Source organism: Kitasatospora sp. NPDC056138, assembly GCF_042264695.1.
In the GTDB taxonomy this organism is placed as follows: Bacteria; Actinomycetota; Actinomycetes; order Streptomycetales; family Streptomycetaceae; genus Kitasatospora.
In genome coordinates this window covers 1-49,978 of sequence record NZ_JBHJVK010000061.1, presented here as the reverse complement: position 1 = coordinate 49,978, position 49,978 = coordinate 1, and the positions used below count along the sequence as shown (strand labels likewise).

General features: G+C 74.4%; 42 protein-coding genes and 1 riboswitch. Of the genes, 8 read left to right on the top strand and 34 right to left on the bottom strand.

What is annotated here, in order from left to right:
* Positions 1 to 93 precede the first annotated feature (93 nt).
* Both ACFC1R_RS29525 and ACFC1R_RS29520 read right to left on the bottom strand, forming a co-directional pair.
* Complete coding sequence (locus ACFC1R_RS29525) at positions 94 to 1,305, bottom strand: cytochrome P450 (protein WP_375943736.1); 1,212 nt, start codon at positions 1,303 to 1,305, stop codon at positions 94 to 96.
* Positions 1,306 to 1,416: 111 nt separating this feature from the next.
* Positions 1,417 to 1,620 (bottom strand): ferredoxin, encoded by a 204-nt coding sequence (locus ACFC1R_RS29520; RefSeq protein ID WP_375943734.1) that lies wholly within the window; start codon positions 1,618 to 1,620, stop codon positions 1,417 to 1,419.
* Positions 1,621 to 2,025: 405 nt separating this feature from the next.
* Between ACFC1R_RS29520 and ACFC1R_RS29515 the strand changes: the two genes are divergently transcribed.
* Both ACFC1R_RS29515 and ACFC1R_RS29510 read left to right on the top strand, forming a co-directional pair.
* Entirely contained in the window at positions 2,026 to 2,463 is a 438-nt protein-coding gene (locus ACFC1R_RS29515) for an OsmC family protein (RefSeq protein ID WP_375943732.1), read from the top strand.
* A gap of 71 nt (positions 2,464 to 2,534) precedes the next feature.
* On the top strand, positions 2,535 to 3,119 hold the full coding sequence (locus ACFC1R_RS29510) for a DUF3592 domain-containing protein (RefSeq protein ID WP_375943730.1): 585 nt from the start codon (positions 2,535 to 2,537) through the stop codon (positions 3,117 to 3,119).
* A gap of 56 nt (positions 3,120 to 3,175) precedes the next feature.
* Here ACFC1R_RS29510 and ACFC1R_RS29505 read toward each other — a convergent pair whose 3' ends face one another.
* Positions 3,176 to 3,682 carry a GNAT family N-acetyltransferase gene (locus ACFC1R_RS29505; RefSeq protein WP_375943728.1) on the bottom strand — a complete coding sequence of 169 codons (507 nt, stop codon included), beginning with the start codon at positions 3,680 to 3,682 and terminating at the stop codon, positions 3,176 to 3,178.
* Between the two features lie 243 nt (positions 3,683 to 3,925).
* Between ACFC1R_RS29505 and ACFC1R_RS29500 the strand changes: the two genes are divergently transcribed.
* Both ACFC1R_RS29500 and ACFC1R_RS29495 read left to right on the top strand, forming a co-directional pair.
* Positions 3,926 to 5,017, top strand: coding sequence for a hypothetical protein (locus ACFC1R_RS29500; protein ID WP_375943726.1), 1,092 nt, complete (start codon positions 3,926 to 3,928; stop codon positions 5,015 to 5,017).
* A 42-nt stretch (positions 5,018 to 5,059) separates the two neighbouring features.
* A complete protein-coding gene (locus ACFC1R_RS29495; RefSeq protein WP_375943724.1) occupies positions 5,060 to 5,506 on the top strand; it encodes a DUF4253 domain-containing protein in 447 nt (148 codons plus the stop codon).
* Here ACFC1R_RS29495 and ACFC1R_RS29490 read toward each other — a convergent pair.
* Both ACFC1R_RS29490 and ACFC1R_RS29485 read right to left on the bottom strand, forming a co-directional pair.
* Positions 5,425 to 6,558, bottom strand: a complete 1,134-nt coding sequence (locus ACFC1R_RS29490) for a transglycosylase family protein (RefSeq protein ID WP_375943722.1) — start codon at positions 6,556 to 6,558, stop codon at positions 5,425 to 5,427. The genes ACFC1R_RS29495 and ACFC1R_RS29490 overlap by 82 nt on opposite strands.
* A 4-nt stretch (positions 6,559 to 6,562) precedes the next feature.
* Positions 6,563 to 6,717, bottom strand: a riboswitch (cyclic di-AMP (ydaO/yuaA leader).
* Positions 6,718 to 7,106: 389 nt separating this feature from the next.
* Positions 7,107 to 8,234, bottom strand: a complete 1,128-nt coding sequence (locus ACFC1R_RS29485) for a nucleotide disphospho-sugar-binding domain-containing protein (RefSeq protein ID WP_375943720.1) — start codon at positions 8,232 to 8,234, stop codon at positions 7,107 to 7,109.
* A 291-nt stretch (positions 8,235 to 8,525) separates the two neighbouring features.
* Between ACFC1R_RS29485 and ACFC1R_RS29480 the strand changes: the two genes are divergently transcribed.
* Positions 8,526 to 9,140: a TetR/AcrR family transcriptional regulator gene (locus tag ACFC1R_RS29480; RefSeq protein ID WP_375943718.1), complete on the top strand. Its 615-nt coding sequence runs from the start codon at positions 8,526 to 8,528 to the stop codon at positions 9,138 to 9,140.
* A gap of 387 nt (positions 9,141 to 9,527) precedes the next feature.
* Here the strand turns inward: ACFC1R_RS29480 and hypE are convergent, their stop codons facing one another.
* The 16 genes from hypE to ACFC1R_RS29400 all read right to left on the bottom strand — a co-directional run bounded on the left by hypE (position 9,528) and on the right by ACFC1R_RS29400 (position 26,361).
* Positions 9,528 to 10,619: a hydrogenase expression/formation protein HypE gene (gene hypE, locus ACFC1R_RS29475; RefSeq protein WP_375943716.1), complete on the bottom strand. Its 1,092-nt coding sequence runs from the start codon at positions 10,617 to 10,619 to the stop codon at positions 9,528 to 9,530.
* Complete coding sequence (hypD, locus tag ACFC1R_RS29470) at positions 10,612 to 11,739, bottom strand: hydrogenase formation protein HypD (RefSeq protein WP_375943714.1); 1,128 nt, start codon at positions 11,737 to 11,739, stop codon at positions 10,612 to 10,614. The genes hypE and hypD overlap by 8 nt, the downstream gene beginning before the upstream one ends.
* Positions 11,736 to 12,011: a HypC/HybG/HupF family hydrogenase formation chaperone gene (locus tag ACFC1R_RS29465; RefSeq protein ID WP_375943712.1), complete on the bottom strand. Its 276-nt coding sequence runs from the start codon at positions 12,009 to 12,011 to the stop codon at positions 11,736 to 11,738. Before ACFC1R_RS29465 ends, hypD begins: the two co-directional genes overlap by 4 nt.
* A 54-nt stretch (positions 12,012 to 12,065) precedes the next feature.
* Positions 12,066 to 14,408 (bottom strand): carbamoyltransferase HypF, encoded by a 2,343-nt coding sequence (hypF, locus tag ACFC1R_RS29460; RefSeq protein ID WP_375943710.1) that lies wholly within the window; start codon positions 14,406 to 14,408, stop codon positions 12,066 to 12,068.
* Positions 14,405 to 15,232 carry a hydrogenase nickel incorporation protein HypB gene (hypB, locus tag ACFC1R_RS29455; protein ID WP_375943708.1) on the bottom strand — a complete coding sequence of 276 codons (828 nt, stop codon included), beginning with the start codon at positions 15,230 to 15,232 and terminating at the stop codon, positions 14,405 to 14,407. The genes hypF and hypB overlap by 4 nt, the downstream gene beginning before the upstream one ends.
* 4 nt (positions 15,233 to 15,236) lie before the next feature.
* Positions 15,237 to 15,617, bottom strand: coding sequence for a hydrogenase maturation nickel metallochaperone HypA (gene hypA, locus ACFC1R_RS29450; RefSeq protein WP_375943706.1), 381 nt, complete (start codon positions 15,615 to 15,617; stop codon positions 15,237 to 15,239).
* A 275-nt stretch (positions 15,618 to 15,892) separates the two neighbouring features.
* Positions 15,893 to 16,003: a DUF6893 family small protein gene (locus tag ACFC1R_RS29445; RefSeq protein ID WP_375943704.1), complete on the bottom strand. Its 111-nt coding sequence runs from the start codon at positions 16,001 to 16,003 to the stop codon at positions 15,893 to 15,895.
* Entirely contained in the window at positions 16,003 to 16,578 is a 576-nt protein-coding gene (locus ACFC1R_RS29440) for a hydrogenase maturation protease (protein WP_375943738.1), read from the bottom strand. The genes ACFC1R_RS29445 and ACFC1R_RS29440 overlap by 1 nt, the downstream gene beginning before the upstream one ends.
* 11 nt (positions 16,579 to 16,589) lie before the next feature.
* Positions 16,590 to 17,984, bottom strand: coding sequence for a hypothetical protein (locus ACFC1R_RS29435; RefSeq protein WP_375943703.1), 1,395 nt, complete (start codon positions 17,982 to 17,984; stop codon positions 16,590 to 16,592).
* Positions 17,985 to 18,153: 169 nt separating this feature from the next.
* Positions 18,154 to 18,786 carry a DUF6084 family protein gene (locus ACFC1R_RS29430; protein ID WP_375943701.1) on the bottom strand — a complete coding sequence of 211 codons (633 nt, stop codon included), beginning with the start codon at positions 18,784 to 18,786 and terminating at the stop codon, positions 18,154 to 18,156.
* Positions 18,783 to 19,430 (bottom strand): DUF5947 family protein, encoded by a 648-nt coding sequence (locus ACFC1R_RS29425; RefSeq protein ID WP_375943699.1) that lies wholly within the window; start codon positions 19,428 to 19,430, stop codon positions 18,783 to 18,785. The genes ACFC1R_RS29430 and ACFC1R_RS29425 overlap by 4 nt, the downstream gene beginning before the upstream one ends.
* Positions 19,427 to 19,909: a thioredoxin gene (locus ACFC1R_RS29420; protein WP_375943697.1), complete on the bottom strand. Its 483-nt coding sequence runs from the start codon at positions 19,907 to 19,909 to the stop codon at positions 19,427 to 19,429. The genes ACFC1R_RS29425 and ACFC1R_RS29420 overlap by 4 nt, the downstream gene beginning before the upstream one ends.
* Positions 19,906 to 21,717, bottom strand: a complete 1,812-nt coding sequence (locus ACFC1R_RS29415; protein WP_375943695.1) for a nickel-dependent hydrogenase large subunit — start codon at positions 21,715 to 21,717, stop codon at positions 19,906 to 19,908. The genes ACFC1R_RS29420 and ACFC1R_RS29415 overlap by 4 nt, the downstream gene beginning before the upstream one ends.
* Before the next feature lie 100 nt (positions 21,718 to 21,817).
* A complete protein-coding gene (locus ACFC1R_RS29410) occupies positions 21,818 to 22,876 on the bottom strand; it encodes a hydrogenase expression protein HypE (protein ID WP_375943693.1) in 1,059 nt (352 codons plus the stop codon).
* A 140-nt stretch (positions 22,877 to 23,016) separates the two neighbouring features.
* Positions 23,017 to 24,711, bottom strand: coding sequence for an enoyl-CoA hydratase-related protein (locus ACFC1R_RS29405; protein ID WP_375943691.1), 1,695 nt, complete (start codon positions 24,709 to 24,711; stop codon positions 23,017 to 23,019).
* A 156-nt stretch (positions 24,712 to 24,867) separates the two neighbouring features.
* Entirely contained in the window at positions 24,868 to 26,361 is a 1,494-nt protein-coding gene (locus ACFC1R_RS29400) for an SDR family oxidoreductase (RefSeq protein WP_375943689.1), read from the bottom strand.
* Between the two features lie 452 nt (positions 26,362 to 26,813).
* Between ACFC1R_RS29400 and ACFC1R_RS29395 the strand changes: the two genes are divergently transcribed.
* A complete protein-coding gene (locus ACFC1R_RS29395) occupies positions 26,814 to 27,653 on the top strand; it encodes an anti-sigma factor (RefSeq protein WP_375943687.1) in 840 nt (279 codons plus the stop codon).
* Here ACFC1R_RS29395 and ACFC1R_RS29390 read toward each other — a convergent pair.
* The 3 genes from ACFC1R_RS29390 to ACFC1R_RS29380 form a co-directional block, all read right to left on the bottom strand.
* Positions 27,604 to 28,392, bottom strand: coding sequence for a crotonase/enoyl-CoA hydratase family protein (locus ACFC1R_RS29390; RefSeq protein ID WP_375943686.1), 789 nt, complete (start codon positions 28,390 to 28,392; stop codon positions 27,604 to 27,606). The two genes, ACFC1R_RS29395 and ACFC1R_RS29390, sit on opposite strands and share 50 nt — an antisense overlap.
* A 335-nt stretch (positions 28,393 to 28,727) precedes the next feature.
* On the bottom strand, positions 28,728 to 29,522 hold the full coding sequence (locus ACFC1R_RS29385; protein ID WP_375943684.1) for a hypothetical protein: 795 nt from the start codon (positions 29,520 to 29,522) through the stop codon (positions 28,728 to 28,730).
* Between the two features lie 82 nt (positions 29,523 to 29,604).
* Positions 29,605 to 29,757 (bottom strand): hypothetical protein, encoded by a 153-nt coding sequence (locus tag ACFC1R_RS29380; protein WP_375943682.1) that lies wholly within the window; start codon positions 29,755 to 29,757, stop codon positions 29,605 to 29,607.
* 252 nt (positions 29,758 to 30,009) lie between these two features.
* Between ACFC1R_RS29380 and ACFC1R_RS29375 the strand changes: the two genes are divergently transcribed.
* Both ACFC1R_RS29375 and ACFC1R_RS29370 read left to right on the top strand, forming a co-directional pair.
* Positions 30,010 to 30,315 (top strand): cupin domain-containing protein, encoded by a 306-nt coding sequence (locus ACFC1R_RS29375; RefSeq protein ID WP_375943681.1) that lies wholly within the window; start codon positions 30,010 to 30,012, stop codon positions 30,313 to 30,315.
* A gap of 347 nt (positions 30,316 to 30,662) precedes the next feature.
* A complete protein-coding gene (locus ACFC1R_RS29370) occupies positions 30,663 to 31,502 on the top strand; it encodes a polysaccharide lyase family 7 protein (protein WP_375943679.1) in 840 nt (279 codons plus the stop codon).
* A gap of 34 nt (positions 31,503 to 31,536) precedes the next feature.
* Here ACFC1R_RS29370 and ACFC1R_RS29365 read toward each other — a convergent pair whose 3' ends face one another.
* The 10 genes from ACFC1R_RS29365 to ACFC1R_RS29320 form a co-directional block, all read right to left on the bottom strand.
* Positions 31,537 to 34,398 (bottom strand): condensation domain-containing protein, encoded by a 2,862-nt coding sequence (locus ACFC1R_RS29365; protein ID WP_375943677.1) that lies wholly within the window; start codon positions 34,396 to 34,398, stop codon positions 31,537 to 31,539.
* Complete coding sequence (locus ACFC1R_RS29360; protein ID WP_375943675.1) at positions 34,395 to 36,251, bottom strand: amino acid adenylation domain-containing protein; 1,857 nt, start codon at positions 36,249 to 36,251, stop codon at positions 34,395 to 34,397. Before ACFC1R_RS29360 ends, ACFC1R_RS29365 begins: the two co-directional genes overlap by 4 nt.
* Positions 36,252 to 36,309: 58 nt before the next feature.
* Entirely contained in the window at positions 36,310 to 38,229 is a 1,920-nt protein-coding gene (locus ACFC1R_RS29355; RefSeq protein ID WP_375943673.1) for an AMP-binding protein, read from the bottom strand.
* Positions 38,230 to 38,327: 98 nt separating this feature from the next.
* Positions 38,328 to 39,500 carry an acyl-CoA dehydrogenase family protein gene (locus ACFC1R_RS29350; RefSeq protein ID WP_375943671.1) on the bottom strand — a complete coding sequence of 391 codons (1,173 nt, stop codon included), beginning with the start codon at positions 39,498 to 39,500 and terminating at the stop codon, positions 38,328 to 38,330.
* Between the two features lie 181 nt (positions 39,501 to 39,681).
* On the bottom strand, positions 39,682 to 42,966 hold the full coding sequence (locus ACFC1R_RS29345) for an amino acid adenylation domain-containing protein (RefSeq protein ID WP_375943669.1): 3,285 nt from the start codon (positions 42,964 to 42,966) through the stop codon (positions 39,682 to 39,684).
* Positions 42,967 to 43,171: 205 nt separating this feature from the next.
* Positions 43,172 to 44,659 (bottom strand): non-ribosomal peptide synthetase, encoded by a 1,488-nt coding sequence (locus tag ACFC1R_RS29340; protein WP_375943667.1) that lies wholly within the window; start codon positions 44,657 to 44,659, stop codon positions 43,172 to 43,174.
* Positions 44,660 to 44,766: 107 nt separating this feature from the next.
* Positions 44,767 to 46,170, bottom strand: a complete 1,404-nt coding sequence (locus ACFC1R_RS29335) for an MFS transporter (RefSeq protein ID WP_375943665.1) — start codon at positions 46,168 to 46,170, stop codon at positions 44,767 to 44,769.
* Positions 46,171 to 46,569: 399 nt separating this feature from the next.
* Positions 46,570 to 48,774 (bottom strand): ArnT family glycosyltransferase, encoded by a 2,205-nt coding sequence (locus ACFC1R_RS29330; RefSeq protein WP_375943663.1) that lies wholly within the window; start codon positions 48,772 to 48,774, stop codon positions 46,570 to 46,572.
* 87 nt (positions 48,775 to 48,861) lie between these two features.
* Positions 48,862 to 49,374 carry a phosphotransferase gene (locus ACFC1R_RS29325; RefSeq protein WP_375943661.1) on the bottom strand — a complete coding sequence of 171 codons (513 nt, stop codon included), beginning with the start codon at positions 49,372 to 49,374 and terminating at the stop codon, positions 48,862 to 48,864.
* Positions 49,375 to 49,475: 101 nt separating this feature from the next.
* Positions 49,476 to 49,889, bottom strand: coding sequence for a hypothetical protein (locus tag ACFC1R_RS29320; RefSeq protein WP_375943659.1), 414 nt, complete (start codon positions 49,887 to 49,889; stop codon positions 49,476 to 49,478).
* Positions 49,890 to 49,978: the final 89 nt, after the last annotated feature.

Sequence of the window (49,978 nt, the reverse complement as noted above, 5' to 3'; positions counted from 1 at the left end):
GCCCAGGGGCGCGGCGACCTCCGCAGGCGGGTCCGGCACACGGGGTGCCGGGCCGCTCGCGGAGGTCGCCGCGCCCCTGCGGCGGACACGGTGTCACCAGGTGACGGGCAGCTCGTGGACGCCGTAGACCACCATGTCGCTCCGGTACCTGAGGTCCTCGAACGGCACCGCCAGCCGGAGCCCCGGCAGGCGCTCCAGCAGCGTCTGCAGGGCTATCTGCAGTTCCGCACGGGCCAGCGGCTGGCCCAGGCACTGGTGGATGCCGAAGCCGAAGGCGAGGTGGCGGCGGGCGTCCCGGGTCACGTCCAGCCGGTCGCCGCCGGTGAACACCTGCTCGTCCCAGTTGGCGGTCGAGGCCATGCACAGGACGCCGTCGCCCGCCCGGATCAGCGTGCCGTCGAGGTCCACGTCCTCCAGCGCCACCCGGGGTATGCCCAGGTGGACGATGCTGAGGTAGCGCAGCAGCTCCTCGACCGCGCCCTTGATCAGCGACGGGTCGGCGCGCAGCCGCTCGGCCTGCTCGGGGTTCTGGAGCAGTGCCAGGGTGCCGAGCGCGGTCATGTTGGCGGTCGTCTCGTGGCCGGCGACCAGCAGCAGGACGCCCATCGCGGCGGCCTCCTCCAGGGTGACCTCGCCCTTGGCGACCAGCCGGCCGAGCACGCTCTCGTCGGGTTCGCGCTGTTTGCTCCCGGCCAGCTCGACCAGGTAGGAGTTCAGCGCGTGCTGCGCGGCGTCGACCTCCGCCAGCGAGGAGGCGAGCGAGAGCAGCGTCTGGCTCTGTGCCTGGAAGAACCCGTGGTCGGCGTACGGGACGCCGAGCAGCAGGCAGATCACCAGGGAGGGGACCGGCAGGGCGTACTCGCGGACCAGGTCGGCCGGCCCGCCGTGGGCGATCATGCGGTCGAGCGCCTCGTCCACGATCTGCTGGATCTGCGGCCGCATCGCCTCGACCCGCTTGATGATGAAGTCCCCGGTGAGCAGCCGGCGTTGACGGGAGTGCTCGGGGTCGTCGAGGCGGATGAAGGTGGGTGTGGTGCGGTCCAGCAGTTCGCGGCGGCCGGGGGAGAGGAACGGGAACCCGGGCACGCGGGCGTCGGCGCTGAACCGGCGGTCGCCGAGCACGGATCTGGCCTGCCGGTGGCCGGTCAGCAGCCAGCACGGGCTGCCGTCCCACAGGCTGACCCGGTTGACCGGACCGGCGCGGTGGGCCTGCTCGTAGGCGGGTGGGGGAGCGAAGGGGCAGGTGCCCCTGGCGGCGGGGACGGCCAGAGCGCTGTCGGCCTCACCGTTGGCGACGGTGGTCATGCGGCTCCTTCCAGGTGCAAGGGTGCAAAGCTGCAGGGCAGCTAGGCTGCGATGGGGGCCCGGCTGTTGGTGCGTCAGGAAGGCGGATGCGGATCGGGTGGGGAGGGTCCGTCAGGTGTTGCTGTCGTGCACGGTGATCGCGCTGCCGGGGCAGAGGGTGGCTGCCAGCCGGACGTCGCTCTGCACTGCGGGATCGGGGCGTTCCGTGCGGAGCTGGACGAGCCCGTCGTCCTCCCCCTGGTCGAACACCGTGGGGGCGGTCAGTACGCACTGTCCTGCACCGCAGCAGCGGTCCTGATCGATGGTCACGTGCATCTCGGGGCACCTCGGGTGGGAGAGACGAATCAGTTGCCTCAGGCAACTGATTGCAATCTAACCCAAGCCCCGTCGCACACGAAGAGCTTCCCGGGAATTCGCCGTGGTTGGCCGGAATCCACCCACCCGGATCCGGTCCACCGTCCTTGCGGACGGGGAGTAATGAGCTGACGGAGAATCCGGGAGTTCGGTGGTGTCCGGACGGCTCTTGTGGTCTCATACAACTAGTTGAATAACGAACCTTGCCGCTGTCCGAATCCGCATTCGACGCCAACTGGCCAACCCCGGCCATTCGTTGACCCGGGCGGCGGATCCCGGTGGGAAGGCCGGACGGCGAGGCCCTCCCGGCCTCCCTCCCGGCCACCCTTCCGCCCCCCCGCTCGCGACACCATGGAGAGACCCGAGATGGACCTGGCGAACGCCACCGACGCCGACACCTTCACCCGCAGCGCCGCCGTGGTCGCCACCGGTACCGCCACCGACTACCGCGTCGAGATCCGCGCGGGCAAGCACCCGCTGTCCGCCGACGAACCGGAGTCCGCAGGCGGTCAGGACACCGCTCCGACGCCGATCGGCCTGCTGCTCTCCGCCGTCGGCTCCTGCACGGCGATCACCCTGCGGATGTACGCCCAGCGCAAGGGCTGGCCGCTGGAGCAGGTCCGGGTCCACGTCGCCTACGAGAAGAGCGGGCACGGCGACCGCCTCACCCGTCGCATCGACCTCACCGGCGACCTCGACGAGGCCCAGCGCACCCGCCTGTTGGACATCGCCGAGCGCACGCCCGTCACCCGCGCCGTCCGCGACGGCCTGCCGATCGTCCCCGCCGGAGGTGCCCGCCACTGACGGTCCGGCACTGACCGCGTCGGCCTCAGGGGCGGCTCGGGGGGCGACAGGCGACAGACCAGGGGGAAGCTGTGACGTCGAACGGTCAGAAGACATCCCGCCACCCGTACGCCGGGTACGGCTTCGATGGGGCCGGCCCGGCGCGCCCGGTCCAACCCGCCTACGACTGGCGGGACTTCGCCTCCGAGAGCCCCGGCCGGACCAGGGCCCGCAGACGAGCCCTGCGGACCTTGGTGAGCCTGGTCGGCGCCGTGGCCTTCACGATCACCGGAGTCGTGTTCGACTGCACCAAGGTGCACCTGTGGGTGCACTTCGCCGACGCCGACGAGGTCTCCGCGGTCGTCACCGAGGCCGAGTACGTCAAGGCCGAGTCCAAGGAGAGCCCCGCGGCGATCCGGCTCGCCATCGCCACCGACGACGGCCCGGTGCAGGTGGCGACCGACGATCCCGGCAGCGGGCCCGACGGCCTGTCGGCGGGAGACCGGGTCCGGGTCCTGTTCGACCCCGGGCGACCCGGGCACGCCGCCTTCCCCGGCCAGCTCGACTGGAGCGCCATCGCCTTTCCCGGTGGGGCGTTCACCGTGATCGGCCTCGGACTCGCCGGGCAGGAGGCCGTCCTCGCCGCCCGGCTGTTCCGCAACCGCCGCGCGGGCTGACGGAGGGCTTCTGCCTCCTCGCTGCCTCTCCGGGGTTTCCTCGGGGGGAGACCCGACTACAGCGGACGGATCATGCACACCCGGGGCCAGCGGTCGAGCCCGTGCTCGGCCTCGCGGCGACGGATCTCCCGCAGCCCGGGGGTGAGCGAGGACTGCTCCAGCGGCCGGAAGCCGCAACGCTCGTAGTACGGTGCGTTCCAAGGGACTTGGACGAACGTGGTCAGGGTGAGCGCGGGCATCCGGCGCTCGGCGGCGTGGACCGCGAGATGCTCCAGCAGCGCCCGTCCGATGCCCTGGCGTCCGAACTCCGGGTGCACCGTGACCTGTTCGACGTGGAGGTTCCCGTCCACGGGCTCCGCGACGACGTACGCCACCGGACGGTCGTCCGCATCCACCGCCACCCAGGCCAGATCGGACCGCTGGTAGCGGGCGAGTTCGTCGAGCGCCGGCGGTTCGTCCTCGGCGATCTCGGGCATCCCGACCGAGCGGAAGGACTCCCCGGCTGCCCGCTCGATGTCCTGGAGCAGCGGGAGATCGTCCAGGCGGGCCATTCTGATGATCATCGCCCCATTCTGGTACGGCCCGTCCGCCCCGGGCCACTCGTTAACCGGCCTTCGCCCGCGCCCGCGCCCCGTGCCCGCGCCCGCCGCCCCGTCCCCGGACGCTCGGCCCTGCGTGCCCACCGCAGTCCGCCCGCCGTCCGCTGTCCGTCCCGTCGCTCACCGATCCGCCTGGCCTGCCCGGCCGCGAGCCGTCCACCGGCGAGCTGTCCGTCCGTGGTCTGTCCGGGTGGCCATAGTGGGGAGATGACCACCAGCCAGCCGGAGGGACCAGGCCGCGCCCCACTCTGCTGCCCGTCCGCGCACCTGTCCGCTCGCCCGTCCCGGCGGCGGATGCTGGCCGGGGCGCTCGGCGCAGCCGCGCTGGCCGCCGGGTGCGGTGGGCACGGCACAGCACCGACCACCCCCGTCCGGCCGTCCACCACCCCTTCCACCCCCACACCGCCCACGGCCACCGGCGGACCGACCACGGTGCATTCCGCTGCGCCTTCCGCCGTGCCGGCCCTGCCCGCCACCTCGGCCTGGACACCGGGGGCGGGCCAGGTCCAGCCGGACGTCAAGCTGCGTGCGGTCCAGCTCATCGAGGCACTCGGGGCCTGGCCGGACGGCGGACAGGGCGTGGCCGGGGCCCGGGGCCGGATCGCACCGCTCGGCGTCGACCCCGCCCTCGCCGACCAGGCGGGTGTCCTGCTCCAGACCGCCGACCGGGCCGCGCTCCAAGTGGTCGTCGCCCAGTACGGCGGCATCCTCACCGACTCGGCGAGTGTGCTGGTGGTCTGCGAGCAGTGGACGCAGACGGCCGACGGCCCCCTCCAGCCGGGCGGTACGACGGTGGACGTGAGGCTGAGCGCGGCGAGTCCGCGCTGGACCGTCACCGCGCTGCACCCGGCCGCTCCCGGGCCCGCTGCGGCCGCGCTCTCGCAGCCTGCGGAAAGCGTCCTGGCGGATCGTCGGATCACCCTGCCGCCGGCGGCCGCCGCCGACATCCGCAGTGGGGCCGTGCACGACAGTGTGCTGACCGCGATGCTGGCCCTGGCCGCCGCCCACGAGTTCGCGGTGAGCGTGGTCAGATCCGGCCATCCGCTCGACGTTTTCGGCACCACCCGCCCGAGCGACCACCCCCTCGGCCGGGCCTTCGACGTCTGGCAGATCGACGGCCGGGCCGTGGTGGACCCGGCGACGCCGCACGCCCTGGTGGACGGTTTCATGCGCGCCGCCGCAGCGGCCGGTTCCTACAACGTCGGCGGCCCCCGCCCGCTCTCCGGCGGGTCGACGCCGAACCGGTTCTTCACCGACGCCACCCACCACGACCACGTACACGTCGGCTTCCGGACCTGAACCGTCCGCCCTGATCGTCACGGCCGGACGCCGTGCACCTCCGTGACGGTCCGGCCGGCCCCGCTCCACTTCGAGGGCGACGTGGCTCGGTGCTGTGCGGTGCTGCGTTCCCGCGAGGACCGATTCGGGGTGAGGCTCGTCGTGCCGTCGTTCGATCAGCCGGTCCTGTCCGTCGGCGCGCCGCCGCGCACCATCGAGGAGGCGCCGGCCGTGGCGGCCCGGCGTTTCGCGTCCCGCCCGGACGACGTCCGGCAGGGGCACGGCGGTACGCGCGTACGCCGAGCAGCCCGTGCCGGGCCGCCGCCACCGGACGGTGCCGCCACCGGGCGTCGGGTGGGGCTGGACGGCCGGAAGGCCGCCGAGGTGTTCCTCGGCGGCCTTCCGGCGGCAGTGGGCAGCGGCCCGGGTCAGTGCTGCTGCAGGTGCAGCGCCTGGCCGGGGAGGATCAGGTCGGGGTTGCTGCCGATGGTGCCCTTGTTGTCCTCGTAGAGGTTCTGCCAGCCGGTCAGCTGGTGCGCCTGGGCGATGGCGGAGAGGGTGTCGCCGTGCTCGACGGTGTAGGTCTGGGGCACGGCGGCCGGGGAGGTCGGGGCCGCAGGTGCGGCGGGCGCACCGGTGGAGCCCGGCGTCAGCGGGGAGGTGGTCCCGTCGGCGGACGCCGCGGGCGTGCCCGGAACCTGCGGCGTGGCGGTCGCGGAGCCGGTGGCGGGCGTGCCCGGTGCCGACGGCGCGGGGGTGGACGCACCCGTCGTGGGGCTGTCGGACTGCGGCGACTGCGACGTCTGGGGGGCGGCCGGGTCCGTCGGGCCCGGCGTCACCGCACCGGTACCCGTACCCGTGCCCGGAGTTGCACTGGGGGCCGAGGACGGGGCGGTCGCGTTCATGTGCTGGATGTAGACGTCGTGCTGGATGGTCCAGTGCCAGACGCCGCCGTCCTGGTACCAGTACACGCCGTTGGCCGGGTCGTAGCCCGCTCTGCCGGGGAACGGCGGCGCGGGGGTGCCCGGCGCGGGGCTGCTGCTGTCGGCGGCGGGCGCACTCGGAGTGGGCGTGGCCGTCGGGGAAGCGGGGGTGGTGCTCGGCACGGGGGTGGGCGTGGCCGAAGGCGTCGAGGTGGGCGTGGCCGAAGGCGCCGGGGTGGGCGTGGTCTTCGTCGCGGGAGTGCCGCCGGTCAGGCCGACCTCCTCGGCGCACTTGGACCAGGTACCGGGGCCGGAGTCGGCGAGGACGCGCTCGGCCACGGTTATCTGCTGGTTCTTGGTGGCGTGGTCGGGTTCGGCGGCGAGCTTGTCGCCCCCGTAGGCGACCCAGGTGCGCTGGGTCAGACCGAGGCCGCCGTAGTGACCGTTGCCGTCATCGCTGCTCCAGTTGCCGCCGGTCTCGCACTGGGCCACGGCGTCCCAGGTCTTGACGGGAGCGGCGTGCGCCCCGGCGGCGGTGAGCAGCGGAAGCGCCAGGCCCACACTCGCCACTCCGGCGGCGGCGACGGCGCGATCGGCCTGGGTGGGACGGCGGTGACGGCCGGAACCGGAAAAGACCACGGGACGTTCCTCTCCGTACGCCTGCGAGGTGAGCTGTCGGGTTCGGACCGGGAGGTGGCCCGGCCGCGTGGGTACGCGGCTTCACCCCAAGCCGTTGGGGGCGGCAACTAACCTGGGTCCCCCGCTCCTGCCCAGGGGTTTGCTCGGTGTCCCGGAACGCGTGGTGGGCAGGACTCGGCGTACTGCGTCCGGGAGCCCGCAAAAGCGGACTGCAGGGAGACTAGAGGGATCATCACCTCGATAACAAGCCCGCATCCTGAACATCACACAAAAATCACGACACCTGTCCAGCGCGTCGCCGAAACCCGCGCTGACCACGGCTTCCGGCCCGGTGCCGGACCGGAAGCCCGGTGCGGGCAGGCGACACAGGGCCGCTGGTGCAGGGCCGTCGACACGCCGGGGCACGGGGAGCCGTACGGTCGCTCCCGCGCCCCGAAGCGTGCCGCTCGACCAGGCGGTCGAACGTGCCGATCCGGCCGTGGAGTCCGTGGAGCTGGGCCTGGGCCTGGGCCGGATCGGCGAGGGCGTGGCCGCGGCCGTGGCCGGCCTCAGCGCTGGCCGCGGTGCAGCTGCTCGAAGTCGGCGACCAGGGCCGCGGGCGACGGCATGTCGGCGATCTCGGTCTGCATGCCGTCGGCCGCCTCACGCAGCTTCCGGTCGTCGAGCAGGCGGGTGAGCAGTGCGGCGTCCACGGTGCTGCTGTCCGCGCGCAGGGCGAAGCCCCTGGCCTCGGCGGCGTCCGCGTTGATGAAGTGGTCGGCGCCCTGCGGCAGGATGAGCTGCGGGACACCGGCGACGGCCGCGGTGAGCATGGTCCCGGAGCCGCCGTGGTGGATCACGGCGTCGCTGGCGTCGAGGAGTTGGGCGAGCGGGGTCCACGGCAGCGGGCGGATGTTGTCGGGCAGCGTGCCCAGCGGGGCGAGGTCCGTGTCGCCGACGGCGAGCAGGAAATCGGCGTCCACCTCCGCGGCCTGTTCGGTCAGCCAGGCGATCGGGCTGACCCCGGCGTACTCGGTGAGCACCGTGCCGAGGGTGACCGCGATCCGGCGGCGCTCGCTGCGGCCGAGGAGGTCCGCGGGGACGGTGCCGCCGCCGTTGAAGGGGACGTAGCGGACTCGCCAGCCGGTGCCGTCGCCGCCGAGGGAGGCCGGGACGACGTCGAGCACGGTGCTCTCGGCAGGCCCGGTCAGGCCGTGCGCGCGGTACTCGTCGGCGAGTACCTCGGCCAGCTGGCCGACCATCGGGAGCCCGGGCATCACACCGAAGTTGTGGACGACGGTGGGGATGCCCAGCTTGGCCGTGACCAGCGGCGCACCGGCCTGGAAGGACTCCTGCACCACGATGTCGGGGCGCCAGTCGGCGGCCAGCCGCAGCAGCCCGTCGATGGTGGCCCGGCCGTGCTCGGCGAAACCGAGGGCGGCGAGCTTGAGTATCTCCTCGGTGGTGCGGTCCTTGGCGACGTACCTGGGCTCGTTCTGGGTGACCCGACGGAACGCGTCGCCGATCGTGGAACCGTCGCCGATCTCCGTCACGGGCAGGCCGGTGCTGCGCAGCATCTCCAGCGGAGCCGAACCGGCGAACAGGACCTGGTGCCCGGCCGATCGCAGGGCCTGGGCGGTGGGGACCATCGGGAAGATGTGGCCGGCCGCGGCCGGGGCGGTGAACAGGACGCGCATGAGGTGACTCCTCGCGTGGTGCGGGAAAGATTCAAATCTGACGGTACGTCAGGAAAGTCGGCCGGAGCATGGGGTTTTCGGCTGCGGGGAGCCCGGAGGGTTTGAGGGCCGGCGGCAGTCCGGGGAGGGCGGGCCCTCCGGGTCGGCGTTCGCGACGGGCTGTGGCGCGGGCTCCCGCTCAACCACCCCGTGCGGCAGTGCGCTTGCGGACATGGCGATCCCTCCCCCCATTTCACTGGACAGCCTGTCTTTCATCGGACAGGCTGTCAAGCGCTTGTAGGATCAGCGCCTATGGCCACCCGTAAATATGACCAACGCCTGCGGGCGGAAGCCTCGGAGGAGACCCGGCGGCGCATCCTCGACGCTGTGGCCACCTGTCTGCGCGAAGCACCGGCCGAGCCGGTCGGTCTCGACCGGGTCGCCAGACTCGCGGGAGTCGCCCGATCCACCGTCTACCTGGTGTTCGGCTCACGCGGCGGCCTGTTCGCCGCCTTCGGCGAGGACCTCCTGCAACACAGCGGCTTCGCGGACATGCTGAAGGCGAGCGCCCACCCGGACGCCCGCGAGGACCTGCGCGGCGGAATCCACGGCGTGACGCGGATGTACGCGGCCCACCGGGACGTGCTGCGCGCGCTGCACTCGATGGCGATGCTCGCCCCGGACGCGGTCGGCGGGGTGATCCAGCGGATGGACCAGGGACGGGCCGCGGGCACCCACCGCCGCGCACTGCGCCTGGCCGACCAGGGCCTGCTGCGTCCGGACGTCACGGTGGACGAAGCGGCCTCCCTGCTCTGGCTGTTGATGGGCTTCGACAGCTTCGACCAGCTGTACACCGGCCGGTCCCTGCCGGTCGACCAGGTCGCCCGGATGCTCGCCGCGACGGCCGAACGCAGCCTCTGCCGGTAGCGGACCCCTCGCACGCCCCGGCGTCCTGCGGCAGCGCCCTACGGCAACACCGGTGGCGGGCTCCCGACGCCGGGCGTCACGACCGGGCAAAAGCCCACCGCCCCGGCCGACCGGCGCCCCGGCCGCCACCGCCCCGGCCGACCGGCGCGCACTCCCACCGCCGGCGGCAGGTGCTCAGCCCGGCGGCCTTCCACACCGCCGCGACCATCGCACCGGTCGGGGCGATGCACGCGGCCGTCCTGAACTCGTCCTGGGGCGGTACCCCGTCCGAACGACTTCCCGCCGACCGACCAGGCGGCGAAGCCCGCACCGCTGACGGTCTGAACGCCGGCCCGGGCGCGCCCTGCGACAGCGGGGCGCGCCCGGGGGTGTTCCACGGGACGGCTCTCAGCAGATCCGGGGCAGTTGCTCCCCGACCGGCAGGTCGACCACCCGGGTGCCGCCCAGGCCGGTGCGGGCCACCACCATCCCGGCGTGCTCGGCCACGCACTCACCGATCACGGCCGACCTGGCGCCCAGTGGGTGCGCCCGCATCGCGTCCAGGACCGCATCCGCGTGTTCCCGCGGCACGAAGGCCACCAGCTTGCCCTCGTTGGCGACGTACAGCGGGTCGAGGCCCAGGATCGCGCAGGCGTTGACCACCGGCGCGGGCACCGGCACGCTGCGCTCCTGGATCACCACACCCACTCCGGCCGCCACGGCGATCTCGTTGAGCGCCGCGCCGAGCCCGCCCCGGGTGGGGTCGCGCAGGACGTGCAGCTCGGGGGTGACCGCGAGCATCGCCTCGACCAGCCCGCCCAGCGCCGCGCAGTCGCTCTCGATCTCCACGCCGAACTCCAGCCCCTCGCGCACGCTCATCACCGCGACGCCGTGCACACCGAGGTCCCCGCTGACGATCACCACATCGCCCGGCACCGCGCGCTGCGGGCGGATGTCGACCCCGGCCGGGATCAGCCCGATCCCGGCGGTGTTGAGGTAGATGCCGTCACCGCGTCCGGCCTCCACCACCTTGGTGTCGCCCGTGACCACCTCGACCCCGGCCAGCCGGGCCGCCGCCCCGAGCGCCTGCGCCACCCGGGCCACGACGGCCGTCTCCACGCCCTCCTCCAGGATGAACCCGCAGGACAGGTACGCCGCGCGGGCCCCGCTCATGGCAAGGTCGTTGACCGTCCCGTTGACCGCCAGGTCCCCGATGCTGCCACCCGGGAAGAACAGCGGACGGACCACGAAGGAGTCGGTGGAGAAGGCGATCCGGGCGCCGCCCAGGGTCACCGCCGCCGAGTCCCCGAGCCCGGCGAGGACCGGGCCGCCGAACGCCGGCGCGAACACGTGCTGGACCAGCTCGGCGGAGAGCGCGCCACCGCCGCCGTGCCCCATCACCACCCGCGGATGGTCGCGCAGCGGCAGCGGACAGCTCCAGCCGGAGAGGTCGGGAGCGCTCCCGACCTCTCCGTTCACCCGATCGCTCGTCTCACGCAACGGGGTTCACCTCCTGCGCCACGGCCGCGGGGGCGCCGAGCCGGCGGTAGAGGTAGTACGCGGCGCACGCCCCCTCGCTGGAGACCATGGTCGCCCCGAGCGGCGTGCGCGGGGTGCACACGGTGCCGAACGCCTCGCACTCGCTCGGTTTCAGCTGCCCCTGGAGCACCTCGCCGGCGCGGCACCGAGCCGGCTCGCAGGGGGTGATGTCCGAGACCTGGAAGCGGTGCTCCGCATCCTGGTCGCGGTAGCGCGGGGACAGTCGCCAGCCGCTGGCCGGAATGACCCCGATCCCGCGCCAGGCCCGGTCGGTGACCTCGAAGACGTCCGCCAGCATCGCCTTCGCCACCGGGTTGCCCTCGGGTCGCACGGCGCGCGGGTACGCGTTCTCCACGACGTGCTCACCGCGCTCCAACTGGCGCACCGTCCGCCGGATCCCCTCCAGGATGTCCAACGGCTCGAAGCCGGTGACGACGATCGGCACCCGGTGGCGGGCGGCCAGCTCCGGGTACTCGTCGATCCCCATCACGCTGCACACGTGGCCCGCCGCGAGGAAGCCCTGCACCCGGCAGTCCGGTGACTGCATGATCGCCTCGATGGCCGGTGGCACCCGGACGTGCGAGACCAGCAGGCTGAAGTTGCGGATGCCGAGCCGCTTGGCCTGGTGGACCGTCATCGCGTTCGGGGGAGCGGTGGTCTCGAAGCCGATCCCGAAGAAGACCACCTCCCGCCGCGGGTTCTCCTGCGCGATCCGCAGCGCGTCCAGCGGCGAGTAGACCACCCGTACATCGCCGCCCTCACTGCGGACCCGGAACAGGTCGCGCTCGGAGCCCGGTACCCGCAGCATGTCGCCGAACGAGCAGAAGATCACCTCCGGCCGGGCGGCGATGGCCAGCGCCCGGTCGATCACCTCCAGCGGGGTGACGCACACCGGACAGCCCGGTCCGTGGATCAACTCCACTTCATCGGGCAGCAGTTGGTCGATCCCGTGCCGGATGATGGTATGGGTCTGGCCGCCGCACACCTCCATCAGGGCCCAGGGTCGGGTCACGGTGGAACGGATGTCGTCGAGCAGCCGGGCCGCCAGCTCCGGACTCTGGAACTCCTCCAGGTACTTCATCGCCGCGTCTCCTCCGCCGACTCCCAGGGATCACCGAACTCCTCCTGCAGCAGGCCGAGTTCGGTGAACAGGTCGAGCGTCCTGCGCGCCGACTCCTCGTCCAGCCGCTGCAACGCGAAGCCCACGTGGACGATCGCGTACTCACCCACCCGAAGGTCCGGCAGGTACTCCAGGCACACGTCCTTGACCACGCCGCCGAAGTCGACGCGGGCCATCCGTGTGCCCTCCCGCTCCTCGATCTCCATCACCCTTCCGGGTACCGCCAGGCACATCGGCCCTCTCCTCGCCTCGAACAGCCCTGAAAGTCCGGCCGGAGTCCGGCCCGGTCACCGCGTCCGTGCGGCCACCATCAGCTGGCCCAGCGCCAGCCCGCCGTCGTTCGGCGGCACCCGGCGGTGGACCAGCACGGTGAAGCCGTCCCGTCGCAGCGCCGCGACGCAGTCGGTGAGCAGCAGGGTGTTGGCGAACACCCCTCCGCTCAGTGCCACCGTCTCCAGCGCGTGCGACCGCCGCGCCCGGACGCACAGTGCGTGGACCAGGCCCGCCACCGCCCGGTGGAAGCGCAGCGCGATCACCGCCGGCGTGGCACCCGCCTGCAGGTCGGCGACGACGGCCGCCAGCACCGGCCTCGGATCCGCCACCCACTCGGCGTCCCCCGACTCGGTGCCTCCGTGGGCCAGTTCGAAGCCGTAGCCCTCGCCCACCTCGTTCACCGAGGCCGCAGCCGCCTCCAACTCGACCGCCGCCTGCGCCTCGTAGCCCGACCAGTGGCAGACCCCGGCCAGTGAGGAGACCGCGTCGAACAGCCGCCCCATGCTGGAGGTCGGCACGCAGTTCAGGTTCCGCTCCAACTGACGCTTCAACAGCAGGAGTTCCCGCTCGGTGCAGGCCGCGGTGCACGGCAGGTCGGCCGACCACGGGAGACCGGCGGTGTGCAGGTGCGCCAGCGCCATCCGGTACGGGCGCTCCACCGCCGCGTCCCCGCCGGGCAGCGGTGCGTACGCCAGCCGCGCGAAGCGGCCGAACCCGTCGTAGTCCGCCAGCAGGACCTCCCCGCCCCACACCGCGCCGTCGTCCCCGTAGCCGGTGCCGTCGAAGGCCACCCCGATCACCGGAGCGCTCCCGTCGAGCCCGTGCTCGGCCATCACCGAGGCGATGTGTGCATGGTGGTGCTGCACCCGTACCAGCCCCGACCCGCCGGTGGCGGACCGGCGGACGGCCCACTGCGAGGAGCGGTAGCCCGGGTGGCGGTCGGTCGCCAGCAACGTCGCCCCGACCCCGGTCAGCTCCCGTACGTGCTCCACCGCGCGGTCGAAGGTCCGCAGGGTCGCCAGGTCGTCCATGTCGCCGATGTGGCCGGACAGCCAGGCGCTGCGGCCCTCGGCCAGCGCGAACGTGTTCTTCAGGTCACCGCCCGTCGCCAGCACCGGCGGCACGGCCAGCGGCAGCGCGACGGGCAGCGGCGCGTACCCGCGCGAGCGCCGGACGGGCAGCACCTCGTCCGACCAGACGCGCACCACCGAGTCGTCGCACGGGACATGGATCGGCCGGTCGTGCATCAGCCAGGCATCGGCCAGCGGCGCCAGCCGCTCCAGTGCCTCGCCGTCGTCGGTGATGATCGGCTCGCCGGAGAGGTTCCCGCTGGTCATCACCAGCAGCCGGGGCCCGGGAGGATCGCCCGGCAGCCCGAACAGCAGCTGGTGCAGCGGCGTGTACGGCAGCATCACGCCCAGGTCCGGACTGCGCGGGGCGACCGCCTCCGCCACCGGCCCGCCGCCGGCCCGGCGGCGCATCAGGACGATCGGGCGCACCGCTCCGGTGAGCAGCCGCTGCTCCGCCTCGCCCAGGTGCACCAGCTCCTCGATGTCCGACAGCCGGCCGGCCATCAGGGCGAACGGCTTGTCGCCCCGGGCCTTGCGGCGTCGCAGCATGGCGACCGCAGCGGGGTCGGCGGCGTCGCACGCCAGGTGGTAGCCGCCGATGCCCTTCACCGCCAGGACCGCCCCGTCGGCCAGCAGCCGCCGGGCCGCCGCCATCGCGTCCTCGCCCAGAGCGCGATGGCGCCCCCTGGTCCCGATCAGACTGAGCCGGGGGCCGCAGGCGTGGCAGGCGATCGGCTGGGCGTGGAACCGCCGGTCGGCGGGGTCGCCGTACTCACGCGCGCAGTCGGCGCACATCGGGAACCGGGCCATGGTGGTCCTCGCCCGGTCGTACGGCAGCCCGGTGACGATCGTGTAGCGCGGACCGCAGTTGGTGCAGGTGATGAACGGGTGCCGGTGGCGGCGGTCGCCGGGGTCGGCGAGCTCGGCCAGGCAGTCGGCGCAGGTGGCGGTGTCGGGCGGGATGACGGCCCGTCGGGTGCCGGTGTCCCGTGAGGCGACGATGGCGAACCCCGGAGCGCCGGTCGCGGCCAGCACCTCCTGTGCCAGCGTGTGCACCTCGGCCAGCGGCGGGGCGTCGGAGCGGATCCGGTGGCAGAACGCCCGGACCGCCTCCGCGCTGCCCTCGACCTCCGCGAGCACCCCCGCACCGGTGTTGGTGACGTGTCCGGCCAGCCCCAGTTCGGTGGCCAGTCCGAAGACGAACGGCCGGAACCCCACCCCCTGGACGACCCCCTCGACGGCGACCCGCCTGCGCTGCACGGCCCCGGTGTCGGCCGGTGCGGTCACCGCCCCTCCTCCGCCAGGACGGGCGGACGCCCGTTCTGGACGCCGTGCCGGTGGTCCAGCTCGTGCCCGTGCTCGTGGTCGTGGCCGTGCCCATGCTCGTGGCTGTGATCGTGCCCGTGGCTGCGCGACTGGGCGGGCCCGGTCGCCATCACCGGCCGGTGCGCCGGAGCGCCGTCGAGGACGGCCAGGGCGCGGGCCAGCAGTTCGCCCGTTCCGGTACCGGTCCGCGCCGAGGTCAGCAGGATCTCGACACCCGGGTTGACCCTGGCCACATTGGCGCGGAACGCGGCCTCGTCGAAGTCCACCGCCTCGGCCAGGTCCGTCTTCGTCACCACCACCAGGCCCGCCAGCCCGAACGCGGTGGGGTACTTGAGCGGCTTGTCCTCGCCCTCCGTCACCGAGGCGAGCGCGACCCGCAGCGACTCGCCGAGGTCGTAGGACGCCGGACAGACCAGATTGCCCACGTTCTCCACGAACAGCAGCCTCGTGTCGTCCGGCAGCCAACCCGTCAGATGCCCGCGCAGCATGGCGGCCTCCAGGTGGCACAGCCCGTCCGTCAGCACCTGCTTCACCGGCACCCCCGACCGGGCCAGCCGCAGCGCGTCGTTCTCGGTGGCGAGGTCGGCCGTCAGCGCGGCGGCCGGCACCCCGCGCTGCTTGGCGAGCGAGAGCTCGGCCTCCAGCAGGGCGGTCTTCCCGCTGCCGGGGCTGGAGAGCAGATTGACGGCGACCGTGCCGCGCCGGGCCAGCACAGCGCGCAGATCCTGCGCGTCCTCGTCGTTGCGGGCGAGCACGGCCTGTTGGAGATCGACGACACGGCACACGGGTTCAGCCCTCCTGATGGGTCCGGGCGAGCGCGGGTCCGTCGGCCCAGCACACGCTCAGAATCTGCAGTTCCCGACCGGCCAGCAGCTCGGTCTGCGCACCGCCGCAACCCGGGCAGCACAGATCGGGCGGCATGCCGACCGGCCATTCGGTGGCGCACCCGCCGCAGCGGGCACGGGCCGCGACCGGTTCGGCCAGCAGCTCGGCGCCCGCCACCACGGTGTCCGCGCAGGCGAGTTCGAAGCAGAACGCCAGCGCCTCGGGGACCACCCCGGCCAGCTCGCCGACCTGGAGCCGGACGGACTCGACGGACCGGGCGCCGTGCCTGCGTGCGGCCTCCGCCACCTGCTCGACCACGGCCAACGCAATCGACATCTCGTGCAACGGCCTCTCCCTGCGCCCGGTCGCGGGCCCGTCACACGGCGCGACAGAGCGGGCCGCAGGTGCGGCCCCTCGCTCCGCGACCCATTACAGGGCGGCCCGACCACGCACTTCGGCCGCCGCGCCGCGCCCCGGCCCCGGCTACGCCATTCGCCGCACACGGTGCCGCAGTCCGCCGACGGCGGCCTCGCGCGGACCGGCGCGGGACCAGGGGCGGCCGCGCGAGACAGGGCGGGGCGGGGCAGGGCACGGGCCACCGGGGCGTGCCGAGGCGGCCGTCACATCCGGCGGATCCGCAGGTAACGCTGGATGTCGGGCAGGCTCTGGGCGACGGCCAGCGCCAGCCCGGCTCCCGCCACCACCACACAGGCGATCAGGATCTTCCGCATCAGGGTGCCTTTCTCTCTCCACGGTCCGCCATCGGACCGACACCGGCCGGGCGCAGGAGGCCGGCGGCCTCGTCGTCCCGTACGACCTGCAGGATCAGCTCGACGGCCCGGTCGACGGCGGCGGCGACCGCCGGGCTCAGACCGAGGTGTTCGTCCACCGACTCCGGTTCACAGCCGACCACCAGGATCCGCTCGGGCGGACTGCCTCCGGTCCCGGCGCAGAGTGTCGCCAGCAGGGCGAGCACCGCGTCCGGTCCCATCCGGTGGCCGTCGAGCAGCGGGGACCCGGGCTCGACCGGGCCGTCCGCCGTCGCCTCGATCAGGTAGAGCGTCCCGGGTGGGTCCCCGCGCTCGGTCGCGTCCACCAGGACCAGCATCCGGTAGCCGTCGACGAGTTGGTAGGCCAGGTGGACCCCGCGCACGCCGAAATCGACGGCTTCGACGCCCTCGGGCAGCGGCTGGGCGGCGAGCCGCCGTACCGTCTCGACGCCGAAGCCGTCGTCACCGAGGAAGATGTTGCCGACCCCCGCGACCAGCACCCGGCCGGCCCGTGCCGGTGCCGAGTCCGAGGGCATGGCCGGCCCGCTCACGGTTCCTCCAGTGGGGTGACTTCGTCCGGCTGGAAGTACCGGAATCGGCCCTGGGCCCGCCACAGGTCGGCGCCGGGGTCGTCGTCGACCGTCACGGCCAGGTGGACGGAGCCGTCCACGTCCCGCAGCACCGCCTCCACCAGGGCGGTCCGCCCGTGCAGGAACAGGTCCTGCGCATCGGTCCGGCGCTGACCGGGTCTGAGCAGGACCCGGCTGCCGGCCCCGACCGGCCGACCGTCCACCACCACCCGGTCGACGGCCGGATCCACACTCCGGTCGGCCCCGGGATCCCACCAGGGTGTGTCGGGCGGCGGCCCGGGGAACCCGTCGGCAGTCGGCTCGACCGACGGCGAGGTGACCTCCCGCAGCGCCCGCACGGCACCGTGCAGCCGCTCCAGCACCTCGGGCGGCAGCGAGTCCGCGAGGTCGATCACGGCTCCGGCCCGCTCGTCGGTGCCCCGGGCCTCGCGCTTCTCCCGCTCGGTCAGCGCCGCCGTGCGCAGCGCGAGGATCTCGTCGATCTCGGTGGCGTCGTAGAGCGCGCCGGGGCTCTCGGGGGCCACCTCGGGGTGGTCCGCGAGGATGATCGGCGAGGACAGCACCACGTCGGACCCGCCCGCCGCACCGGCCAGCACCGGCCAGGTGTGCTCGTTGCGGCACCGGGCGACGGCGGGTGCGGCCCACTGCGGCGGGTCCGTCATCGAGACGAAGGTCCCCGCGCTCAGGCCCAGCAGCAGGTGCGCCGACAGCAGCGACCGGCGCAGCGCGAGTTCGCGGTCGGCACCCTCGGGCGGCGTCCAGGTGCTGGTGTTCTCCACCACGGCGTTGAGCCGGAGCGCCGCGTACGGGCCGGGGATCTCCGTCGCCGTCAGGCGCAGCACACCGTCGAGCCGCTCCCTTCGGCGCACCAGGCGCCCGACGGTCCTCCCGTGCTCGTGCACGACCTCCTGCACCTCGCGGGCGGGCAGGTCGAACGGGAGGAGGACCCCGTCGCCGGTCAACTCGGCGACCGGTACTTCGAGTTCGACCCGTTCCTCGACGCCCTCGTCCCACGGGAGGAGGATCCGGTCGGGCAGCGCGAGCTCGTCGACCGGCTCGAACCCCCGGGCGGGGAGCTGTCGTTGCACCGTTCGCCGCTGGGCGTGCAGGAAGCGCAGTTCGACCCGGAGCGTCGCGCCCCGGCGCGGCTCCATCAGGCACTCGGTGCGCTGGTGGGAGTGCTCGGAGCCGACCGCCTCGAACGACGGCGGGACGAGGACCCCGAACTGCCAGCGCATCCGGTTCTTGGCCGCCGAGGCCCGGTAGGGGTAGAGCACGTAGCCCTCGAACAGGACGGCGTCCGCGATCTGCCGCGCGGCCTCGAAACCCGCCTGCGGCCGGGCGTCGTTCACCGGACCTCCCCGGGGCGGCCCTGGCGGCCGGGCGGGCGGTGAACGGGCCGCGGGCCCGGTGGCGCGAGCCGATGGAGTTCGCTTCGCTGCTGGTCAACGGACATGGTCGGTGGCTCCTGTCGGGTCGAACCGGTGAAGGTCGCGGTGCGGAAGGGCTCGCGGCGTCGGCTCAGCGCACCGCCGCGCCCGCGAGCAGTGCCCGTACGGTCGCCTCCCAGGACGGCAGACCGTGGCGCGAGCGGAACTCCAGCAGTGCGTCCATGGTGTCGCGGGGCAGCCGGACCCAGCCGCAGCCCGGGAAGTGCTGCTCGATCATGTCCTGCCAGACTGCCACCGGCAGCCGGCAGGACGCCTCCTGGTCCCAGGGCACCGGCGCCACCTGGAAGCCGCCGGGGCCGGTGAAGGCGGTGCCGGAGAACAGCAGCAGGACCGGTGCCTCGCCGTCCTCCAGCGCCTGGAAGTACCGGGTGGCGGCGATGTCCATGTCGTAGGTGCACGGCACCACCAGGTCCACCTCGGTCTCCCCGGTGAACCCGGGCACCGTGAGCGACACCTGGGCCAGCTGGATCGGGTTCAGCGAGTTCGACCAGCGCGCACGCTCGCCGAACAGCACCCCCAGCCGCAGCTCCTCCCCGGGACCGTACGGGCGGCGGGCGGGCTCGATCCGCAGCTGGCAGTGCAGCAGCAGGGCGTGCACCCGGACGTCCTGCGCGGCCGTGATCCGCAGCCGGAACACCAGGGTCGGGCCCGCCGCGTACGGATCGGCGCGCACCCCGAGGCAGCTGAAGCCCAGCCCGGTCATGAGGCCACGTCCTCGGCCAGGGCCCGCGAGCGGTCCTGGATCCGGGCGAAGACGCCGTCGAGTTCGCGCCGTGCCTCGGCTCCGCCGTCGAAGCCCTGCCAGTGCAGGCGCATCCGGCCGACCAGCTCGTAGCAGACGTCGATCGGTACCAGGAAGCACCGGAGGACGCCTGCCGTGCGGCGCAGCAGCAGTGCCTCCACGTCGGGCTCCAGCAGCGCGGTGAGCCTGCTGCGGCCGAGCACGGACTCCCAGGTCCGCGGGTCGAGTTCGCTCTCCGTGGGGCCGGCCGGGCTGGGGTAGAGCGCGACCAGCCGATCCAGTACCGCGTTGCGGAAGAAGAAGGCGGTGGAGACCGGGATCCGCAGTGCCTCCCAGGCGGACTCGTCCAACTCGTGTGCGGGGTCGACGAGATAGCGGTCCGGCACCTTGCGGTAGCGGCCCTCGGCGGCGCCGGGCGCCTGGAACAGCAGGGCGCAGGCCGCGCAGGTGCAGGCCAGCCGCCGCTCCTCGGTGTCCACCACGTGCCGGTGGCCGGGCGGCAGTTGGATGCCGCAGAACCCGCAGCGCTCCGGCTGCGGCGGGGCGGGCTCGCGCAGTCGGCGCAGCAGCGCCGCGCCCGGCCGGGCGATCGGACGCGTGCTCACCGGACCTCCGCCACGGCGGCCGGCCGGGTGCCGATCTGCAGCAGCGGCGCGGCCGGCCGCTCCAGCTCCACGGCGGTCACCTCCGGGGCGTGGCAGGCGAGCGCGTCCTCGATGCTCGCGGTGGCCGCCCCGGAGCTGCCGCCGCAGCCGCAGCCCGTGGCGGTCCGGCGGAGCGTCAGCCTCCCCTCGTCCGGGTCGAAGCCGGCCACCTCCACCGGGGAGTCGGCCAGTGCCCGCGCGATCCGGGCGGTGACGTCCTCGGGGTGCAGCTCGTGCAGGACCAGCAGCCCGGCCACCAGCCGGTCGTCCAGCAGGGGGGTCAGGACACCGGGCGGCAGCAGCTCCACCAGCCGGGCCAGCCCGGCGTCGTAGAAGGCCATCAGCTCGCGCACCAGCGCCTCGCCGGCCTCGGCCTGCCCGGAGTCGGCCAGTGAGTCCAGCACCTCCTGGACCCGCAGCCCGGTCCGTTCCGCGCTCATCCGCCGAGCCCGCTCAAGCCGCCCGTGCCGTTCATGCCGCTGAGGCCGGTGGGGACGTGCATCTTCTGTACGGTGCGACCGCCGCCCACGTACATGTGCACCCCGCAGGGCAGGCAGGGGTCGAAGCTGCGCACCGCGCGCATGATGTCGATGCCCTTGAAGTTCTCGGGGCTGTTCTCCTCGAAGATCGGGGTGTTCTGCACCGCGTCCTCGTACGGTCCCGGGGTGCCGAAGCTGTCGCGGACGCTGGCGTTCCACGGGGTCGGCGGGTAGGGGTGGTAGTTGGCGATCTTGCCGTCCCTGATCACCATGTGGTGCGAGAGCACGCCGCGGACGGCCTCGGTGAAACCGCAGCCGATGCTCTCGTCCGGCACCTCGAACTTCTCCCAGGTCTGGGTGCGTCCGGCGCGGACCTCGTCGAGGGCCTTCTCGGTGAAGTGCAGTGCGGCGGCGGCGCTGTAGGCCTGGAAGTAGGTGCGCGCCCGGTTGCGTTCCAGGGCGTTGCTCCACTGCGGGATCTTCCACTCGAAGGTGACCTCCGGCTTGGTCATGGTGCGCGGCAGGTTGATCTGCACGCTGTGGCCGGTGGCCTTGATGTAGCCGATGTCGACCAGGCCGGACAGCGCGGTGGACCAGAGCCGGGCGAGCGGGCCGCCGCCGGTGTCCAGCGCCAGGTGGTCCTTGCCGTCGAACCAGCGCGGCGACATCACCCAGCTGTACTTGCCGTCGAAGTCGCGCTTCTGCGGCGCCGGGATGGTGTGCTGGTTCCACGGGTGCCTGGGATCCACCGGGTTGCCCAGCGGGTCGTGGGTGACGAACTGCTCCTGCCCCTCCCAGTCCTGGTAGTAGGAGCTGCCGAGCAGGATCCGGATGCCGAGGTTGATCTCGGTGAGGTCGTTGGTGACCAGCTTGCCGTCCACGATGATGCCCGGGGTGACGAACATCCTCCGACCCCAGTCGGTCATGTTGCGGTAGGTGAAGTCGCAGTGGTCTGGGTCGTTGAGGGCGCCCCAGCAGCCGAGCAGGACCCGGCGCCGGCCGACCTCCTCGTAGCCGGGCAGCGCCTGGTAGAAGAAGTCGAACAGGTCGTCGTGGAGCGGGACGACGCGCTTCATGAACTCGACGTAGCGGGTCAGGCGGGTCAGGTAGTCGGTGAACAGCTGGATGGTGGCCACCGTGCCGACGCCGCCCGCGTACAGCGTGGAGGGGTGCACGTGGCGGCCCTCCATCAGGCAGAACATCTCCCGGGTGTAGCGGCTGACCTGGAGGGCCTCGCGGTAGAACTCGCCCTCGATCGGGTTGAGCGAGCGCATGATGTCGGCGATGGTCTTGTAGCCGTGGTCGCCGGCGTGCGGCGCCTCGGTGCGCTCGGCGAGTTCCAGCACGCCCGGGTTGGTCTCGCGGACCATCTTCTCGCAGTAGTCGACCCCGACCAGGTTCTCCTGGAAGATGTTGTGGTCGAACATGTACTCGGCGGCCTCGCCCAGGTTGATGATCCACTCACCCAGGTGCGGCGGCTTGACCCCGTACGCCATGTTCTGCGCGTACACCGAGCAGGTCGCGTGGTTGTCACCGCAGATTCCGCAGATCCGGCTGGTGATGAAGTGCGCGTCGCGCGGGTCCTTGCCGCGCATGAAGACGCTGTACCCGCGGAAGACCGACGAGGTGCTGTAGCACTCCGCGACCCGCTTCTGCTTGAAGTCGATCTTCGTGTGGATGCCCAGGCTGCCCACGATCCGGGTGATCGGGTCCCAGGACATCTCCACCAGGCCGCTGCCGTCGCCGGCCGCCCTCGTCGTCTGTGCCATCGTCTGTGTCGTGCCCTTCTTCAGGTCCTGAGGTCTTCAGGTCTTCGGGTCCGGAACGGGAGAGGGCGCCGCACGCGTCGGGCGTGCGGCGCCGCAGGTGTCACCAGGGCGTCCGGTAGCCGGTCGCGAGTCTGCGGCCGGTACGGCGCCACTTCGGTTCCTTGTCCACGGTGTCGGCGGTGATCGCGCGCAGCCGGCGGACCACCGTGCCGTACGCGCCGCTGGCGGCGGCGGACACCTTGCTGCCGGGCGGCTCGTCCATGAACGGCATGAACTTGTCGGGGAAGCCCGGCATGGTGCAGGCGATACAGATGCCGCCCACGTTGGGACAGCCGCCGACACCGTTGATCCAGCCGCGTTTGGGGACGTTGCACTTGACCACCGGGCCCCAGCAGCCGAGCTTCACCAGGCACTCCGGCGAGCCGTACTCGGTGGCGAACTGGCCCTGCTCGTAGTAGCCGCCGCGGTCGCAGCCCTCGTGCACGGTCGCGCCGAACAGCCAGGCCGGGCGCAGCTTGTCGTCCAGCGGGATCATCGGTGCGGCGCCGGTCAGCTGGTAGAGCAGGTAGGTCAGCGTCTCGGCGAAGTTGTCCGGCTGGATCGGGCAGCCGGGGACGCAGACGATCGGCAGCCCGGCCTTGGACTTCCAGTTCCACCCGAGGTAGTCCGGCACGCCCATCGCCCCGGTCGGGTTCCCGGCCATGGCGTGGATGCCGCCGTAGGTGGCGCAGGTGCCGATCGCGACCACGGCGGTGGCCTTGGCCGCGAGGCGGTCGAGCCACTCGCTGGTGGTGATGGGCTGGCCGGTGGCGGGGTCGTCGCCGAAGCCGCACCAGTAGCCCTCCTCCTTGATCGACTCGTTCGGGATGGACCCCTCGACGACCAGCACGAACGGTTCCAGCTCGCCGCGCTCCGCCTTGAAGAACCACTCGATGAAGTTGTCCGCGCCCTGGACGGGGCCGCACTCGAAGTCGATCAGCGGCCAGTGCACCGCGATCTTCGGCAGACCGGGCAGGGCGCCGGTGACGATCTCCTCGATGCTCGGCTGCATCGCCGCGGTCAGCGAGACGGAGTCGCCGTCGCAGCTGAGGCCCGCGTTGATCCACAGAATGTGCACCGGGGGTGCTTCGGTGCGCTCCGGCGTTGCTGTAGCACCCATGAGGATGCCTCCTCGGAAACGGGATGAGCCCGGCATAACGGACCCATTGACTTCCTAGCACCCAACCGGTCGGTGCGTTCGCCGGGTGGGCCGAAGCGGTGACGGCCGCCCGTGCAACCCGGCGCGGCCGTCCGGGCGGCTCACCACCGGCCGCCCACGGGCGGGGGGCTCGGCGCCGGACGCTTGCGGACGAAGGCGGACCGCAGTGCGTGGTAGGGCGCGTCGGGGTCGAAGAAGGTCCGGTGCATCTCGGCCAGCTCCGCCGCCCGGTACGCGGCCAGCGGCCGGAGCGCCTCGTCCCGCTCCCGGGTGGCTTTCTTCGCGGCGATCCGCTCCTGCAGGCGCGCGGAGCGCGCCAGCAGTGCGGCGAGCCGCCCGACCTCCGCGCCGAACTCCTGCGGCGCGGACGGGATCACCCGGTCCGCCAGTCCGAGCTGCCGGGCCGCCCGGGCGGTCACCGGCAGCGCCTGCCCGGTGAGCCGGCGCGCGGCGGCCCCGCCCGCCCGGCGCGGCAGCGTGTACGTCCAGTACTCCGAGCCGTGCAGACCCATCAGGCGGTAGTGCGGGTTGAGCAGCACGCCGTCGCGGCACCAGACCTCGTCCGCCGCCAGGGCCAGCATCGCGCCGCCCGCCGCCGCGTTGCCGCCGAGTGCGGCGACCACCAGCCGGTCCGTGGTGGTCAGCACGGCCGCCACCAGGTCGTTCATCGCCTGGATGTTCTCCCAGGACTCCTGCCCGGGGTCGGCGGCGGCCTCGATCACGTTCAGGTGGATGCCGTTGGAGAAGAAGTCCCGTCCGCCGCCGAGGACCAGGACCGAGATGGGGCGGGCGCAGGCGGAGCGGTAGGCGTCCAGCAGCCGGCGGCAGTGCGAGGTGCTCATCGCGCCGCCGGGGAAGGAGAACCGCAGGAAGCCCACCGGACCCTCCTCGCGGTAGTCCAGGTCGGTCCAGGTCCGGCGGCCGGGCGCCGGGCTCAACGGGGCCGGGACCTCGGGCAGTCGGGGGAGCCGGTCGCCGAGGGCCAGCGCGGCGGGCAGCTTGAACGTCGGTGGGCCGCCGGGCCGTCGGCGCGCCCGCAGCTCGGGGATCCAGACCGCACCGTCCACCGTGGCCCGGCAGACGGCACCGGCCCTGGTGGCCAGCAACTCGCCCGGTGCGCCGCGCAGTTCGTCCTCATGGTGGCCGCCGTGCAGGTACCACTCGCCGCCGAGCAGTCCGTCCAGCACGCCGGGCTGCGAGTCCGCCGCCCGGAGGCTGCGCAGCACGGCGGCGGTCGGGTCGGCGGCCCAGTCGATGCGGCGCAGGCCCTGGTCGAAGTACGGACGGGTGTGGTCGGCGGCCTGCCAGGCCGGGCCGCCCTGCGGGAGCGGGACGTGGCTGCCCGAGGCGAACCGCTCCACGGCGAGCAGCACCGCCTCCAGTGCGGCGTCGCCGACCTCGTTGCGGTACAGGTCGCTCTTGGCCGCCGGCGGCAGCGGGCACTCGGCACTGGCCCAGACCGGGCCGCCGTCCATCACCTCGTCCGCCTGGAGCACCGTCACCCCCCAGCGGTCCGCGCCTTCGTGCATCGCCCAGTCCAGTGCGGACGGCCCCCGGTCGCCGGGCGGGCCGGGGTGGACCACCAGGCAGGTGCGGGCGGACCAGACGTCCCGGGGGATGGCTGACTTCAGCATCGGCGCCAGCAGCAGGTCCGGGGCGTGCTCGTCGACGGCCGCGCGCAACTCGTCCTCCCCGGAGCCGAGTTGGACCCTCATCGAGTGCCCGCGCTCGCGCAGCTCGGCGAAGACCCGTTGGCTCAGACTGTTGAACGCGCTCGCAACGAGCAGGATCCGCATCTCGACCTCCGGGGCGCCCGACCTGCTACGGATCGTGAACCACCGCGGTCCGGCTGCGGCCGAGCCCCGGCGGCGAGGTCACCCGATCGGCCGGGGCGCCCCCGCGCGCGGACCGCCCCGGGCCGGGCGCGCACCGGGCCCCGGCGGGCTCCGGTCTCAGCAGGACCCGCAGGCCCGTTCGGCGATGTTGCGGGCCATACCGCCGAACACGGCCGCGTGGAACGGTGCCACCGCCCACCAGTACGCGTGGCCGGCCAGGCCGTGCGGGTGGAACAGGGCGCGCTGGCGGTAGAGCGCGCCGCCGTCGCCGTGCGGGCTGACCGACAGCTCCAGCCAGGCCAGTCCCGGCAGCCGCATCTCCGCGCGCAGCCGCAGCAGCCGCCCCGGCTCGATCTCCTCCACCCGCCAGAAGTCCAGCGAGTCGCCCACCCGCAGCCGGTGCGGGTCGCGGCGGCCCCGGCGCAGCCCGACCCCGCCCACCATCCGGTCCAGCAGTCCGCGCAGTGCCCAGCCGAGCGGGAAGGAGTACCAGCCGTTCTCGCCGCCGATCCCCTCCACCACCCGCCACAGCGCGGCCGGGGACGCGGACACCGACCGCTCCCGGACGTCCTGGTAGAGACTGCCGCCGGCCCAGTCGGGGTCGGTGGGCAGCGGGTCGCTGGGGGCACCCGGCAGCGTGGCGGAGGACCAGCGGGTGGTCACCTCGGCGTCCCTGATCCGTTTGAGCGCGAGCCGGACGGACTCGTCGAAGCCGATCAGGCCGCCCGGCGGGTCGGGCACGTAGTGGGCGAGGTCGTCCTCGGTGCGGACCACCTCGTAGCGCAGCGACTCCACCAGCGGCCGGGCCAGCGAGCCCGGCACCGGCGTCACCAGGCCGACCCAGAGGCTGGACAGCCACGGGGTCAGCACCGGCACGGGGACGATCACCCGGCGGCGCAGCCCGGCGACCCGGGCGTACCGGGCCATCATCTGCCGGTACGTCAGGACCTCGGGGCCGCCGATGTCGAAGGTCCGGTTGACGTCCGCCGGGAGCCGGGCGGCGCCGGTCAGGAAGCGCAGCACGTCCCGCACCGCGATCGGCTGGATCCGGGTCCCCACCCAGCTCGGGGTGACCATCACCGGGAGCCGTTCGGTGAGGTAGCGGAGCATCTCGAAGGAGGCCGAGCCCGAGCCGATGATCACTGCGGCCCGCAGCTCGGCGGTCGGCACCCCGCTCGCCCGCAGGATCCGGCCCACCTCGGCGCGGGAGCGCAGGTGCGGCGAGAGCCCCTCGGCGGGGACGCCCGAGGGCCCGAGTCCGCCGAGGTAGACGATCCGCCGCACCCCGGCCCGGGCGGCCGCCGCACCGAACGCGTGCGCCGCCGCGCGGTCGCGGTCCTCGAAGCCGGGCCCGGTGCCCAGGGAGTGCACCAGGTAGTAGGCGAGGTCCACGCCCTCGAACACCCCGGCCAGGCTCGGTGGCCGGGTCACGTCCCCGGTGACGATCTCGACCTCGGCCCGCCAGGGGAAGTCCCGCAGCCTGACCGGGTCGCGGACCAGGCAGCGCACGGTGTGCCCGGCGGCCAGCAGCTCGGGCACCAGACGCCCGCCCAGGTAACCGGTGGCACCGGTGACCAGGCAGCGCAGCGGGGTGGGCATCGGCTCGGTCATCGCAGCTCCCGGGTGTTCCTGGCGGCTCGGCACAAGGCTTACCGGATCCGCGGCCGGCGACGCGGGCCGGGCGGCTCCGCCGGTGCGGAGGCTGCCGGGCCGGAGCGGCGGCGGACGCTCCGGTCGCCGCTCCCGGAGCATCCGGCCTCCTGCCGGGATCGGCCCGGTGGCGGCCCTGGCTCGTGGCGGCCCTGTCCGGGGGCGCCGTCGGCCGTGGGTCAGCATGATGATCTCCACCGCGGCGCGGGCCCGCACGGCGGTCGACGGGATGTCGTCCATCCGGCGCAGCGGCTCGGCACACCCAGCCTTCCCGTCCCCGGGCGGCCGAGGCGCACCTCGTACCCGCCGTCCGGGAACTCCCCGGCGGCGGCGAGCCGTTCGGGCACCGGGGAGGTGCGGAAGGCCGGCAGCCGGGGAGGTCGGTGGACGGGCGGCACGGTTGGAGGTCCGCCATGTCCGCCATCCGCCCGACGGGCAGGTCACACGCCTGCCTCGAGCGACCGGTGGCCCACGCCGCCCACCGTCGCGCCGTGGACCGGGTCCGTGCGGCCCGGGCCGCCGCCGACCGCGACCAGCGGGCCGCCGCCCAGGCGCACTCACCGGTCTTCGACGAGGTGGCCGAACAGGTCGAGGGCCGCCCGGCTCGCCGACCAGCAGGCCAGGCTCGGCGCCCTGCTCACCGCGCCCGACGCCCGACCACCACCGGCACGGCCACTGCCGGACCGGGCGTCGGCACGGTCGTCCGGTCGCACAGCAGGGGCCAGGCCGGCGTCCTCGCGGCCGGAATGCCGGACCTGCCGCAGGGCCGGACGTACGAGCTCTGGTTCAACGACGCCGGGACCATGCGACCGGCCGGGCTGCTCCCCACCGGTGACGGCTCGCTGCTGCTCACCGGTGCGATCGACGGTGCGCCGGGCATCGGAGTGACGGTCGAACCCGCAGGCGGCTCGCAGCGCCCGAGCGGGCAGCCGGTGATGCTGCTCCCGTTCGTCCGACAGCGGCCGCCGGGACCTGCACGGGGGCGCACCCGTGCAGGTCGCCGCGCCGGACGAAGGCTCCGGGGCGCCGCCGTCGGCCCGACCGGCCGGGCCTTCGTCCTCGGTCCGGTGCTGACGACCGCCCGGTCGGCGTCCGGTAGCGGAAAGCTGCGGTCCGTCGGTGCGGTCCGTCGGTGCGGTCCGTCGGTGTGGTCGGTTGGTGCGGTTCGTCGGTGTGGTCGGTTGGTGGGGTCAGTGGGTGCGGTCAGTCGCCGGGACGGTCGAAGGTGCCGTGGCGACCGGCGCCGGCGGTGAAACGGGCGGCTCCGGCAGCGGTGTCGGCGGCGAGTGAGACGGTGCCGTGCCGCCACTCGTTGGCGATGGCCTCGGCCTCGGTGAGTCCGTCCTGTTCGAGCAGGGACAGGCGGTCGTGGCGGAGGCAGGTCTGCGGGAACCGGGCGAGTTCGGCGGCCAGTTCCTCGGCGGCGGCGCGTTCCCGGCCGATGGGCACCACCCGGTTGGCCAGGCCGATCAGATGGGCCTCCGCGGCATCGACCGGCCGGCCGGTGAGGATGAGGTCCATCGCGCGGCTGGTGCCGATCAGCCGGGGGAGCCGTACGGTGCCGCCGTCGATCAGCGGTACGCCCCAGCGGCGGCAGAACACTCCGAACACGGCGTCCTCCGCAACGACCCGCAGGTCGCACCAGAGGGCGAGTTCGAGGCCCCCGGCGACGGCGTGTCCGGCGACGGCCGCGATCACCGGCTTGGTGAGACGCAGCCTGGTCGGTCCCATCGGTCCCGGGCCGTCGGCGTCGAGCCGGTTGGACCGGTCGGTCCCGACGGCCTTGAGGTCGGCACCGGCGCAGAAGGTGCCGCCCTCGCCCCACAGCACCGCTACCGACGCGGTGTCATCGGCCTCGAAGTCCTCGAAAGCTGAGGCGAGTTGGGATGCCGTGGCGCCGTCGACCGCGTTGCGCGCGGCAGGGCGGGCGAGGATCACCGTCCGGACCCGCCCTGCCTGTTCGACCCTGACCGTCCTGGACTCGGTTGCCACCGGGTGTGTTCCTCTCCTCGGGGAGACGACGGGACGGCAGCGGCCGCCCGTGGGCGCCATCATGCCGCCCGGCCCGCGTGCGGAACAGGGGGTGGCCGCGCGGCCTCCGGCGGGTGGCGACAGCACGACTTCGCCGGGGTTCGCTGCGTGCGCGGTCGGTCGGGCAACTACGCCGACTGCTCGCAGCGTTCGCGTTCGCGTTCGCGTTCGCGTGCGCCGAGGTGCCGAGGCGCCGGAGGGCCGGGACGTCGAAGTGCCAGCGGCGCCGAAAGTACCGGCGCGCTGGAGCGGTGAGCGGTGAGCGGTGAGCGGTGAGCGGGCGGCGGGTCAGCGGGTCAGCGGGCCAGGTGGTCGCGGGGGCCCATGACGATCACGGGGTGGGCGGCGGGGTCGAGCGCTTTGAGGAGCGTCACCAGGTCGGACTGGGCCAGGCTCACGCAGGCGTGGGTGGGGCCGCCGTGGTCCACGTGCAGCCAGACGCCGCCGCCGCGCGACCTGCCCATCGGCTGGCTGGTGTCCAGTGGACTCCGGCCGGGTACCCGGTTGTAGTCGATGGCGACGACGTAGTCGAAGGACCCGTCCAGCGGCTCGCCCTCGAAGCCGTCACCGTCGATGACGAAGGAGTCGGAGCGGTCGTAGGGCAGGGCGGTCCCGGGGTTGGGCAGTCGGCCACCGGCGTCGGTGAGGGTGAAGACGCCGATCGGGCTGTGCAGGTCGCCCACGTGGTGCTGTTCGGTCCAGCCGTCACGGCCGTTGTGGCCCGGCCACGGTCCGCCGGCGGGCGTCCAGTGGCCGGCGGCGTCCGCGGTCCAGAGCCGGACACTGGTGAGGGCGGAGTCCGCGGCATCGCCGGTCGCCACCACCGCCTGCCGGGAGACCGCCGGGAGCTGGGCCAGGGTCTTCGGACCGAGGCCGGTGATGGTGGTCGGCGGCGGCGTGGCGGGGGCGGCCGGTGCGGAGGGCGGGTTGCCGCCGGAGGGTACGGCCTGACGGGAGGGGCCCGCTCCGAGGTCCATGCTCCGCTCGGACCGGGACGCCGAACAGCCGGTGCCGGCGGCTGTCGCGGCGAGGGTGAACAGGCCCAGCAGCACACGGCGGCGGGTGGGACGGGACGGACGGTCGGCAGACATGGTGGAAGTCCTCGGTGAGTGGTGACGGGGGGATGGTGGCCGGGTTGGGAGGTCCGGGTGGTGACGGGCGGTCGGGTGCCGGTCAGCCGTTGGTCGTCGGCGCGGGGATGCCGACCGGGCCGGGTACGGCGGCGGCCTGCCGGACGGCTCTCTCGTCCGGCCGTCTGAGACGGGTGTCGCGGACCGCACCCTGCGGTCCGACGAACTCCTCGAACCCCGCCCGGCTGCCCGTCATCCCGCCCTCGTACGTCCTGGTGTCGACCTCCTGTCTGACACGCGGGGGGAGGGGGTCGCGGATGCAGGCCGGTCGTCTTGTGTGACGCATGTCATGGCGGACTCGCGGCGGGTCACGGCCGGGCCGGCCGAAAGCTTTGCCGAACGGTCGACCAATGGGCGGTTCCGGCTGCCTAGGGTCGGAGCGTCAACCGATGGAGACGGATGCGGTCGGCGGACGACAGGTCGGCCGGTCGCGGGGATGAGGCGTGCCATGGACCCGGTCGACCTGCCGGCCACCGCCACCGGACTGCCCCTGGCGTGGAGTTCGCTCCCGCTCGGGCGGGTCGGGGGCGCCACCGTGAAGGTGCTGCGGATGGGCGCACTGCCGCTCGAACCCGAGCGCCACGAGGACGCCGAGGCGCTGCTGGTCCTGGACGGCCGGCTCGAACTCGACGTGGAGGGCCGCGCGGTGTCGGTCGGGCCCGGTGAGCTGTACCTGGTGCCCGCCGGGGCGGTGCACGCGGTGCGTCCCGGGAGTGCGGGGACGCTCGTCATCGTGGAACGCGACGGTGACTGACGCTCCGCCGGATCGGTCTCGGGCGTGTGGTCCGGATCCGTGTGGTCCGGATCCGTGCGATCGGGGCGCGTGTGCTCGGAGGACTCCTACGGTGCCCGTCGGTGTCGGTGTCGGTGTCGGTGTCGGTGTCGGTGCCGGCGTCGGCTGTCGGCTCGAAGTGTGACGTGTCCGCGCCATTCGAGGTGGGTAGGCAATCGGGACCGCCGCTCCCGGGGCAGTGCCCCGTGGTGGTGCGGCGAAGGTGTCCGTCGACCGGAGAGGGCGGGTCGTGGCAGGTGGCTGCCGCAGCCCCCCGCTCCCGTCGGGCACCCGGCTCCACGGCTCCTCCGTCTCGAAGGGAACTCCCGATGCCGTCCGATCACGTTTCAGACCACCGCCCGGCCCGGCTCCGTGCCTCCCGCAGGTTCCGGCTGGGCGGTGCGCTCGCCCTGGCCGGTGCGCTCGCGGTGACCACCGTGTCCGCCGCCTCGGCACGTGCCGGTGAGCCGGACGGCGGACGGGCGGACCGGCTCGCCGCCGGGGCGGCCGCGGCGGTTGCGCTGGACGGCTGGGACCTGATCCTCCCGGTCGACGCGGCCGGCGGGACCTCGGGCAACCACGCCGCGATCCTGCGTCCCGCCGCCCTGCGCTCCCCCTACCTGACGAGGGAGGCGGACGGCAGCCTCGGCTTCTGGGCGCCGTCCGTCGGTGCGACCACCGCATCCTCGCTGCACCCGCGCACCGAACTGGTCGGGCGTGACAGCTGGACGGTGGGGAACAAGAAGCGGACCCTCGGGGCGAGCGTCCGGGTCGGGCAGGTTCCCGGCTCCACCCACGACGTGATCGTCGGCCAGATCCACGGGGCGGGTGACGACAGCTCCGTCCCGCTGGTGATGCTGCACTACGACGGCGGCGTCATCCGGGTCACCGTCAAGGAGGCGTCCGACCGGTCCACGGTGTACAAGCTGGTCGGCGGGGTCCCGCTCGACACCGCCTTCAGCTACACGCTGAGCGACAACGGCAACGGCACCCTCACCTTCACCGCGCGCGTCGGCACGGGCAGTACGGTCAGGAAGACCGTGCCCGTGCCGTCGGCGTACCGCGGAATGCAGGTCAGGTTCGCGGCCGGCGACTACGAGCAGGCCACCGAGGCACTGCCGTACGGCGACGGTGGCCGGGTGATCCTCGACCGGCTCACGATCGGGTAGCCCGTCGGCGCCGTGGAGCCGACGGGCCGTCCGGCTACCCGACCATGGCGGCCAGTACGCTGCGCCAGTCCTCGCCCTGCTCCGGGCGGAGCAGGGCGGCCAGCGTGTCCGCCCGGTAGCGCCAGGGGCGTCGCAGCTCGGCGTCGGCCTGCGGGTCGGCCTCCGCCCGCAGCTCGACCGTGCTCGCCGAGCCGAGCAACCTCGCCAGCTCGGTGGCGAGTTCGGCCCACGAGAGGTGGCCGGAGACGGCGTTCACCACCCGGCCGTCCGCGCGCCCCGAGCCGTCGGCGCAGCCGAGCACGGCCCGGGCCAGCGCGGCGGAGTGCACCCAGGACGCGCCGTACCAGGCGTCGCCGTACGCCGCGGGGTCGGGCAGCACCAGCGGCTGCCCGGCCTGCGCGGCCTGGAACAGCGCCCCGGTCGAACCCCAGCGGAGCTGGTCGCGCAGCCGCCGGTGCGGACCCCAGACGATCGGCGAGCGGACCGCCGAACCCGGGCCCCGGCCCTGCGTGCCGGCCGCCGCCAGCAGGATCCGCTCGCAGTCCAGCTTGCCCTGCCCGTAGGCGCTGACCGGCAGTTCGGCCGGTGCCCCCTCCGCGACCTCGACACCGGCCGGGCGGCCGTAGGCGTCGATGCTGCTGACGAAGACGAAGCCGCCGCGCCGCCAGGAGTCCACCAGGACGCGCATCGCTGCGACGTCCACCTCGGGCGAGGTGAAGGTGCAGGCCGCGTGGATCACCGTGTCGACGCCCTCCGCCGCCGCCCGCAGGCTGTCGAGGTCGGCGAGGTCGCCCTCCGCCACCTCCACCCCGTCCAGCGCCACCAGGTGGGCGGACTCGGGCCTGGCCAGGGCGCGCACCGGGCGGCCCTGCGCCAGCAGCTCCTGGAGCAGGGCCGCGCCGACGCCACCCGTCCCGCCGGTGAGCAGGACCGTGCCCGCGCGTGCCGGGCCGCGTCCCGGCCGGCCCGGCTGCCGAGCAGCCGCCGCCCGCCGGTCGGCCTCCCGGGTGTCGAGCAGGACCGCCACCGCGCGCGGGGTGCGCTGCTCCAGGATGTCGAGGCCGGTCAGCGGCAGGCCGGTCCGTTCGCGCAGCTGCTCGGCGAGCCGGACGGCGAGCAGGGACTGCCCGCCCAGCGCGAAGAAGTCGGCGTCCGGGTCCGGGCGCGTGCCGAGCAACTCGCCGAAGGCGGCCCGTACGGTCTCCACCCGCGCGCCGTTCGTCGGCGGTGCGCCACACGTGGCGCCCGGCAGCCGGGCGCGGTCCACCGCGCCGTCGGCCAGGCGGGGCATCGCGTCCAGCAGGGTCACCGCCGCCGGGACCAGTCCGGCGGGCAGGCCGGAGCGCAGCCGGATCCGCAGTTCGGTGCCGCCCGGCGCACCGGGGCCGTGGACCACCGCGTACGCCAGCGGCGGCAGCCCGTCGCGCTCGACGACCAGGGCATCGGCCACCGCGGGGTCCGCGAGCAGCGCGGCCTCGGCCGGGTGGGACCGGCCCGGCTCCGCCGGGAGCGGCTCGCCGGGCAGCTGCCCGAGCCGTCGGCCGCCGTCCTCGGCCACCGCCCGCAGCAGGGCGCCGAACCCCGCGAGCAGCTGCCGGGCGGCCGGCTCGCCGAGCGCGTCGGTGTCGTACTGCACCAGGCAGCGCGGCTGCGGGCCGTCCTCGACGAACAGGCCCAGGTCGAACTTGGCCAGCCCGAGGTCGACTTCGACGGCCTCGGCCACCAGGCCGGGCAGCCGCAGCGGGTCCGGCCGGCGGACCACGTCGCAGGTGACCGAGAGCAGGGCGGTGCCGTCCGAGTCCCGGGCGGCCGCGCCCAGGCGTTCGACCACCAGGTCGAACGGGACCCGGTGGTGCTGCTGCGCGGTGAGCAGCGCACCGCCGACCCGGCCGAGCAGCTCGGCGAAGCTCGGATCCCCGGCCAGGTCCGCCCGGATCGGCAGGGTGTTGACGCACAGGCCCACCAGGCGGCGCAGTTCGGGCCGGGAGCGGTGGCCGCTCACACAGCCCAGCGTGAGGTCGTCCTCGCCGGTGGCGCGGTGCAGGGTGGCGAACGCAGCGGCCAGGACCACGGCGAACAGGGTGGCGCCGTGGTCACGGCCGAGCTGCCGCAGCCCGGCGAGGGTCTCGGCGGGCAGCGGCTCGGTGTGCAGTGCGGCGGCACGGGTCCGCGGCCCGGCGGGCGGGCGGCGGGGGAGCGGCACCGGCCGGGCGCCGGCCAGCCGGTCGGCCCAGGCCTCGACCTCGGCGGCCAGCTCGGCCTCGCCGGACCGCTCCCAGCGCGCGAAGTCGGCGTACTGGAGCGGTGGTTCGGGCAGCTCGGCGGGCCTGCGGTCGAGGGCCGCCGCGTAGAGCGTCGCGAGTTCGGCGGCCACCAGGGGCAGCGATCCGCCGTCGACCGCGATGTGGTGCAGGGTCAGCAGGACGGTGTGGTCGTCCGGGGCGTGACGCAGGGCCAGGGCGCGCAGCACCGGACCGGTGGCCAGGTCGAAGGGGCGCGCCGCCTCGGCGCGCAGCAGGGCGCCGGCCTCGTCGGGCGTGGCGGTCACCACCGGGACCGGGACCGGTGCCGGGGGCAGCGGCTCCTGGTACGGGTCCTCGCCCAGCCGGCCGTAACGGGTGCGCAGGACGGAGTGGCGGCCGGTCAGCGCGGTGAGCGCGTCGGCGAGCGCCCCGAGGTCGAGCGGGCCGCGCAGCCGGGTGGCCACCGGTACGTTGTAGCGGGCGCCGCCCTGTCCGAGGCGGTCCATCAGCCACATCCGCTGCTGGGCGTGCGACAGCGGGGCCCGGCCCTGCCCGGTGCTGCGGGGAACGGCCTCGGGGCGGGCACCGGCCGCCCGCTGCCGGGCCAGCCGCAACAGGTCCGCCTGGGGCAGGGTCCGGTCGGTTCGGTTCACCGGGAGCCCCCCGCAGGTGCGTCCGGGCCGCCGTGGGCGGCGAGCAGGGCCTGTTCGACCAGGTCGGCCTGGGCGGCGACGGTGGGATGGGCGAAGAAGTCGGCCAGCGACAGCTCCACGCCCAGGTCCTCGCGCAGGTCGTCGACCACCCACATGGCCATCAGCGAGTGCCCGCCCTCGGCCAGGAAGTCGGCGTCCGGCCGCTCGACGGCCCGGCCGAGCGAACGCGACCAGGCGTCGGCGACGGCCTGCTCAAGCGGCGTCAGGGCGACCGGTGCGGCCTGCGGCGCGCCGGCCGCGGCGGTGGAGTCGGTCCCGGCCAGCGCGCGGCGGTCGACCTTGCCGGCACCGGTGAGCGGCAGGGCGTCCAGGACGGCCCAGACGGTGGGGACGAGATGGGCGGGCAGCCGGTCCGCCAGGTGGGTGCGCAGGGTCTCGGCGGTCGGCCGGTGGCCCTCGGCGGGGACGACGTGGGCGGCGAGCGCGGCGTCCTCCTGCCCGGCGTGCCGCACCACGACGGCCGCCTGAGCGACCTCGGGGTGCAGGCGCAGCGCGTGTTCGACCTCGCCGGGCTCGATCCGGAAACCGCGGACCTTGACCTGGTCGTCGGCCCGCCCGTGGAAGTCCAGGGTGCCGTCGGGGCGGGCGGAGACCAGGTCGCCGCTGCGGTACATCCGGCCGTGGCCGGGGATCTCCCGGAACCGGTCCGCCGTCAGCTCGGGCCGGCCGAGGTAGCCGAGCGCGAGCCGGGCGCCGCCGATCCACAACTCGCCCTGGGTGCCGTGGGGTACCGGGGACAGCTGCTCGTCCAGCACGGCCGTGCTCGCGCCGCCGTACGGGCGTCCGATCGGCACCGGGCCGGTGCAGTCGGCGGCCCGCACCCGGTGCAGGGTGGTGAAGGTGGTGGCCTCGGTCGGCCCGTAGGCGTTCACCAGCGTCAGCCAGGGGAAGGCCCGCAGGACGGATTCGGCGTGCCGCGTCGACAGCGCCTCGCCGCCCACGACCAGGGTCCGCAGCACGCCGAAGAGCCGCGACTGCCGGGCGGCCAGCTGGTGGAAGAGCGCGGTGGTCAGAAAGGCCGTGGTGACGCCGAACCGCTCCACGTCCCGGGCCAGTTCCTCGGGGGTCGGCCGCTCGGCGGGGGAGACCATCACGGCGGCGCCGTGCGCCAGCGGCACCCAGATCTCGAAGGTCGAGGCGTCGAAGCTGGTGGAGGAGTGGAACAGCACCCGGTCGACGGGGCCCAGCGCGATCCCGTCCGGGGCCGTCGCCAGGTCGGTGATCGCGCGGTGCGGGATCTCGACGCCCTTGGGGTGGCCGGTGGAACCGGAGGTGTACATCACCAGGGCGGTCGCCCGGGGCTCGTCGACGGCGGGGTGCGGCGTGCCCGGGGCGCCGTCGTCGCCCTGTCCGACACCGTCGGGGTCCAGGGCCAGCGTCCGGTCGTCCGGGAGCCCCGCCGCGGCCAGCAGGGTCTTGTCGCCGAGGGTGAGGCGCACCCCCGCGTCCTCCAGCATCGCGGCGGTACGCGGGCGCGGATAGGCGGGGTCGAGCGGCACCGCGTGGGCGCCCGCCCACCACACCGCGAGCTGGGCGACCACCAGGCGGGTGGAACGGGCGGCGAGCAGCCCGACGGCACTGCCGGGTCCGATCCCGCGAGCGCCGAGCTCGGAGCCGAGTCGGTCTGCGGCGCAGACGAGTTGACGGTACGTCAGCGAGGTGGTGCCGTCACAGACGGCCAGCGCGTGCGGGTGCCGTTCGGCGTGCCGGGCGATCAGGCCGGGCACGCCGCCGGGTAGGCCGGCGCCGGTGGCGGCCTCGGGTGCGGGTTCGACGAAGACGGGGGAGGTCATGGGAGTTCCCTTCCGGGTGCCCCGGCGTGCGGCCGGGGCACCCTGGTGCGGCATGGGGTCAGGAGGCGGCGACGGTGTCCGGGCGCCGGGCCTCGACCAGCTCCGCGAGTCGGCGCAGATCGGGCTGGCGGAGAAGCTGCGGGGCGCGCAGCCGCACCCCGAACTCCTGCTCCAGTGCCACCAGCAGGCGGGCGGCGGCCAGGGAGTTGCCGCCCGCGTCGGTGAAGTTGTCGAGCGGGCCGAGCCCGGGCCGGCCGAGCAGGTCGCGGCAGAGCCGCAGTACCGTGCGCTCGGTCGGCGAGGCGCCGTCGTGGTCCGCCGGTCCGTCGGCCGGGCCGGGTGCCTCGGCGGCCAGCAGTGCGGCCCGGTCCACCTTGCCGTTGGCGTCCAGCGGGAAGGTCTCGACCAGTCGGACCAGTGTGGGCACGGCCTGCTCGGGCAGCCACGCGCGGACCTGCGGCAGCAGGTCGGCCCCCGCGGGGGCGTGCCCGGCGGCCGCCTGGACGAAGGCGACCAGCTGCACCCCGCCCGCCGTGCTGCGCCGCGCGGCCACGGCGGCCCGGCGGACCCGCGGATCGCGCTCGAAGGCCGCCTCGACCTCGGCGGGTTCGATCCGCACCCCGCTGACCTTCACCTGGTCGTCCAGCCGCCCCTGGAACTCCAGCACGCCGTCGGGCCGCATCAGCACGCGGTCGCCGGTGCGGTACACCCGGTCGATCCCGTCGAGGCCTCCGGGTGCGTCGTGCTCCGGGGCGGCGACGAACCGGCGGGCGGTGAGCTCCGCGTCGAGGTAGCCGAGCGCCAGGCAGCGCCCGCCGATGCGCAGTTCGCCGGAGACCCCGCGCGGCACCGGGCGCCCGTCCTCGTCGGTGACCACGACGACGGCCCCCGGCAGCGGGCGGCCGATCGGTGGGGCCTCCGCGTCGTCCGGGGCCGCGCCGGGTGCCATGGTGTGCACCGTGGTCGTCACCGTCGCCTCGGCCGGACCGTAGGCGTTGTGCAGGTGGGCGGTGACGTCCGGCGCGGGGTACCTGCGCAGCCGGTCGCCGCCGACCGTGATGTGACGGATCATCAGGTCGGAGCGCCACGGCAGGTCGAGCGCGGGCTCGGCCAGCGGGGTCGGCAGCACGCTCACCGTGATCCGGGCCCGGTGCCACCAGTCGGTGAGCGCGCCCGGGTCCCAGCGCACCTCGTCCGGGGCCACGCTCAGCGCGGCGCCGGAGGTGAGGCCCGCCCAGAGCTCCATCAGGTGCGGGTCGAAGGCGACCCCGATCGTCAGGCTGTGCCGGTCGCCCGGGCCCAGGCCGGTCACCTCGCGGTACCAGTGCAGCAGCGCGCCGAGCGAGTCCTCGCCCACCGCGACCGCCTTCGGGAGGCCGGTCGACCCGGAGGTCAGCACCGAGTAGTACGTACCGGCGGGTGCACCCACGGCACCCGGAGCGGCCGGGGCGAAGGCCGCGACCACGGTGGCGGCGGCGTTCGCGCCCTCGGCCGGCACCGGCAGCAGCAACTGCTCCACGGTGCCCGGCTGTTCGGTGCCCGGCTGTTCGGCGTTCGGACGTCGGGTGCTGTGGTGTTCGGTGCTCCGGTGGGAGGGCGGCAGCAGGGCCGGGTCGCCGATCAGGCAGCCCAGGCGCAGGTTCTGCGCCACGGCCTGGAGCCGCCGCTCGCCGGGGCGCGGGCCGAGCGGCAGGTAGACGGCGCCCAGCCGGGCCACCGCCACCGCGACGGCGACCAGCGCCACCGAGTGGTCCAGGCAGACGCCCACCAGGTCGCCGGGGTGCACCCGGCCGCGCAGGGCGTCGGCCACCGAGTCGGCCAGCCGGTCGAGTTCGGCGTAGCTCCAGCTGCGCTCACCGTCGATCAGCGCGGGAGCGTCGGGGGTGCGGCGCACCCAGTCGAGGTAGCGGTCCAGTACGGCGGCGTCCTCGTGCGGCCGGCCGTACGCAATGCTGAGAGCGGACTGGGGATCGGTCATGTTCTCGTCTCCGAGCGGTGAAGAGCGCTGATGAGCGGTGGGGGCGGTCAGGGCGGGGCCGGTGCGGCCGGTGCGGCCGGAGCGGCCGGAGCGGCGTGCTAGCCCAGGCCCATGGCCCTGGCGACGATCACCTTCTGGACCTCGGAGGTCCCCTCGATGATCGTCATCATCCGGACGTAGCGGTACAGGAACTCCAGCGGATGCCCGCGCACCCAGCCGGTCGCCCCGTGCACCTGCAGCGAGCGGTCCACCACCCGCACGGCCGTCTCGGAGGCGGTCAGCTTGGCGAGCGCCGCGTTCTCCGGCGCCTCGGTACCGGCGTCGACCAGCCGGGCGCAGGCCAGGGTGAGCAGCTTGGACGCCTCCACCTCGGCCCGGCTGCGCACCAGGTGCTCCTGGACGTGCTGGTAGTTCCCGATCCGCTCGCCGAACGCCTCCCGCTCCCGGGCGTACTCCACCCCGAGGCGCAGCGCGTACTCGGCGACACCGTTGGACATGGCGGCGACTACCAGACGCCCGCGCGAGAGGCTGTCCATGGCCATTGCCATCGCGGCCCCGACGCCCTGCGCACCGCCGATCACGGCATCCATCGGCACCCGGACCTGCTCCAGCACCAGCTCGAACAGCGGCTCGCCGGACATGCCCTCGTAGCGCTGGCCGATCCGCAGGCCGGGCTGGTCCATCGGCAGCACGAACGCGGTCGCGCCGCCGGTGGGGCCGTCGCCCAGGTCGGTCGCGGTGACCACCAGGGCGAAGTCGGCGCGGTCGGCGTTGCTCACGAAGGTCTTGCGGCCGCTGATGACCCAGCCGTCGCCGTCCCGCCGCGCCGTGGTGGTCAGCCGGAAGGCGTCGGAACCGGCCTGCGGCTCGGTCAGCGCCAGACAGCGTGCGGCCTCGCCCCGCACCAGCGGCATCAGGTACCGCTCGACCTGCTCGGGCGTGCCCTGGCGCAGCAGCGGGCTGGGCCCGTCGGAGCCGGCCAGTGCGTACGGGGCCAGGGTGCAGCCGCTGCGGCCGGCCGCGTGGTGCAGCAGCACCACGGCCGTGAACGGCATCCCGGAGCCGCCGAGTTCCTCCGGGTGGTCGCCGGCGTAGAAGCCCAGCGCGGCCGAGCGCTTGCGGACGTACGACCGCAGGTCGGCGGGCGGCTGGTCGGCGGTCTCGGGCAGCTCGGCCGCCAGCGGCACCAGCTCGCGGCGGACGAAGCTCTCGAAGGCCTCGACCAGTTCGCGGTGGTCGTCCTCGAGGACGGCGGAGGGGGTGGAGTTCACAGCTGGCCTCCGGTCGGGTCCAGGGGAAGGGGGGAAGCGGTGGCCGGGGCCGGGCGCCGGCCCGGCCGGCCGGCGGGCACGGGGGCGCGGAAGCGGCCGGTACCCGGTCGAGGGGCGGTGCTCACGACCGCCCTCGGGGCAGGTGCCGGAGTCCGGTGGAGGAGGGGCCGGCCGACGGCGTTCACGGGCGGCCGCCGGTCAGGGCGCGGGCCTGGTCGGCCAGCACGGGGTGCTGGAACAGGGTGCGCAGCGGCGGACGGTGGCCGAGGTGCGGCTCCAGCCAGGCGGCGAGCTGGGCGGCCAGCAACGAGTGCCCGCCGATCTCGAAGAAGTGCGAGTCGGGCCCGAACCGGTCGTGGCCCAGCACCTCCCGCCACGCCCCGGCGACCAGCGCCTGTGCGGGGTCGGTGAACGCGGCCGCGGCGTCGGCGTCGGACTCGTCGCCGGGCTCGGGGAGTTCGGCCAGTGCGCGGACCAGCGCGGTGCGGTCGGGCTTGCCGCCGGGCAGGACCGGCATCCGCTCCAGGGCGACCCAGGTGCCGGGGACGAGTGCCCCGGGCAGCCGCTGGGCCAGTGCGGCGTGCAGCGTGACCTGGTCGGGCTGCTCGGTGCCCTCCAGGAAGCCGACCAGCCGGGGGCCGGCGGACGCGTCCCGGTCGAGGACCACCGCGCAGGACCGCCCGCCGAGTTCGGCGGAGGCCGCGGCCTCGATCTCCTCCAGCTCGATCCGGAAACCGCGCAGCTTGACCTGGTTGTCCTGGCGGCCGAGGAACCACAGCCGGCCGTCCAGGTCGCGGTAACCGCGGTCGCCGGTGAGGTAGACCCGCTCACCGCCCAGGGTGGCGGGGGTGACGAACCGGGCGGCGGTGACCTCGTCCCGGCCGAGGTACCCGTCCGCCAGCATCGAGCCGCCGATGGCGAGTTCGCCGATCGCGCCGGCCGGCAGCGGGTGCAGCCCGCTGTCCAGGACGTGCACCCGCACCCCGGGCAGCTCGACGCCGAGCGGGACCTCCGTCTCCGCGGCCTGCTCGGACGTCCCCGCGGCGTGCTCGGACGTCTCCGCGGCCTGCTCGGAGCCGTCGCCGGAACCGGCCAGGTCGGCCTCGGTGACCTCGTGCACGGTGGAGGTGACGGTGGCCTCGGTGACGCCGTACGCGTTCAGCACCGTCGCCGCCGTGTCCTGCGCCAGGCCGCGCAGCGCACGGGCGGGCAGCCGCTCGCCGCCCAGCACGATCAGCCGCGGGGACCAGCGGCCGTCCCGCAGCGCCTCGCGCAACTCCTCCCGCACCGCCAGGAAGTAGCTGGTCGGCAGATTGGCCACGGTGACCGCGCGCGCGGCCAGCACCGCGACCAGCTCGGGAGCGGTCGGCACCTCGCGCTGCGGCAGCACCAGGCAGGCGCCGGCGGCCAGCGACGGCAGCACCTCCTCCAGCGCCACGTCGAAGGACGGCCGGGCGAACAGCAGCACCCGGTCCTCGGCGCTCAGCCCGTACCGCCGGGCCAGCGCACCGACGTAGCCGGCCAGCGCGTCCCGGCCCACCAGCACCGGCTTGGGCACACCGGTCGACCCGGAGGTGTGGATGACGTACGCCGCGCCGTCGAGCACCGCCGCCGGCTCGGCCTTCGGGAACGCGGGGCCGTCCAGCAGGGCGGGCGTGCGGGCCCCGGCGGGCAGTGCGAGCGCGCTCTGCCGGGTGGCCAGTACCAGGGCGGGCTCCAGCCGCTCCAGCAGCAGGCCCAGCCGGGCGGCCGGGTCCTCCGGGGAGAGCGGCGCGTACACCGCGCCGGAGCGCAGGCAGGCCAGCAGGGCGACCACGCTGTCCACGCCCCGGGGCAGCAGCGCGGCCACCGGCTGACCGGCCGTCACCCCGGCCGCGCGCAGCCGTTCGACCAGCTCGCCGACCCGGCGGTCGAGGTCGCCGAAGGTCAGCCGCTCGGCACCGGCGATCAGCGCGAGCCTGCCCGGCTCCTGAGCGGCGGCCGGGTCGAGCAGGGCGGGAGCGGCGGCCGCCGGGGTGGTGTCCGCCGCCGGGGCGGTGCCGGCAGCGGCAGTTCCGGCAGCGGCGGTGTCGGTTGCGGCGGTGTCGGTTGCGGCGGTGTCCGCAGGAGTGGTGTCCGCCGGGGCAGCGGTCGGTGCGGCCAGGGCGGCCAGCGGGGTCTGCGGGGTGTCCAGGTAGGCGCGCAGCAGCTCCAGCAGGCGCTCGGCCAGCAGCCGCGCCACCGGCTCGCCGAACAGGTCGGCGTCGTAGTCCCAGACCAGGGTCATGCCGGCGGCGCCGTGCCGCCGCCCGACCACCCGGCGGTCGTCGGGCAGCAGCACCAGGTCCAGGTCGAACCGGGTGGTGCCGGTGTTGAACCCCTCGTACAGCGAGATCTCCAGGCCCGGCGCCTCGACCTCGGGCAGCGCGGCGTCATGGGCGCTGAACATCACGTCGAACAGTGGGTTGTCCGCACCGCCGGTGTGCAGGCCCAGCGAGCGGGTCAACTCCTGGACCGGGACGTCCTGGTGGGGCAGTGCCCGCAGCAGGGTGTCGGTGACCTCGTCCACCGTCTCGATACCGGGGGCGGCCGGGTCGAGCCGCAGCCGCAGCGGCACGGTGTTGACGAACATTCCGACGGTGCCCTCGAAACCCACCGGACGGTTGCCCACCGCCGTTCCCACCACCAGCTCGTGGTGGCCGCTGTGCCGGCGCAGCAGCTCCGCGAAGAGCGTGAGCAGCGTGCTGAACGGGGTGTGGCCGTCCTTGCGGCTGCGCTCGCGCAGCCGTTCGGCGAGGTCGGCCCCGATCGACTGGCGCAGCTGGCCGCCCCGGTGGCGGCGGACCGCACCCGGGCGCCTGAGACCGGGCAGCGCCAGGTCGAAGGGCGCGTCCCGCAGCTCCTGCTGCCAGTACGCCAGGCTGTGTTCCCTGGCCCGGGCCCGGCTGCCGTCGGTGTCGATCCGCACGTGCTCCTCGTAGGAGCGGGTGGGCGGGAGTTCGGCCTGCTCGCCGAGGGTGTGCGCGCGATAGGCGGTGAACAGGTCGCGCAGCAGGACGGCGAACGAGTGCCCGTCGTGGATCAGGTGGTGCTCGACGTGGATCAGCCGGTGGTGCTGCTCGCCGAGCCTGACCAGGTGCCAGCGCAGCAGCGGCGCCTGCTCGGTGTCGAGTGGCTCCTCGGCCTCGGCTGCCAGCAGCCGCCGGAACGCAGCCTCCGGGTCGTCCTCTCCGGACAGGTCGCTGGTGCGCAGGCGCGGCTCGGCCTGTCCGCGCACGCGCTGGGCCGGGAGCGCGCCGGTCCGGGGGACCAACTCCAGCCGCAGGCCGGGGTGGTGGGAGATCACGGCGGCCAGTCCGACCCGCAGTGCGGCCTCGTCCAGCGAGCCCCAGAGGTCGAGGGCCGCGGTGAAGTTGTAGGCGCGACTGCCGGGCAGCATCTGCTCGTGCAGCCAGACGATCTCCTGCGAGGAGGAGAGAGCGAACATGAACGGTTCCCTTTGCTCGTGGCGGGTGGGTGTATCCGTGGGCCGCGGCCGGCCCGGTCGGGGCGAGCCGCGGTTCGGGCGGACGATCCGGTGCACGGCCCCCGCCCCTGGGGCGGTCCGGCCGGCGATGGATCCCGGTGCGTACGGCGGTGTCCGGTCGGCCGCGTACGGAGGTGGTCGGGGACGCCCCGCTCCCCTGGGGGAGTCAGTCGCCGAGGTGGTGGCGGAGGGCTTCGAGCAGGGCGTCGAAGGCGGCGTCGGCGGCCTCGTCGGTGCAGTGGCTCCGGTCCCAGGCGAGCCGGACCAGAAGGTCGTCGCCGTGCGAGGCGGAGACCGCGAACGGGGCCGTGATCGGGCGGCCGGCCAGGTGGGTCTCCCGGCCGTCGGTACCGCCGAGCACCAGCGGTGGGCGGCGGTGCAGGTCCTCGAAGGTGAGCAGACCGTCCAGCGCCCCGGTCCACTGAGCCCCGGCCGAGCGCGCGGCGTGGACCACTTCGTCGAACGGCATGTCGGCGTGGTCGAGGTCGTCCCACCAGGCGGCGCTCAGCTCGTCCAGGGTGGCGGGGCCGGGCGTCGCCGGGTGCACCAGCGTGTTGAGGAAGCAGCCGAGGACCTGCGGTGCGGCGGCCGGCCGGCCGCCCCACGGGTAGCCGAGCGCGAGCGCCCGCTGCGGCCCGAACAGCCGGTGTGCGGCCGAGGTCACGGCGTCCAGCAGGGCCGGGAACGCGATCCGGCGCCCCGCTCCCCCGGGGCCGGGCAGCAGCCGGTGGCTCAGCATCCCGGTGCCCTGCTCGGCCGTCGGGCCGGTGGGCCGAGCGGCCGTCGGGCGGACCGTCGGATTGGCCCTCGGGTCGGCCGGCCGCTCACTGCCGACGGGGCCGGGACCGGCGGCCGGTCCACCCGGTGCGCCGGTGAGGCCGGAGAGCCTGGCGGCCCAGTGGGCGTGGGCGGCCGGCGAGGCGGCCGCGGCCTCGGCGGCGAGTTGGAGTTCGACCGCCTCGCGGTAGGCCGCGGCGGCCTCCGCAAGCTCCTGCGGACCGAGGTCGCCCAGGGCGTCCGGGGCGTCCTCGCGGTAGGCCAGGGTGAGACCGGCGGTGACGATGCCGAGTGACTGCTCGTCACAGGCCGCGTGGTCGAGGGCGACCGCCAGTAACTCCTCGTCGTGTTCGGCGCCGCGGGCCAGCAGCAGCCGCAGCGCGGGCCCCTCGGCCGGCCAGTCGAGCAGTGCGCGGCGCAGCGCCTCGTCGGTGGTGGCGCCGGGCGGCACCGCTACCTCGCGCACCTCGGCCGACGGCTGGCCGAGCCGTAACACGGGTGTGCCGCGCAGCGTGGTGAACGTCCCGCGCAGCGCCGGGTGGCGGGCCGCGACCCGGAGCGCGGCGCGGTGCAGGCGGGCCGGGTCGACGGTGCCGCGCGGGAAGGCGAAGAACAGCGGTACGACGTCCGGGCGGCCCTGCGGGTCGAGCCGACGCGCGAGCAGGAAGCGGCGCTGGGCGCCGGTGACCGGGAGCACCGCGGACCCGGCCGGCTCCGCGGACGAGGCCGCGACGGAGCGGTAGCGGGTGAGATAGGCGGTGGTCAGGTTGGTGCTGCTGCGGCTCGCGGCGGCGGGGCGGCTCGCGATGGCGGTGCTGCGGTTCGCGGTGGCGGGGACGACGGTGCTGCGGTTCGCGGCGGTGCGGCTGGCGGGCACGGGTGGATCTCCGCTTCGGCTCGTGGCGTGTGGGACGCCCGCGGTGGTGGCCGCAGGGCGCTCGGTTCGACGCGGGAGGCGTCGGTTCAGTGCGGGGAGGCGTCGGTTCAACGGGTGGGAGGAGCGGGAGCCGGTTCCCCGGTCGGCGCCGCGGTGTGCTCGGCGACGCTTTGCTCCGGCTTGACGTGGTCTTGGCCAGCCCCAGCCCCAGCCCCAGCCCCAGCCCCAGTCCCGGTGTCGGTGCCGATGTCGGTGCCGGTGTGATCGGCGGTCGGGAGGTCCCGCATCCGCCGCAGCGGCGACAGCAGCAGCGGCAGCGGTACGGTGAGGAACCCCGCCGCGCACACCCAGAGCGCGGCCCTGGGCCCGGCCGCGGCGGCGATGGCGCCGCCGGTCAGCGCGCCCAGCGGCATGGTGCCCCAGACCAGGAACCGCATGGTGGCGTTCATCCGGCCCAGCAGCGCGGGCGGGCAGATGGTCTGACGGAAGCTCACCTGGGCGACGTTGTAGACCACGGCGCTGAACAGCACCACGGCCGAGCCGGCGCCGAACACCACCGCGCCCGCGCCGCCACCGGACAGCGGCCAGAGCACCGCGAACGGCGAACTGACCGTCAGCGACAGCCAGATCAGCCTGGCCTGGCCGAACCTCCGGGCCAGCGGCCCAGCGCAGAGTGCCCCGGCCAGGCCGCCGATCGCCGAGACGGACAGCAGCAGGCCGATGGCGCCGGGGGAGAGGTCGAGCACCCTGACCCAGAAGACGGTCTGCACGGCGGCCAGCAGGGCGGCGAAGAAGTTCGAGGTCGAGGTGGTGACGGCGATCGTCCGCAGCAGCGGGTGGCGCAGGACGAACGAGACGCCCTCGGCGATGTCCGCCCGGAGCGAGCGGCCCGGCGCCGGTTCGGGCCGGGGCTCGCGGGCGCGGATGCCCAGCAGTAGCAGGGCCGAGGTCAGATAGCCGATCGCGTCGGCCACGATCGCCAGCGGGGCGCCGAGCAGTTGGACCAGCCCGCCGCCGAGTCCGGGGCCGGCCACCTGGGCCGTGGAACGGACGGTCTCCAGCGCGCCGTTGCCCTCGACCAGCTGCCGGTGGGGCAGGAGTTGCGGCAGGAAGGACTGGTGCGCGACGTCGAAGAAGACCGTTGCCACTCCGGTGACCAGTGCCACCACATAGAGCTGGACCATCGTCAGCAGGTGGGCGGCGGCTGCCGCCGGCACCGAGCCGACGGCCAGGCAGCGCACCACGTCGGCGCGGATCAGGACCGGCAGCTTGCGCATCCGGTCCACCCAGGCGCCCGCAGGCAGGCCCACCAACAGGAAGGCCGCGGTCTCGGCCGCGGTGAGCAGCCCGACCTGCAACGGCGTGGCGTCCAGGACCAGCACGGCGGCCAGCGGCAGGGCCACCAGGGTTACCTGGCTGCCGAGTTGGCTCGCAGCGGCCCCGGACAGCAGGAACCGGAAGTCACGGTGGCGCAGGGCCTCGCCTGCCAAGAGGCGCTGAAAGGCGTTCACCTGTGCGACTTTCGACGAAAAGCGCCATTAAGGGCAACTTGCTGGAACGAATCCGGACTTCTCCCCACCCGGCCGCGCGCCGCCCGCCGTGCGGGACGGCGCGCGGGCGCGACGGGGGTGGCGAGGCGACCCGGCCGACGAGAAGCAATGGTCCGGCCGGTTCTGCGGCTGTCCGGATCGTGTCCATACCATGGTCCGCTATCCGGACAACCGGTGACCGCCCATCGGACAACTGCTGTCAGATATGGCCGGATTGAGCGAACTATTGTTGATTGTTCATCTCTTTGTGAAGGTGGTGTGATAACCACTCGGTCCGGTGGATCCGGAAGCCCGTCGCGGGAGCCGTTCGCGGAAGCCCGTCGCAGGAGGCCGTCCCGGGTGGACAACGCCGAGGGCTGGTCAGCGCGTTGGAGCGCAGGAGTAGAGCCGCTGCTGGGTGGCGAAGTCGTCGTCGAGCGAACGGGAGTCCGACGCGGCCGACCGGGCGGCGCCACCGTACTCCGCCGCCGGCACCTCGGCACAGTCGGACTGGACCCACGACCGGATCCGGGCCGCCGCGCTGCCCGCTGCGCCGCCGCCGGGGACGGACCCCGGAGTCAGGCTGTTGCCGAGCAGGACGTAGTGCACCTCGCCGACGTCCACCAGGTGCCGGAACTCCGCCACGGTCGGCGACGGAGCCAGGCCGGTGAACCCGCCCATCGGCAGGACCTCCTCCCCCGTGGCGAGGATGAACGGCGAGGCGCTGCCCCAGCTGGAGGCTGCGAACAGGTAGGGGGAGCCGTTCCGGTGAGCCCTCAGATAGCCGAGCAGGGCCTGCTGCGAAGCGGTAAGCCGGCCGGAGGAGTTGGCGGACATGCTGCTGTCGACCCTGCGCTGCGGGTGCTGGGAGACCGTGGAAGCGGAGCCCGAGGGGCCGACGGTGCCCATGCTCGAACCACCGTACTTCGCGGTCAGTACTGAGGAGGCCCAGGCACCCGGTGCGACCAGCGCCGCCGCGACGGCCGCCGTCAGACCGCCGACCAGGACCGCCCGGCGACCGGCCGACCGGCCACCGGGCCCGGCGCGGCCCACCTCGCCGAGCCGGGCCGCCCCGAGCAGGCCCAGGGCCAGGCCGCCCAGGGCGAGCACCGTCGACGGCAGCCACGGCAGGAAGTCGGGGAACCGGGTGACCAGGAAGACGCTCCAGAGCACCGTGCCGGTGATCGCCGCGGGCAGCGCCCACGCCCGGCCGCCGCCGGAGCGGAACTCCCGCCACATCTGTACGCCGCCCGCGCCGCTCAGCGCCGCCAGCGCGACGGCGACCACGCCCATGTAGTAGCTGTGGCCGCCCACACTGCCCGCGCTGAACACCAGGAAGAAGAGCCCCAGCCAGGTGCCCCACAGGACGGTGCCGGACCTGAGGACGTCGGTGCGCGGTTCGCGTCGCCGCCAGGCCACACCACAGACCAGCGCGAGCGCGGCCCACGGGTACAACCAGCCGGTCTGCGGCGCGAACTTGCAGCCGAACATCTTGGTCCACCCGCCGTCGCGCGAGCCACTGCCCGTTCCGGCCGCCGAAGCCGTACCGGGGGCCGAAGGCGCACCGGGGGCGGCCGATGCGGCGGGCGAGGTGCCGGAAGCCGTCGTGCGAGCCGCCGTGGGGGCTGACGCGGGAGCCGTGGCGGGAGCCGTGCCGACGGTCCCGCTCGGGCTCGCCCCGCCTCGGACGGCCTGGACGCTCCCGGTGTCCGCCGCGCTCAGTCCCACGGAGGAGAAGCGGTTCAGGAAGTTGTAGCCGACCACCATGCTGATCGCCGAGTTGTCGGTGCTGCCGTCGACGTACGGGCGCTCCGGGGCCGGGACGGCGGTGACGACCGCCATCCACGAGACCGAGACCGCCAGGGCGACCAGCCCGGCCAGCACGAGGTGTCCCAGCCGCCGCCACATCGAGGTCGGCGCCGCGAGCAGGTACACGGCGGCCAGCGCGGGCAACACCGTCCACGCCTCCAGCATCTTGGCCTGGAAGGCCAGTCCGACCCACACCCCGGCCGACAGCAGCGAACGCAGCCGGGCCGAGAGCGCGGCCCGCTGCGCCGCGTCCGCCGCCAGCACGAGCAGCAGGGTGAAGGCGGGATCCTCGACCGAGGTGCGGAACAGCCCGGCGGTGACCGGAGTGAGGGTGAAAGCGGCGGCCGCGAGCAGAGCCGCGTCGGCCCCGGCCCAGCGGCGGACCGCCCGGTACAGCACCAGGACCGTCAGCACCCCCTCCACCGCCTGGGGCAGCGTCAGCACCCAGGGGTGGAAACCGAGGAGCCGCACGGCCAGCGCCTGCGGCCAGAGAAAGCCGGGCAGCTTGTCGAGCGTGATGGTGTTCGCCGGGTCGAACGAGCCGAAGAAGAACGCCTTCCAGCTCTGGCTCATGCTGCGCACGGCGTCGGCGTAGAAGCCGTGGTACTGGCTGTGGTTGATGCGCCAGGTGAACAGGGCGGCGGCGACGCCCGCGATCCCCAGCAGCACCGGGCGGGCGTACCCGGGCTGTCCCTCCGGGGACTTCCACGGGGCTCTGCGGGCGGGAGGCGCGAGGGAGGAGGGTGTCCGGGGTGTGGTGAGCGTGTGTGTGACCATGAGCCGCACCATCGGCTGCCGTGGTCCGGAACACCGGTCTCAGCACGCCGGTTTGGGCGATTTTATACCTTGCGCACGCCGATCGGCCTACGGAAGCACGGTCGTTCGCACGCTCAGGAGGCGTCGAGCTGCTTCAGGTAGCGGCACGGGGTGGCTCCGACCGTGCGGCGGAACGCGGTCACCGCCGGCGTACTCGTGCGGCGCACCGAGCAGGTCGGACAGGCGGTCGCAGTCAACCCCGCGCAGGGCTGCCAGGAGCGCGGCCAGCTCCCTCGGGTGCCCTCCCTCACCCTTGGGGCACGGCTCCCCGCCCACCCACGACAGAGCGACCGCCGTCCGACCGGCCACCTCCGTCACGTCCGAGAGCGGGACCGGGACCGGGAACGGCAGCCCCAGTCCGGCCAGCCTGCGCAGCAGTTCGGTACGGCGGGGCAGCGCGGCGGCGGCTGCCGGGTTCCTGGCAACCCTGACCACCGCCCTTCCGGGCAGCAGGACGACCTCGTGGGAGCCCCCGCGGGTGAGCGTCGCGCCGTCCGTGTTCTCCCCCGGGAGCACGGCTGCGGCGACGGCGAGCAGTTCCTCGAACACCTGATCGTTCATCAGGGACAGCCTATCGAGGGATCTGGCCTGACCCGCGGGGACCTGCGGTCTGCGGCAAGGGGCAGCGGGGGCCGCAGCCCCGGTCCGTCAGCGGGAGGGGGTCAGCACTGGCGCAGGCCCGGGGCCGGGTCCACGGAGGTGGAGACGTCCACCGCCGGGACGTTCCCCCAGGGGCCGTCGTCCGTCTGGGTCCAGTACCAGATGTCGTTGCCGCCCGGGTGCGGATCCCCGTGGCCCCAGCAGGCGAACCAGCTGTAGGTGGTGCGCAGGCTCCCGCGCACCGCCGAGCCGTACGAGCGGTCGGCGTAGGCCTTCGCGCCCGCCTTGTTGCCGCACCACAGCTTGCCGTCGCTGTGCACGCTGCAGTCGGCGGTGGTCCGCACTCCGGTCGAGGCCGCGGTCGCGGCCGGGGCGGCAGCGGTGGCGCCGGGCGCCGTGGCGACCCCGAGCCCCGCGGTGAGGGCGGCGGCGGCCAGTGCCACCGCGAACTTCCGTCCCACAGCCATGTCTTCCATACCCTTCTTCATGGGTTGTTCGGATCATTCGTAAGATCGGGACGCCCAGGGGTGCTGGGCGTGGCTGTCATGTGTTAGCCGATGTTGTG

Coding starts and splice junctions, on each gene's coding strand:
- ACFC1R_RS29480 (WP_375943718.1), top strand. CDS start 8,526: ATGGCCACCCGTAAATATGACCAACGCCTGCGGGCGGAAGCCTCGGAG.
- ACFC1R_RS29525 (WP_375943736.1), bottom strand. CDS start 1,305: ATGACCACCGTCGCCAACGGTGAGGCCGACAGCGCTCTGGCCGTCCCC.
- ACFC1R_RS29410 (WP_375943693.1), bottom strand. CDS start 22,876: ATGGGTGCTACAGCAACGCCGGAGCGCACCGAAGCACCCCCGGTGCAC.
- hypD (WP_375943714.1), bottom strand. CDS start 11,739: ATGAAGTACCTGGAGGAGTTCCAGAGTCCGGAGCTGGCGGCCCGGCTG.
- ACFC1R_RS29430 (WP_375943701.1), bottom strand. CDS start 18,786: ATGACCGGGCTGGGCTTCAGCTGCCTCGGGGTGCGCGCCGATCCGTAC.
- ACFC1R_RS29360 (WP_375943675.1), bottom strand. CDS start 36,251: ATGACCTCCCCCGTCTTCGTCGAACCCGCACCCGAGGCCGCCACCGGC.
- ACFC1R_RS29515 (WP_375943732.1), top strand. CDS start 2,026: ATGGACCTGGCGAACGCCACCGACGCCGACACCTTCACCCGCAGCGCC.
- ACFC1R_RS29440 (WP_375943738.1), bottom strand. CDS start 16,578: ATGCCCTCGGACTCGGCACCGGCACGGGCCGGCCGGGTGCTGGTCGCG.
- ACFC1R_RS29380 (WP_375943682.1), bottom strand. CDS start 29,757: ATGACGGGCAGCCGGGCGGGGTTCGAGGAGTTCGTCGGACCGCAGGGT.
- ACFC1R_RS29505 (WP_375943728.1), bottom strand. CDS start 3,682: ATGATCATCAGAATGGCCCGCCTGGACGATCTCCCGCTGCTCCAGGAC.
- ACFC1R_RS29465 (WP_375943712.1), bottom strand. CDS start 12,011: ATGTGCCTGGCGGTACCCGGAAGGGTGATGGAGATCGAGGAGCGGGAG.
- ACFC1R_RS29345 (WP_375943669.1), bottom strand. CDS start 42,966: ATGTTCGCTCTCTCCTCCTCGCAGGAGATCGTCTGGCTGCACGAGCAG.
- ACFC1R_RS29420 (WP_375943697.1), bottom strand. CDS start 19,909: ATGAGCGCGGAACGGACCGGGCTGCGGGTCCAGGAGGTGCTGGACTCA.
- ACFC1R_RS29405 (WP_375943691.1), bottom strand. CDS start 24,711: ATGCGGATCCTGCTCGTTGCGAGCGCGTTCAACAGTCTGAGCCAACGG.
- ACFC1R_RS29400 (WP_375943689.1), bottom strand. CDS start 26,361: ATGACCGAGCCGATGCCCACCCCGCTGCGCTGCCTGGTCACCGGTGCC.
- ACFC1R_RS29385 (WP_375943684.1), bottom strand. CDS start 29,522: ATGTCTGCCGACCGTCCGTCCCGTCCCACCCGCCGCCGTGTGCTGCTG.
- ACFC1R_RS29520 (WP_375943734.1), bottom strand. CDS start 1,620: ATGCACGTGACCATCGATCAGGACCGCTGCTGCGGTGCAGGACAGTGC.
- ACFC1R_RS29485 (WP_375943720.1), bottom strand. CDS start 8,234: ATGCGCGTCCTGTTCACCGCCCCGGCCGCGGCCGGCCACATCTTCCCG.
- ACFC1R_RS29375 (WP_375943681.1), top strand. CDS start 30,010: ATGGACCCGGTCGACCTGCCGGCCACCGCCACCGGACTGCCCCTGGCG.
- ACFC1R_RS29370 (WP_375943679.1), top strand. CDS start 30,663: ATGCCGTCCGATCACGTTTCAGACCACCGCCCGGCCCGGCTCCGTGCC.
- ACFC1R_RS29330 (WP_375943663.1), bottom strand. CDS start 48,774: ATGGTCACACACACGCTCACCACACCCCGGACACCCTCCTCCCTCGCG.
- ACFC1R_RS29500 (WP_375943726.1), top strand. CDS start 3,926: ATGACCACCAGCCAGCCGGAGGGACCAGGCCGCGCCCCACTCTGCTGC.
- ACFC1R_RS29445 (WP_375943704.1), bottom strand. CDS start 16,003: ATGCGGAAGATCCTGATCGCCTGTGTGGTGGTGGCGGGAGCCGGGCTG.
- ACFC1R_RS29395 (WP_375943687.1), top strand. CDS start 26,814: ATGTCCGCCATCCGCCCGACGGGCAGGTCACACGCCTGCCTCGAGCGA.
- ACFC1R_RS29320 (WP_375943659.1), bottom strand. CDS start 49,889: ATGGAAGACATGGCTGTGGGACGGAAGTTCGCGGTGGCACTGGCCGCC.
- ACFC1R_RS29415 (WP_375943695.1), bottom strand. CDS start 21,717: ATGGCACAGACGACGAGGGCGGCCGGCGACGGCAGCGGCCTGGTGGAG.
- ACFC1R_RS29325 (WP_375943661.1), bottom strand. CDS start 49,374: ATGAACGATCAGGTGTTCGAGGAACTGCTCGCCGTCGCCGCAGCCGTG.
- ACFC1R_RS29355 (WP_375943673.1), bottom strand. CDS start 38,229: ATGACCGATCCCCAGTCCGCTCTCAGCATTGCGTACGGCCGGCCGCAC.